This window comes from Microbacterium sp. ACRRU, from assembly GCF_022346945.1.
In the GTDB taxonomy this organism is placed as follows: Bacteria; Actinomycetota; Actinomycetes; order Actinomycetales; family Microbacteriaceae; genus Microbacterium; species Microbacterium mcarthurae.
Window position 1 is genome coordinate 170,152 of sequence record NZ_JAKRNI010000001.1, and the last position, 56,746, is coordinate 226,897.

Here is a 56,746-nt window from a genome sequence, read left to right on the forward strand (position 1 = left end):
AGTGAGGGGCGAGCGTGCCATGCCCCCAGGGTAGGTCGGTCGCTCGCCCGATCCCCCCGCGCCACGCCCTTGAGAGAGGTGTTCGATGCCGCCGTCCGTTTCCCCGGTCTCCGGTCGATGGCCGGAAGGAACCCTGGACCGTGCGGGAGCGGAACGCGATGTCGACGGGCTGCTCGACCACGCGCGCGCCGCGCGGGACGCGCGTGTGCTCGTCGTTCACCGCGACGCGGCACCGGTGTCGGACGGGCGCCTTCGTCTCCTCCCCGTGTCCGCCGTCCGGCATGCCCGGGAGTGGGCCTTCCTCGGCCGGTCGCCCGATGGTGCACCGCTGCTGTTGGCGGTCCTGGATGAGGAGCCGGATGCCGTGCTCTCCGACGGCGATGCGTGGGCCCCGCTCCGCGCCGTCGGGGGAGACCTCCCCGCGGAGGAGGCGGAGATCCTGGGTACGGCGGTCGCCCTGGCGGGATGGTTGCGCGACGCGGCGTTCTGCCCCGCGTGCGGCACGCGTACCGAGGTTCGGCACGGAGGTTGGTCGCGGCACTGCCCGAACTGCGGGCGTGAGCACTTTCCGCGAACCGATCCCGCCGTCATCGTCCTGGTGTCGTCGGCCGACGACTCCGATCGAATCCTCCTGGGGGCCAACGCGGCCTGGGGCGGGGGGAGGTACTCCTGCTTCGCCGGGTTCGCCGAGGCCGGGGAGTCCCTGGAAGACACCGTGGCGCGGGAGGTCTTCGAGGAAGCGGGGGTGCGCCTCGAAGCAATCGAGTACCGCGGTTCACAGGTGTGGCCGTATCCGCGGTCGCTCATGCTCGGGTTCCGTGCCCGCGCCATGTCGGACCACGAGGCACGTGCCGATGGGGAGGAGATCGTCGAGGTGCGGTGGTTCCATCGGGAGGAGATCGGGGCTGCGCTGCGCGGCGAGACGGCGGTGCAGCTGCCGGGTGCGGCATCCATCGCTCGTCGGTTGATCGAGGACTGGTATCGGAGCAGGACGTGACCGCGGATCCGCTGGAGGGACTCGACGAACAGCAACGGGAGGCCGCACGGGCGCTTCGCGGGCCCGTCTGCGTCTTGGCGGGCGCGGGGACGGGCAAGACGCGGGTCATCACGCGCCGCATCGCGCACGGTGTGGACACGGGCGCGTACTCGCCTCAGCGCGTCATGGCCGTCACGTTCACGGCGAAGGCGGCGGGCGAAATGCGGGGCCGGCTTCGAGCGCTCGGCGTGACGGGGGTGTCGGCGCGGACCTTCCATGCGGCCGCTTTGGCGCAGGTGAACTTCTTCTGGCCGACGCTTGCCGGCGACCAGGCGCCGACCATCATCGACAACAAGGTCCGCATGATCGCCCACGCCGCGGACGGCGTCGGATTGTCGCCGGACACCGCGACGCTGCGAGATGTGGCGGGCGAGATCGAGTGGCGCAAGGCGACCATGCGCTCCATCGATCAGTACGCCGCAGACCGCCCCGGAGGGATCGGCCGTTTGAACGTCGACCAGGTGGTCGCCCTGCAGCGTGCGTACGAGAAGCTCAAGGACGAGCGCCGGCAGATGGACTTCGAGGACGTGCTGCTGACCTGTGCCGGGATGATCGAGGCCGAGCCGCGCGTGGCCGCCGCGGTGCGCGAGCAGTACCGGCACTTCACCGTGGACGAGTTCCAGGACGTCTCGCCGCTGCAGAACCGCCTGCTGGAACTGTGGCTCGGTGACCGGCGCGACCTCTGCGTCGTGGGCGACGCCAGCCAGACGATCTACTCGTTCACGGGCGCGGACTCGCGGTACCTTCTCGAGTTCGACCGCACGTACGAAGACGCGCGCGTGGTGCGGCTGGAGCGGAACTACCGATCGACCGCCGCGGTGCTCGCGGTGGCCAACGACCTGATGCGTGGTCGAGCGGGAGCGCTCGAGCTCGTCGCAGCGGCGACGGAGGAGTCGCCGGTCCCCACCGTCCGCGCCTTCGACGACGAAGAGACCGAGGCCGCGGGCGTCGCCGCGTCGATCGCGACGGCGGTCCGCGGGGGCGCGGATCCCCGCAGCATCGCGGTGCTCTATCGGTCGCACGCGCAGTCGGCGGTGCTGTTGAGTGCCCTGGCGAAGCAGTCGATCGCCGCTACCGTGCTGGGCGGACGCAAGTTCTTCGATCAGCCCGAGGTGCGACAGGCGATCATGGCGCTGCGTGCCGCCTCGGTCGCTCCCGTCGAGACGGGCTTCCTCGCCACGGTCCGCGATGTGCTGCGCAGCGTGGGGCTGACCGACGAGCCCCCCGCCGCCGGCGGTGCGCTGCGCGACGCCTGGGAGGCGCGCGCTGCGCTGCTGCGACTGGCGGAGGAGGCTCCCGAGGGCACGACCCTGCGGGCGTTCACGGACGACCTTCAGGCCCGCGCGAAGGACCAGCACGAACCGGCGACCCGCACGGTGACCCTCGCGACATTGCACGCGGCCAAGGGGCTGGAGTGGGATCACGTGTACCTCATCGGGGTGAGCGAGGGACTGCTGCCGATCTCGTACGCGACGACGTTCGAGGCGGTCGACGAGGAACGGCGGCTGGCGTATGTCGGTGTCACGCGGGCCGCGCGGACGCTGTCGGTGAGTTGGTCGCGCGGGCGGGGGCGGTCGGAACGGTCGCCCTCTCGGTTCCTTCGAGAGATCGGCAGCGGCAGTCTTCGCTCGGCCGATGCGTTCGCCAGACCCGCTGGAGCGAGTCGACGCGCAGGTGCAGCGAACGCGTCACCGGGCCGATCGGACCGCTGAGCAGGTATCGTGCGGCGCGCGCCGCCTCTGCGGCCAGCGCCACGTCGACGTGGGCGCGGGGCCGGGCCAGCAGTTGCGCGGCGATGAGGGGCCAGGAGGGGTCGTCGCGGTGGTGCGTGGCATCGATGCAGCTCAGACACGCGGTCACGCCGGGGGCCACGACCGGCCCCACGGCGGCGGTGCTCCCGTCTAGCACGAGCGGAAGATGAACGACATCGTGTCGGACCAGGTCGACGGATCGACGCGGATCGACGCGATGCGCCCCGAGGAGGATCACGCGTGCGCCCGCGGCCACCGGAGGCGTGGCGAGACCCGCCCACTCCACCCGCGTGGTCCGCGCGGGAAGCGCCGCGAGGGCAGCGCTGACGGCCGGCGCAGCGAGGTCGCCCGCGACCTGGACGACCAGTGGCGCGGACCGCCGGCGGCGCACGAGCGCCGGGGCCAGCGCAGCGATTAGCTCGTCGGCATCCTGATCAGCCCCGCCGTGCACACGCACGAGAGCACGACATGCCGCACGCGACGTGCCCGTCTCGAGGGCTCTGACAGCGGCATCCGTCCACGGGCGACAACGGGGCAGGTGCGCCCGGGCCGGGGAACCGAACTGTACGGATCCGTCTTCTCTCCAGAGTGGGGGAGCGGAAGGGTCGAGTCGGAGCATGCCCCGATGATGACCCGCGAGGCGGGGCTACGGTCGGTTGTCCCCAGGGCGGTCACGCGTGAGACGCCCTGGGGAGGACGGTTCACACCGGTCGGTGATCCCCGGGGGTCGCGTCGTCGTCGTCATCGTCGCCACTCCGCGTAGCGTCGGGCTCCTCGCCGTTCGAATCGGCATCCTGCTCCGCCGCGGTCTCCTCCGCGATGAGCTGGGCCAGCGCGTCGTCCATGGCGTCCGAGGGCGCCGACTCGCCGCGCGACGCGGCGGTCAAGCGCGCGATGAGCCCGGCCGGGTCGTCGACATCCTCCGCGGAGGGCATCAGGTCGGGGTAGTCCCACAGGGCGTCGCGGCCGGCCACGCCGACGGCGTCGGTGACCGCGCGCCACATGGCGGCGGCTTCCCGCATCCGGCGCGGGCGCAGTTCCAAGCCCACGAGGGACCCGAGCGCCTGCTCCGCGGGGCCGCCCACGGCGCGGCGTCGACGCACGGCCTCGGCGATGCGTGCGGCGGAGGGGAGCCGCGACGTGGCATCCTCCGTGACCACGTCGACCCAGCCCTCGATGGTCGCGAGGAGGTTCTCGAGTCGGGTCAGCGCGGCCGTCTGTTCTTCGGACCTCTGGGGGAGCAGAGCGCCGCTTTCGAGAGCACTCCGCAGCTCGTCGGGTTGCGACGGATCGAAACGGGATGCCATCTCTTCGAGGGCGTCCGTGTCGACGCGGATGCCGTGGGCGAACTCCCGCACCTGCGAGATGACGTGCAGACGCAGCCAGCGCGCGTGGCGGAACAGCCGTGCGTGGGCGAGCTCGCGGGTGGCGAGGTAGAGCGCGAGCTGATCTTCAGGGATTTCCAGATCGCGCCCGAAGTCGGCGAAGTTCTGCGGCAGGATCGCGGCGTCGCCGTCCGGCATGACCGGGATGCCGACGTCGCCGCCGCCCACGACCTCCGTCGACAGTCGGCCGACGACATGGCCGAGCTGTGTCGCGAAGAGAGAGCCGCCCACGGTGCGCATGAGACGCCCCGCCCCGGCGATGAGGTCTTGCATGTCGTCGGGCGCTTGTTGCCCGAGGGCCTCCGTGAGGGCGTCCGCGATGCTCGTCGCCACGGGCTCGGCCAGCTCCTGCCAGACGGGGAGCCTGGCGGTCACCCACGCGCCTCGGGTGACGGCCTTCGGCGGGCGCGGGAGGTCCGAGATCGTCGTGGCCTCGCCCAGCCAGAGCGCAGCGAGCGAGAAAGCCTGGTCCAGGTCGGTGCGCTGGCCGGAGGAGACGCCGAGACCGTCCTGGTTGGCGATGTGCAGGGCCTGACGCTCCGCAAGGCTCCAGTCGATGCCGTCCTGCGCGCCGGAGAACGCCCCGCGCAGTTGGTTCATGACGGCCTGCATCATCGCCGGATCGATCTGCATGCCGGACAAGCGGGAGAGCTGCTCGGGGTCGAGTCCGGACGTGTCGCCGGACAGGAGGCGCCGCATGAGCTCCTGGAACTCCTCCTCGGGGTTCCGGTCGTCGTCTGCCACTTCAGCCGCCTTTCAGCCGGGTCAAGGGGAACGCGATCTACGCTAGTCGCACGATTCCCCGCTTCCCTCGGCTCGGCTCCTCGCCGCTTACGCCGCGCGCGAACGACCCGGCAAAGGTAGGACCCGTGACCCTGTTCGACGAGAACGTCGCCGTCGTGCCCGCTCCGCGGAGGCGGTGGAGCCGATCGACCGTCTTCGGGGTCTGGGCCCTCGCCGTGGCGACGCTGATCCTGTTCGTCTTCACGTTCCTGCCGTCTCCGTACGTCATCCAGCAACCCGGACCCGTCTTGAACACGCTCGGCACATCGCCGAACGCCGATGGCGAGGACGTGCCGCTCATCACCGTGCCCGACGAGGACGAGACCTCCACCGAGGGGCGGCTCGACCTGCTGACGGTGCAGGTCAACGGCAACCGGGAACGCACTCCGAGCTGGATGGAACTCGCTCTGGCCTGGTTCGATCCCTCGCGAGCGGTCGTGCCGTTGGATCGCATCTTCCCGACGGATCAGACGACCGAGGAGCGCAACACCGAGAACGCCGCCCTGATGAGCGATTCACAGCTCGAAGCCTCGGCCGCCGCCCTGCGGGAGCTCGGGTACGACGTCCCGCAGGAGATCGTGGTCGGAACCGTTGCCGACGACGGGGCTTCCGCCGGCGTCCTCGACCTCGGTGACGTGATCACCTCGCTCGACGGCACGCCCGTCTCGAGCGTCGAGGAGGTCCGTGCGGCCGTTCAGAGTGGCGAGGGCGCCCCGGTGACCCTCGGGATCGAACGCGAGGGTGCGGAGACTTCGGTATCGGTCACTCCGCGATGGGGCGAGGTGAACGGACAGCAGCAGTGGCTCCTCGGTGTCGGACTCACGGCCGCTTTCGACCTCCCCGTCGATGTCAAGATCCAGATCAACAACGTCGGTGGTCCGAGCGCCGGGATGATGTTCGCCCTCGGCATCATCGACAAGATGTCGCCGGGCGATCTCACCGGCGGCGAGCACTTCGCCGGTACGGGCACGATCGACGCGCAGGGCAACGTCGGCGGGATCGGTGGCATCCGTCAGAAGCTCTTCGGCGCGCGGGATGCCGGCGCCGCGTGGTTCCTCGCACCGCAGGCGAACTGCAACGAGGTGGTGGGTCATGTGCCCGACGGCATCCGCGTCTTCGCCGTCTCCACGCTCGAGGAGGCGTTGACGGTGCTGGAGACCGTCCGCGACCGCGGCGACCTCGACGCGCTCGCCACCTGCGACGGGACGAGTGCCCCGGCATCGTAGTATCCACGGCGTTCCCCCAGAGGGCGACGCCTAGGATGGACGCGTGACCACGACCTCAGCGCCGAACCAGGCCACGCCCCCGAACCGTTCACGACGGATCATCTCGATCTCGCTGGCGGTCATCGCCGCCCTGGTCGTGGCGTTCTTCGTCTTCGCGAGCCTCTACGCCGATTGGATGTGGTTCTCGCAGCTCGGCTTCACCGAGGTGCTGACCACCCAGTGGATCGCGCGCACCGTGATGTTCGTCATCGGATTCCTTGCGATGGCCGTACCGGTCTGGGGCGTCATCCAGCTGGCCTACCGGCTCCGTCCCGTGTACGCGCGTCTGAGCTCGCAGCTCGATCGCTACCAGGAAGTCGTCGAGCCGCTCCGGCGCCTGGCGATGTGGGGCATCCCGGTCTTCTTCGGCTTCTTCGCGGGCTTCGCGGCCTCCGCGCAGTGGGAGACGACCTGGCTCTGGGCCAACGGTGTGGCGACGGCGACGACCGACCCGCAGTTCGGTCTCGACACCGGCTTCTACCTCTTCGGCCTGCCGTTCTACACGACCGTGCTCGGTTTCGCCTCGGCCGTGGTGTTGGTCTGCCTGCTCCTGACCGCGGTCGTGTCGTACCTGTACGGCTCCGTCCGGGTCGGTCAGCGAGAGCTGCGCATCTCGAAGTCCGCCCGCATCCAGCTGGCCGTCCTCGCCGGTGTGTACCTGCTGCTGCAGGGCGCGAGCCTGTGGCTGGATCGCTATGCGACCCTGATCAACCAGGAGGACCGCATCACCGGCCCCGGCTACGTCGGAGTCAACGCCGTCATCCCCGGTCAGACGATCCTGGCCATCGCGGCCGTCATCGTCGCGATCGCGTTCTTCGTGACGGCCGTCATCGGTCGCTGGCGCTACCCGTTGATCGCGACGGCCCTGCTGGTCGTGTCGGCGGTCGTGGTCGGCGCGGCCATTCCGTGGGCGGTCACGACCTTCCAGGTCCGCCCGAACCAGCTGGCGCTCGAGAGCCAGTACTACCAGCGCAACATCGACAGCACGAAGGCCGCCTACGGCATCGACAACGTCGAGAAGGAGAACTTCGAGGCGACGACGACAGCGCAGGCCGGCCAGCTGCGTAACGACGCCGCGTCGACCGCTCAGCTGCGCATCATGGACCCCGCCATCATCGGGCCCACCGTTCGCCAGCTCGAGCAGTACCGCGCGTACTATCAGTTCGCCAACCCGCTCGATGTCGACCGCTACCAGATCAACGGGCAGACGCAGGACGCGGTCGTCGCGCTGCGCGAGCTGAACATCGATCAGTTGGGCGATGCCGCGACGTGGCAGAACACCACGCTCGTCTACACCCACGGCTACGGCATGGTCGCGGCCGCGGGTAACGAGCGCACGGACGACGGCGACCCGGTCTTCCTCGAGCAGGCGATCCCCGGTACCGGCTTCCTCACCGATCTCAACTACGAGCCGCGCGTGTACTTCGGCGAGCAGTCGCCGCCGTACTCGATCGTCGGTGGGCCCGAGGGCGGCGAGGACATCGAGCTGGACTACCCGATCGGTGCCGACGGCGGGACCGAGACCCGCACCACCTTCCGGGGCGATGGCGGACCGAGCGTGGGCAACGTCTTCAGCCGTCTCATCTACGCCCTGAAGTTCCAGTCCGAGCAGATCCTCTTCTCCGACTACGTCAACGCCGACTCGCAAATCCTCTACGACCGCAACCCCAAGGAGCGCGTCCAGAAGGTCGCGCCCTACCTGACGCTGGACAGCGACCCCTACCCGACGGTTGCGGACGGACGCATCAAGTGGGTCATCGACGGCTACACCACGAGTGCGAACTACCCGTACTCGTCGAGCGTGTCCCTCTCCCGCGCGATCACGGACTCGAACACCCCGTCGCCGACGTACTCGCTCGACAACATCAACTACATCCGTAACTCGGTGAAGGCGACCGTCGACGCGTACGACGGCAAGGTCACGCTGTACGCGTGGGATGACGAAGACCCCATCCTGCAGGCCTGGCAGAAGGTGTACCCGTCGAGCCTGCAGCCGTGGAGCGAGATGTCGGCCGACCTCATGAGCCACGTGCGGTACCCGACGGATCTCATGAAGGTGCAGCGGTCGATGCTCGGCGTGTACCACGTCGACGACGCCCGGTCGTTCTTCCAGCAGGACAACCGCTGGACCACGCCGAACGACCCGCAGGACCCCAACACGCTGCAGCCGCCGTACTACCTGACGATGAAGATGCCCAGTCAGGACGCCCCCAGCTACTCGATGTTCACGAGCTTCATTCCGGCGTCGCAGGGGGGGCAGGCGCGCAACGTGCTGACCGGTTACCTCGCCGTCGACTCCAACGCCGGTGACCAGCAGGGCACCAAACGCGATGATTATGGTCGACTCCGCATGCTCGTCATCGACGCGGCGACGACGGTTCCCGGCCCTGGCCAGGTGCAGAACACCTTCGACTCCGATACCGCGGTGTCGTCGCAGATCAACATCCTTCAGCAGGGGCAGTCGCAGGTGCTCAACGGCAACCTGTTGACCCTCCCGGTCGGAGGCGGTCTGCTGTACGTCCAGCCGGTGTTCGTGCAGTCGTCCGGTGGCACACAGCTCCCGCAGCTGAGGCGCGTGCTGGTCGCCTTCGGTGACAAGATCGCCTTCGAGAACACGCTCAGCGAGGCTCTCGACAGCCTGTTCGGTGGTGACTCCGGTGCCGACACGGGTGACGAAGCGGTGACGCCGAGCGAACCGGGAGACGCCGGTGACGAAGCGACCCCGACCCCGGACGCCCCCGCGGGCGACTACGCGGCGGCCCTCGCCGAAGCGCAGGCGGCACTGACGGCCCGACAGGCGGCGCTGACGGCGGGCGACCTCGCGGAGTTCGCCACGCAGGACGAGCGTCTGACGGCCGCGGTACAGCGCCTTATCGAACTGCAGGGCCAGACCGAGGGGGCGGCCCCGACCGATGGCGCAGCGGAGACCCCGGCGCCCACCCCCGCGGGCTGATCCCCGTTCCGCCGAGACGCCGGTGCCCGAGGGCGCCGGCGTCTCGGCATTCCCGGCGGCGGGACGGTCGCGTCGCGCACGCCGACGCGTTCGTGTACAAGTGCGGCCCGCGCAGGTCGACGTCGAAGCGTCTGAGCTGCGCCGCGACAGCCGCGCTCAGGCCATGAGGAACCACCACCAGATGAGCAGCATCGTCGTGCCGAAGCCGGCGATCTGGTTCAACCAGAGGAATCGGTTCCAGCCCGCCGTGGCGGTGTCCGAGGTGGCATCCGTCACATTCCGGTAGGGCCAGCACACCACGAGGTACGGAACGACCAGCAGTGCGGCGAGCGGCCCGGGCCAGGCGGTCAGCAGCATGGCGACGCCGGCGAGGGCGTACGCGGCGAGGGCGAAGCGCACGGTCCACCGGGCGCCGCGCGCCGTGGCGATGGACGAGATGTCCGCGGCGCGGTCAGCCTCGACGTCCTGCACGGCTCCGAAGGCATGCGAGGCGATGCCCCAGAGTGCGAAGGCGACGAGCAGCGCCACGAGCTGCCACGTCCAGGTCGCTCCCGCCAGAACGAGTCCGTACACAGCGGGCGAGAAGAAGTGGATGCTGCTCGTGAGCGAATCGGCGAAGGGACGCTCCTTGAGCCGTAGCGGCGGGGCCGAGTAGAAGACCACGAAGAACAGGCTCAGCGCGAGCACGAGCCACGAAAGAGGCGTTCCCACCACGACGAGGAACACGACGAACGGCAGGCACGACAGAGCCGAGGCCCAGAGCGTGATGGGGTGCATGCGCTTGGCGAGCACCGCGCCGTGCGTGCCGCCCTTGCGCGGATTGCGCAGGTCGGACTCGTAGTCGAAGACGTCGTTCACCCCGTACATCGCGAGGTTGTACGGAACGAGGAAGAAGAGGATGCCGACGACCAGGACGGCATCGACCTGCCGTGTCGTGAGCAGATAGGCAGCGGCGAAGGGGAACGCGGTGTTGATCCAGCTCACGGGACGCGATGACACGAACAGTTCCCGCAGGACGCGCCCGGGAGTGAGGGCAGGGGGAGTGGTCATGCGCTTTTCCTTCGGGGGGAGACGAGCGAGAAGATCGCGGGAACGAGGAAGGCCGCGCAGACCGGGTACGCGAAGTCTTCGAGCGGGGCGAGGCCGATCCTCAACCCGCTCAAGTGCTCCGGCGGGTACGAGAACAGGTTCACCGCGATCATGACGTTATCGAAGACCGCGGTGAGAAGGACCAGGACCCCTGCCGTCCAGGCGGAGGCGCGCATCCGCTGCGCGAAGCGTGGCCGGGTCGCGCTGGCAGCCGTGACGATGATCGTCAACAGCAGAAAGGGCAGCAGGATGAGGGGATACGTCATGGTGCGTGCCCCTCGCGGCTGTCGGCGGCGCGGGCGGAGGCATCCCGGTTGCCGGCGCGACGATCGAACACCGTCCAGAGCACGATCGTCAGGTAGCTGAGGAAGATCAGGAAGAAGATCTCCTCCAGCGGAAGGTGCGGGGCCAGGTCGATCCCGACGAACAGCGGACTATCCCCTTTGACGAAGACCCCCGTGACGATGCCCACGACGTCCCACGCCAGGAAGAACGCGGTGCCCAGGGCGACCGCGAGAACGGTTCGCCCCGGTGCGGTGCGCAACGGAAGGCGGTACTTGATGTCGATGGCGATCATCCCGGCGAGCGAGAAGAGGATCGCGCCCAGGTAGATCCCGGGCACCTCAGACCGCCGTGCGCGCCGGCTCGTTCAGAGGACCCGCCGTGCGGTCACCCGTCATGCGCTTGACCACGAGCTCCGCCGAGATCAGGCACATGGGGAGACCGATGCCCGGCAGTACCGACGTCCCCGCGTAGTACAGGTTCGATACCTTGCGCGAACGGTTCTTCGGTCGGAAGATCGCGCTCTGGCCGAGTGTGTGCGCGAGCCCGAGCGAGTTGCCGTGCCACGCGTGCAGGTCGGTGGCGAAGTCCTCGGGGGCGATGGTACGGCGCACGACGATCCGCTCGGCGAAGTCCGGAATGCCGGCCCACTCACCGATCTGCGCGATGACGCGGTCGGCAGCCGCCTCGATGCGCGGGTCACCGGAGCCATCGACGCCGCCGCGACCGCTGACGGGATCGGCGGGGACGGGAACGAGGACGAAGAGGTTCTCGTGTCCCGCGGGAGCTACCGAGTCATCCGACGCGCTGGGTCGGCACACGTAGATGGATGCCGGATCGGGGATCCGCTTGTTCTCGCCGAAGATCGCGTCGAAGTTGGTGTGCCAGTCGTCGGTGAACAGCAGCGTGTGGTGGGTGAGCTGCGGCAGCTCCCCTTCGACGCCGAGGAGCAGAAGCAGCGCCCCCGGGCTGGGCACGCGGTCCTTCCACCACTTCTCGGGGTACTGGCGGTCGCCCTCTTCGAGGAGCTGCGTCTCGGTGTGATGGAGATCGGCGCCCGAGACCACGGCATCCGCGGCGACCACTCGACCGTCGGCGAGGCGGACACCACGGGCGATTCCGTCGTCGGTGATGATCGCTTCGACGGGGACGCCCGTTTCGATGCGGACCCCGCGCTCGCGGGCGAGGCGTTCGATCGCGGCGATGATCTCGGTGAATCCGCCGCGCGGGTAGAGCACGCCGTCTCCGAGATCGAGGTGGCTCATGAGGTGGTACAGGCTCGGCACCTCGAAGGGGGAGCCGCCGAGGAACACCGACGGGTAGGCGAGGATCTGCTGCAGGCGCGGGTTCGAGAAGTCGCGGGTGACCCGCTTCCACAGCGTCTGCGTCAGCAACGGGATGAGCGTCGGGAGGCGCTTGACGAGCGCGGGGTCGCGAAGGCCCTGGGTCGACGAGTACGTGTCGTACAGGAACTTCGACGTCGACAGTTCGTAGGCGTCCTTGGCCGAATCGAGGTACGCCTCGACCTTGTCGCCCGAGCCCGGCTCATGCTCCTCGAACAGCGCACGGACGGCCTCGCGACCCGAGATGACGTCGATCGGCTCGCCCTTGCCGGGAGGGCCGTAGACGCGGTACGCCGGGTCGAGTCGAACGAGGTCGAGCTGCTCCGCGGCGCTCGTGCCGAGCAGGCGGAAGAAGTGATCGAACACCTCGGGCATGAGATACCAGCTCGGACCGGTGTCGAACCGGAACCCGTCGCTCTCCCACGACCCGGCGCGGCCACCGAGCTGGTCACGGCCTTCGAACAGGTGCACCTCGTGTCCTTGATCGGCCAGGAGGGCGGCCGTGCCGAGTCCGGCGATGCCGCCTCCGACGACGACGATGCGCTGCGAGGTCATACGTGGGCCCCTTTCGGTGGGCGGCCAAGGAAAGCGCGTGCGGCGAGCGTCGCCTTCACGCCGTCGGGGACGCGGACGCGAGGGGCGCCCGCGGGCGTGCGGCGCAAGCGCCGGGAGAGCTCGGCGAACAGGTCGTGCGCGGCCGTCACTGCGCGACGGCAGTCCGGCGGCAGGAGCGGCACGGTGGCGGCGGCGGCGGCGAGGTCGGCGTCGATGCGATCGAGCACGGCGATGCGCCGCTCGTCGCCGGCGGCACCGTCGAGGTAGTCCCGGCCGAGGCGCGCCGCGTCGTCGTCGAGGTCGCGCAGGAAGTTCACGTCCTGGAAGGCGGCGCCCAGACGTCGTGCGCCATCGACGAGATCAGCGGCGGGGCGCGCAGGTGCGGACATCCCCGCATTCAGGAAGACCTGGAGGCACATCAGCCCCACCACCTCGGCCGAGCCGTAGACGTAGGCGTCGTGAGAGGCGTCGTCGTGGGCGGAAGTGTCGAGGTCGGTCCGCATCGACGCGAAGAACGGGGCGATGAGGTCGTCGCCGATGCCGCACTCTCTCGCGGTGCGGGCGAAGGCGTGCACCACCAGGTTGGCGCTGAAGCCCGAGGCGATGGCATCCCGCACCTCGGTTTCGAGCGCGTCGAGTGCCGCCCTCTCCTGCGCGGGGCTCAAGCCCGCGTCGTGAGCGGGGCCGTCGACGATCTCGTCCGCCACTCGCACCAGGGCGTAGATGTTGCGGACGTGCGGGCGCGGGCGCGGTCCGAGCAGGCGACAGGCGAGGGCGAAAGACGTCGAGTAGCGGTTGATGACCGCGGCGGCGGCATCGTCAGCGGTCCGCGAGTACAGCGCGAGGCCGGTGGGGGTGGTGCTCACGGAACCCTTTCCTGAACGGCGTCGACCAGGTCTCGTAGCATGTCGCGGCAGTCCTCGGGGAGAGTGGATGCCGTGACGATGGCGCGCGCTTCGTCGAGGGTTTCGCGGACGAGCTCCTCCAGCCGTGCCCGGGCTCCCGAGGCGCTGAGCGCCCGCTGCGCGGCCCGGACAGCGACGGGGCCCGTGTGCGCCTCTGCGAGGGCCGCGCTCACCTGCGGCCACGACTCGGTCTCGCGGGCGAGGACGATGACGTGCGTCTTCTTCGCCTCGCGAAGATCGCAGCCCTCGTCCTTCCCCGACATCTCGGACGAGCCGAATGCTCCGATGAGGTCGTCGACGAGCTGATAAGCCAGCCCGAGGCGCTGACCGAAACGTTCGAGAGCGGCGCGTGCGGGGCCATCGGCACCGGCCAGAACCGCCCCCGCCTCCAGGGGCGCGGAGAACGAGTAGACCGCGGTCTTGTCGTGCGTGGTCCGTAGGATCGTCTCGGCGTCGATCTCACCGGCGGACACCGCATTCTCGACATCGGCGAGCTCTCCCGCCGCCGAGACCAGCACGGCATCCTCGAGGAGACTCAGGAGCTCGCTCCGGGTGGCGGAGGGGAGATCGACGAGGGCGATCAGCCGACTGGCCTCGTGCAGCAGGAGGTCGCCGGCCAGGATGCCGGCGGCGTCGCCGAGGAGCGCTGCGCCGGAGGCATCCGCTCCTCGCGCGCGTCCGCGCGCACGGAATTCTCCGCCGACGTTGGCCACGCCACGTCGCTCGGTGTCGTGATCGATGACATCGTCGTGAACGACGAAGGCGGTGTGCAGCAGTTCGAACGCCGCCGCGACCTGGTAGACGGACGTGCGGTCGGCCTCGCGTCCTCGCAACGTCTCGAAGGCTGCGACGACGAGGAGCGGACGGAATCGCTTGCCGCCCTCGGTCGATCGGGCGATCGCGGATGCCAGGGCGCGGGCGCCGTCGCCGTGCTCACGAAGCCGACGAGCGAGGCGGGCCAGGACGGCATCGATCGCGTCGTCGATCGCCGCGCGTGCGGTCGGGGCGGTCGACAGCGCGATCATGATGCCGCCCGCACGACCGGTGGGTGCGTGAAGAGGTGGAGCTGCTGCGCCTGCAGGACCAGCCACGGACTGAATGCCCACGGCGTCGCCTCGAGCGCCGCCGCGAGGTCGGCGGGGTCGACCCACCGGTATTCGGCGACCTCCGCAGGGTTCAGGCGCGGCTCCTCGTCGGTGCGCGCGACGTACACCGGGCAGATCTCGTGCTCGACGATGCCGCTGGCATCCACGGCGCGATAACGGAAGAGGGGGAGGGCGAGTTCCACGTCACGGAGGGACAAGCCCACTTCGAACTCCGCGCGACGATGCACCGCGCGCAGCACAGGCTCAGCCGGTCCGGGATGTCCGCAAAACGAATTCGTCCAGACGCCGGGCCAGGTCTTCTTGTGCAGTGCGCGACGGGTGACGAGCACCTGCCCGTCCGCGTTCATGACGTGGCACGAAAACGCCAGATGAAGGGCCGTGTCGGTGTCGTGCACGCTGGCTTTCGGGGCCGTGCCGATCTCGTTGCCCCAGTCATCCAGGAGGACGACATACTCGGTCTCGCTCATCGTTCCTCCCATTTGCTAGTTTAGCTAGCGATGTCTGCCGACTATACCCAGAGCGCAACGGAGGTGTCCACCGTGCCCCTCGGCGAGCCGTTTTCTGGTACGCGGACCGGTGTGCTGCGCGCGATGGAGTCGGTGCGTGCGCTCAGTGACGCCCTCGACCGCATGAACAGCGAGATGAAGGGCGACATGGACATGAACGCCAGCGATCTCGCGACGCTCCGCATGCTCGTGATCCGCGAGCAGCGCGGCGAGATGGTGAGTCCGCACGACGTCGCCTCGCACTTGAAGATCTCGACCGCATCGACGACGAAACTCCTCGACCGGCTGGCGGCCGCGGGCCACCTCGAGCGGCGCGCTCATCCCTCGGACGGTCGGGCGCGCGTGGTGGTCCTCACCCAGAAGGCCCGCACCGAGTTCTTCCGCCACTTCGGCGCCCACTTGTCGTCGATGCGCGAGGTCGCGGAGCGCTACACCGATGAGGAGCTCGCCACGATCGCCGACTTCGTCAACCGGTTGAGCGACGCCATCAGCGTGACCGATTGAGCGCGCCCCGCGCCACGCGCAGCCCCACGTCGTCGAAGACGGCACGCGGACTCGCGCCGCGCCGAGTCGTGGCGCGGACGAGGGCACGCGCGTCGCTCCACGCGCCGCCCCGGAACACGCGCGCGTCGCTGGTGTCCGGCGCGAACAGGTCCCAGCACCACTCGGACACGTTCCCCAGCATGTCGAACAGGCCGTGCAGGTTCGGCAGGCGGCCCCCGACATCGACGGGGGCGCGCAGACCGTCACCGCCGGTCCAGGCGATCTCGGCGATCGGCCCATACGTCGCCCCGCTGGACCCCGCGCGGCACGCGTACTCCCACTCGTCCTCGGTGGGCAGGCGAAAGCCGTCCGCCTCGGTGTCCCAGTCGACGACCTCGCCGTCGTAGGAGTACACCGGGTCGAGACCCTCCCACTCCGACAGGGCGTTGCAGAAGCGCACGGCGCGCAGCCAGCTCACCTGGACCGCCGGGCGGCGGGGGTTCTGGGCGGTGATGCCGAGCACCTCGGCCATCTGCTCCTCGGTCACGGGGTAGACCCCCAGGTCGAACTCCTCCACGACGATCTCGCGCCGGTCGGCTCCACGCTGATCGCCCCGCAGCACGCTGCTTGCGGGGATGCGGGTCATCTCCACGTCGCTCATGTCAGGGGGAGCATCCACACATCGGCGTTCCCGGTCAGGAACAGCCGGGTCTCGCCGCTGTCGAAGGCGCAGTTGCTCACCACGTGGGGCGTCGGAACGACCCCCAGGCGGGCTCCTGTCTCGTCGACGATGACAACGCCGGCTTCGCTGCTGATCCATAGCCAGCCGCGGCTGTCGACGGCAAACCCGTCCGGGATGCCGGCATCCACCGTCGCGAACGTGGACGGGGCGCCGAGCGTCTCGCCGTTCCAGGCGCACGCGGCGATGCGGGGCAGGCCGTCAGGATGGGATTCCGCGACGTAGAGGGTGGACTCGTCGGGGCTGAAGCCGATGCCGTTGGGCGCGTCGAGGTCGATCATGCGCTCGAGGGGTCGCCCTTCTTGCCAGCGGTACACGCTCTGGTGATCCAGCGACGGTTCGGCCGGATAGCCCTCGCGGGGGTCGGAGATGCCGTACAGCGGGTCGGTGAACCACACGGCACCGGTGCGGTCGATGACGAGGTCGTTCGGCGAGTTCAGCGGCATCCCCTCGTACGCATCGGCGAGCACGTGCGTCCCGTTTCCGTCCGTGCGGCTGATCGCGCGGCGGCCGTGCTCGGCGTGCACGAGGCGCCCCTCGGCATCCACCGCGTTGCCGTTCGCGAACGCCGACGGGTCGACGATCGCGACGACACTTCCGTCTTCTCGCCACCCGAGGGTGCGGCGGCCGATGACGTCGCTGAAGACGAGCATCCGTTCCTGCTCCCACCAGACAGGCCCCTCGGCCCAGCTCGCGTCCGAGTACAGCGACAACACGCGTGCGGAGGGTGAGATGACGTGGCGCAGGCGATCGTCGTACACGCGCGGTCGCGCGACGTCGACAGGGGAGGGCTCCCGCCTCGTCTGCAACAGTCGTCCGTCGATCGTCGATGAAGTCGGCATATGCCCAGTGAAACGGTCGCCGGCAGAAGCTGCAGCCGGGTTGACGGGCCCGCGCAGGATCAGACAGGCCCGCCGAACGGGTGTGCGGTGGATGCCGGATCCTTCTCAGAACATGAGAGGCGCGCTCAGTACGGTCGGCTCGGCGAAACATCCTCGGGCAGAACGAAGCAGGGTGAGAAAGACAGGATCTGAACGAATGTCTTGTCCACGGACAGCGCCACGAGATACCCCTCCCCGTCGCTGCCAATTACGTGGGCACTGGGCTGGCTGTCGGGCGTGAGGCCCGTCTCGGTGGTGTAATGATCGCGGCCGTCGTACTGCTCGGCGATCTTTTCGGTAACCGCTGCCCCGTCGTAGACGGCCCCTGAATTCAGCAACACCTTGGTCTGGCCTGACCAGAGATAGTCTCCCTCTCTACTGCACGACATGAGAGCACCGCTCGGATTCTGGTCGATTGATGCCACCTGCTCAGCAGGCACAAAACCCGCCAGAGTCTTCTCCATTCCCTGGGCGATCGACTTGGCCTCGTCTATGGTGACTTTGTCATCCACCTCGGCGTCTCCTTTCATCGGGCTGCAGCCGGTCGCGATCAGCAGCAAGAGAGCAACAGCTATCGTCCCTATGCGCGGTCTCATCGTTCAATCTCCCGAAGCATGTGGAACAGGGCGGTCTGATTTTCTGGGTTGTCACTCGCGATGAGGTTGTGGTTCTCGATCGGCGTAGTGGTGAGGGGAATGGATGCTGGGGGTACTGGCGCGATGACGGCGTTGCGTGAGCTCGCTCCACTTGGGATGTAGAGCGTGAAGTCGCCCTCTCGAACATAGACGTGTGATTCAAAGACGCCCTCTCGTGTCGGAACCCGTCCGTCCCACACAGCGCCGGTTCCTTGGACTATCGAGAGAGCGTCGGTGTATCCCCAGTGGAAGTACTCTGTGCTGGAGCTTGGCGTCCACGCCGACGGTAGCCCGGCGCCCGCAAGAGAGTGCACCTGGGCATACTTCGCGCCCGCTACCTCCGACGACGAAATCCCCCCGAGTCCCCACGAATGACCCATCCCGCCCTGTTCGGCGGCCGCTGCCTCAGACGAGGATGACAGGAGTTCATGCTGGAAGTCCGCGATCAGTCTCCCTGTGTCGAGGGCAGCGCCCTGGTCATTCGCCTCGACGATACGCGCGAAGTCCATTGCCCCGGATACCACGTCCTCTCCGGGAAACAATCCCTCCTTCCAGACGAAGGTAACGACGCGAGGGTCGTTCGTCCGAAGCCACCGTCCGACCTGCTGCACCTGATCGCCATAGAAGCTGTGGACGCTCGTAAACGTCCCGGGTACGTACGTGATGACGTCCGTCGTGTTCACATCGAGGGTCCCAATCATCTCAATGATGCTTTGAGAATCCGGCTCGTACAGGTAGAGCTGGACGTCTCCGTCTGCCGCTCGCTGCAAGTAGTCCAGCTGGCGCTCCAGCCGGCCGATAACGTCCCGCCACGCAAGGAAGTCTGGACCGCCGTGCGCGAGGGACAATTCGGACATGCGCCGGATCTCGGCTTCCACCAATGGGATGCGGTTTTTCGCATTCACCGCGTTGGCGGCGACGCGGTTCGCCGGGGGAACCCCACCCAGCGACCCCACGATGACGGATGCGCCGAGCACCAACGAGTCGAGGGCGCCCGGGTTTGAGGCGGCGAGCTGTGTCCACCAGGCGTTGACCGCCGTGGCATCCGGGGGATTCGACGCGAACAGTCGGCGCCAGTCGTCGTGTGCAGCAAGGAGCGCGAGGGCGTCATCGGCCGTCCCGGCGCTGAGTTTCGCGAGGATGGCGAATGCGACACCGTCGGCGAGGGCATCGTATTCGGTCGTCCACGCGGTGGAGGATGGTGACGTCCCAACCGCGTTGCTGCTCGACAGTACGATGTCGGGCTGACTGATGGACGCCAGGTCGCGGCGCGCCTCTTCGATGGCGGCGTCTCGAAGCGAACGCAAAGACAGGCACGCGGCGATCAATTCCTGGTTGTGCGCGAACTGGCCAGGCCCCCATGTGTCCTCGGTGCTCCCGATGCCCATCTCGTCCGACGATGTGCGGTATCCGCGAACGGCGTCGCGGAAGCTTTCGATTTCTGCGCGGAGCGATGTCTCCTGGGCTCGTGCCAAGGCGAGCTGGTCGGCCAGCTCGGTCATGATCGCGGCGATACGCCGGAAAGTTTCGACGAAATCGTCGGCGGCCCGCGGCACGACCGACATGCGAGCGAGGAGTTCGGCGGCCTCCGGGGCGTCATAACTTGCGGGGAGGGCGTTCCACGTCGCCGTGATCCGCTCGGCGGAGTCGGCAGCGGCATCTGCGCGGTGGCGGAGGGACTCCGCGGCGGCAGACAGCGCGGAGGGATCGATCGTCACCGAGGGGACGTTGGAGAGGGTCACGAGCGTCATCGCACCAGTGCCTCTCGTCGCCCGGTGCCCGAGGTGCGGGGGAGCGGTATCGACGCTTCGGCACCGGATGTGGTGGATGCCATCTCGTCGTCAGCCTGCACATAGGCGAGAACAACCTGGCCGGCTGCGATCACAACGTCGCCGCCGTGTTGGACTGCGCCAGGGCCGGTGCGTCGCCGCTCCTCCGTTGCGCCCGTCAACGCGGAGGCGAGGTCGGCTTCTGTCGTGACAAGCCGAACCATCTGGTCGAGGTCGGCGACCGCCCCGCTCACGGATTGACCTAACGATTCCAGCGCCGACGCAACGCCGTCGGTCGTCGAGACGAACCCCGCCACATCGATCGAATACTGCCCGCCCATGCGCTCCATGCTAGGTAGAGGCTCGTCCGAAAGGCGGAGCTTGCACCGATCTGTGGACGACGCAGCCCGCACATCGGCCCTCCGACGAGGCAGATGAGGCGGGAGAGGGGAAAAGGCGAAGGCCCCGAATCCGAAGATCCGGGGCCTTCATTTGTTGCGGGGACAGGATTTGAACCTGCGACCTCTGGGTTATGAGCCCAGCGAGCTACCGAGCTGCTCCACCCCGCGGCACAAGAGATAAACCTAGCACGGGTTTCGAGGTCTGTCGAATCGGCGTTGATTCCGAACCGTCAGGCGGGCCATGATGCCGGGATGCTGACCCCCACCGACGACCCCCATGACGACATCGCCGACGGGCGCCCCGAGAGCGCCGCGCAGCGCGCCGACCGGAACTGGGTCGACGTGCTCCAGGAGCTCCGCGTGCTGCAGACCGGCACCCAGATCCTCACCGGATTCCTGCTGGCGTTGGCGTTCCAACCGGCGTTCGCCGATCTCAGCCAGGCGCAGCGCATCGGCTACCTCGTCCTGGTTTCCCTTTCGGCCGTGACGGCGATCCTCGCGCTCGCGCCGGTGGCTCTGCATCGCGCCATGTTCCAGAAAGGCGTCAAGCCGTCCGTCGTGCGTTTCGGGCACCGGGCGCTCATAGCCGCGCTCGCCGCGGTCGCGCTCCTGCTCGGGGGTGTCGTCGCGTTCGTGTTCGACGTGGTCGTCGGCCTGGATGCGGCGATCGCCGCCGCGGTCGTCCTCGGCGTCGTCATCCTCGTACTGTGGGTCGTGGCCCCGGCATTGCTTCGCCGGGTCGGCGGCGGAAGGGAACGCGCATGACGCACGGCACCGTGGGGGTGGCGGTGGCGCAGTTCGCCCCCGCCGCGTCGAAGCAGACCAATCGGGATGCCATCGGCGATCTCGCTCGCGAGGCCGCCGCCCGCGGTGCTCGGGTGATCGTGTTCCCCGAGTACTCGAGCTACTTCATCGACCCGTTCGACGCCTCCCTGGCCGAGAACGCCGAGGACCTCGACGGCCCATTCGTGACGGCGCTCCAAGCGCTGGCGGCTGAGCTCGACGTCGTGCTCGTCGCGGGACTGGTGGAACCAGCTGACGACGGGCGGCGCGTGCGCAACGCCGTCGTAGCCGTGGATGGCGCCGGCATCCGTGCCGTCTACCGCAAGCTGCACCTGTACGACGCTTTCGGTCAGCGGGAGTCGGACTGGGTCGCGCCGGGAGAGATCGCGCCGCCGGAGACCTTCGAGGTCGACGGCCTGCGGTTCGGCCTCATGACGTGCTACGACCTGCGCTTCCCCGAGGTGTCGCGGACTCTCGCCGACGCGGGAGTCGACGTCGCCCTCGTCCCCGCCGAATGGGTGCGGGGGCCGCTCAAGGAGCATCACTGGACGACGCTGCTCACCGCGCGGGCGATCGAGAACACGTTCTTCGTCGCGGGTGCCGATCATCCTCCGCCCCTCGGCGTCGGGCACTCCACGGTCATCGACCCCCAGGGTGTCGCCCTCGCCACGATCGGCACCGCCACCGACGTCGCCGTCGCTCACATCGATCCCGGCGCGATCGCGCGCGTCCGCCGGGTGAACCCGGCTCTCGACCTGCGGCGCTACCGCGTCACCCCGCGCTGACCGGGGCGGTCAGGCCGGCGACAGGGCCGCGAGCCGCCGCGCCGCGTCCTCCAGCACCTCGACACGCTTGCACGCGGCGAAGCGGACGAGCGTGGCGTAGTCGGCGCGGTGCGCCGGGGAGGCGAACGCGGTGAGCGGGATGCCGACGACTCCCGCGCGCAGGGGAAGGTCACGGCAGAACGCGTCCGCGTCGACGGCGCCGAGCGGGGCGGCATCCACCACCGTGAAGTACGAGCCGCCGGGTGTGCCGACATCGAAGCCCGCGGCCCGGAGACCGGTGCCGAGCAGGTCTGCCTTCGCCTTCATCTGAGCGGCGATCGAGGCGAAGAACGCGTCCGGCAGGCGCAGGCCGGCGGCGATCGCCGGCTGGAACGGCGAGCCGCCGACGTAGGTGAGGAACTGCTTCACGGCAAGTACCGCCGACACGAGCGGCGCGGGTCCGGTCACCCAGCCGGTCTTCCACCCCGTCAGCGAGAACGTCTTGCCGGCCGACGAGATCGACAGGGTGCGCTCGGCGGCGCCCGGAAGCGTCGCGATCGGGACATGGGGGCCGTCGAACACGAGGTGCTCGTACACCTCGTCGGTGACGATGATCGCGTCGTGCCGGTGTGCGAGTCGAACGACCTCTTCGAGAACGGCGTGCGAGAAGACGGTGCCGGTGGGGTTGTGCGGGTCGTTGACGAGGATGACCCGAGTGCGGTCGGACACCGCGGATGCCAGGACCTCGAGGTCGGGCTGGAAGTCGGGCCACCGCAGAGGCACCGGGACGAGGCGCGCGCCGGCCAGCGCGACGCACGCGGCGTACGAGTCGTAGTAGGGCTCGAACACGACGACCTCGTCGTCCGGGCCGTCGATCAGTGCCAGCAGCGTCGACGACAGGGCTTCGGTGGCGCCGACCGTGACCAGCACCTGCTCTGCCGGATCCAGCTCGAGCCCGTAGAAGCGCTGTTGGTGCGCAGCGATCGCGGCGAGGAGGTCGGGGAAGCCGCGACCCGGCGCGTACTGGTTGACACCGTCGGCGATCGCGCGCCGCGCCGCCTCCACGACGATCTCGGGGCCGTCCTCGTCGGGGAAACCCTGCCCGAGATTGAGCGAGCCGGTCGCCGCGGCCAGCGCCGTCATCTCGGCGAAGATCGTCGGAACCGAGGAGCCGTCCGGCGCGACGAGTCCCGCGCCCGAGGCGGTGCGGCGCCAGGCGCCGGGGAGATCGTGCATGATGCGGAGGCCTCGTATCGGGAGGGGCGGCGGACGCCGTTCGGATCCTTCTCACCGTAGCCGAGCGTGCCGCGAGCACGCGGAAGGTGTCTTCGCATTCCGTTGCTGTGACACCCATAGACCGAACTCATCCGCGTCATAGGAAGAACACAGCATCCGGGGTCATGGTTGATCTCGCCTGGAAGAAGGAGCATCCCATGAGCGACACCACGGACGACCGTCCCGAGGGTACCGAGCACCGCCCCACCACCGACGCGGCCGCGCAGGGCGCGGTCCCCACGTCGCACGACCCCGCCGCCACCGACGGAGAGGCCCGCCCCCCGGAGTCCGGGACCGCCGAGGCCTCAGCGCCGTCGGTGCCGCCCGTACCGACGCGTTCGCCCGCGGACGCCGCCGCCGCGTGGCCCCCGCCCGGTCGGGGTCCGGCCACCGCATCGCAGGTGCAGCACCCTGCCGCGGCTCCGCAGCAGCCCGCGACCCCGCACCTCGGGACGCCGCAGCACCCCGCACCCCAGGGCCCGGGGTACGCCTCCGCACCCGGTGGAGCGTCGGCTCCGACCGGGCAGGCCTTCGGCCCCGCCGCCGGAGCGTCGTTCGGTACCCACCCCACGCTGACCCTGCCCGAGTCGGAGAAGCAGAAGCCGCGCAAGAAGGGATCCGGCGCGAAGATCGCCGCGCTGCTCGTCGCGGCCGCGCTCGTCGGCGGTGGCGCCGGGCTCGGCGGCACCTACGCGGGCCTCGCCCTGTGGGGCGGTTCGGACGGCACCACGGCCTCCGGTCCCACCGCGATCACGGTCAACGACCCGGACGACGTCAACGCGACCGCCGCCGTGGCCGCCAAGGTCGTCCCGAGCGTCGTCACGATCAGCGCCCGCGGCGCGCAGAACGCCGGCAGTGGATCGGGCGTCGTGCTCAGTGACGACGGCTACGTCCTCACGAACACCCACGTCGTGACGCTCGACGGGCAGACCGGCGACGCGCAGCTGTCCGTGACCACCTCGGACGGGCGTGTCTTCGCAGCCACGGTCGTGGGCACGGATCCCACGTACGACCTCGCGGTCATCAAGCTCGAGAACGCCTCCGACCTGACCCCCATCGAGTGGGCCGATTCGTCGAAGCTCAACGTCGGAGACAACACCGTCGCGATCGGAGCGCCGCTCGGTCTGCCGAACACCGTCACCACCGGTATCGTCAGCGCGCTGAACCGGTCGATCCAGGTCGCCTCGTCCGCGGCGCCCTCGGACGGCTCCGAATCCGACGAGGGCAGCGAGCCCGGCCAGGAGAGCCCCTTCTTCTTCGACTTCGGACAGGGACGCCAGACGCCCCAGACCAACCAGACGATCAAGATCGCCGTCATCCAGACCGATGCCGCCATCAACCCGGGCAACTCCGGTGGCGCGCTCGTCGACGACGAGGGCAAACTCATCGGCATCAACGTCGCCATCGCGAGCGCGGGCGGCTCGTCATCCGGAGGGCAGTCGGGCAACATCGGCGTCGGATTCTCCATCCCCTCCGACATCGCTCAGCGCATCTCGCAGGAGATCATCGAGAACGGTTCCGCCACGCACGGCCTCCTCGGTGCGAGCGTGCAGGATGCCGCCTCCGTCCAGGGCGCGACGACGACCGGTGCCTACGTCGCCGAGCTCACACCCGGTGGGGCGGCCCAGGCGGGCGGCCTGCGGCAGGGTGACGTGATCACCCAGTTCAACGGCATCCCCATCACCAACTCTGTGGACCTCACCGCGCAGGTGCGGGCCCTCGCGGCCGGTGCCGACGCCACGGTGATCTACGTGCGTGGCGGAAAGCAGGAGACGGCCGACGTGACGCTCGGGGCGATGGAGAACTGACATCCCCCTCCCCGACGCCACCCCGCGATAGGCTCGCGGGGTGGCGTCTTTCTCGTTCGGTGCGGGAAACGCGCGAAAACTCCGGCGCATCCCGCTGTATCTCGCGGGGCGGTTGCTGACGGCGGTGGTCCCGCGCTCCCGCGATCGCTGGGTGTTCGGGTGCGCGGTCGGCGTGGCCGACGGGGCCCTGGCACTGTGGCGTGTGGCAGACACGGCGGGGGAGCGGTCGACGTGGCTCGTCGCGGACGCCGCCCAGGCGAGGGATGCCGCCGACCTCGGCATCCGATCCGTTCGGCGGGACTCGCTTCGCGGGCTGTGGGAGACCGCTCGCGCGCGCGTGGTCGTCGTCACGCACGGGTTCGGCGACGTCAACCGCTACGCAGTCGTGGGAGCATTCGTCGTCCAGCTCTGGCACGGGATCCCGCTCAAGCGCATCGGTCTGGACTCGCCCGAGACCACGCGCAGCACGTTCCTTCCGCGGTGGAGCGCGGTGAACCGGCTCCTCGCCCTCCTGTACCGGCGCACGATGCGGCAGATCGCGCTGCTCCCGGCCGCCTCCCACCTCGTGCGCGGGCGGCTCGAGACGGCGTTCGGCCTCGACGATGCCCGTGTTCCCGTCACGGGGGAACCCCGGGTCGACGTTCTGTCGAGCGGCTCCGCGGAGGACCGCCGCCGTATCGCCCGCGCCGCGCTCGCCACCGCTCTCGACATCGATCTGGGCGATCGCCGGGTGGTGCTGTATGCGCCGACATGGCGCGACGGTGCGGCCGATCCGGCGATCCCGACCCCCGACGACTGGGCGTCGATCGACGCCGTCCTGGCACGACGCGACGCCGTTCTGCTCATCCGGCCCCATCCACTCGGCGCCGGTGAGTACCGCGCGCCGAGCGAGCGGGTCCGCATGCTCGGCAGCGATCTCGTCGCCGACGTGACCCCGCTTCTCCCGGGGCTGGACGCCCTCATCACCGACTACTCCTCGCTCGCCTTCGACGCGGGGCTCGTCCCCCTTCCCGTGGTGTTCTTCGCGCCCGACCTCGAAGCGTACGTCGCCCGTCGCGGGCTCTACGGGCGCTACCGTGACGTCGCCGGCGACGAACCGGCGAGAACGTGGGAGGCGACGATCGCGCGAGTCGATGGCATCCTGGACGATCCGGCCGACGCGATCACCGCGTCCCGTCGTCGGAGCGCCGCCGTGCATGCCCACCGCGACGGACGCAATGCGGAGCGCGTGCACCGCGCGATCCGCGCTCGGTTGGACGCACCGTCGCGCCGTACGAGCCGCACAGCCGCGAGCCGAAGGAACGGACAATGACCGACGCACGCTTCCTGCTCGAAGACGGGCACGCCGCCCTCGAGATTTCAGGTTCTGGTCCGCGCCCGGCGGCCGTGTCGCTGCGCGGTCCACGGGCTCGGGTCGAGGCGCGCCTGCATGGCCGCGGTCGCACCTGGCGGGCGGTGCTGCCCCTGCGGGCGGCACGCTGGGGCGGCCCTCAGCTTCCGCTTCCCACCGGGGAGTACCGGCTGCACATCGACGAGGGGGACGCGACGGATGCTCTCCCTCCCGCCGCAGCGCTGCCTCTGACGCAGCTACCGGGTCTGCGCGCCGCGTGGGCCGAAGGGCTGCTGCGGGTCGGGCCGCCGGTCGATCCCGCTTACGACTCGGGGGAGGGACAGGCCGCCCTGGAACGCCGCTACGCGACCTCGCGGCAGCCCCTCGAGAACGCGGTGTTCTTCGAGAGCTTCTACGGGCGGACGGCCGGCTGCAACCCCCTCGCGATCGATCGGGAGCTCGCGCGGGTGGCGCCGACCGTCACGCGGTACTGGAGCGTCGTCGATCTTTCCGTGGCCGTTCCGGACGGGGCCGTGGCCGTCGTGGAAGGCAGCCCCGAATGGTGGCGCGCTCGGGCCGCTGCGCGCCTGCTCGTCGTGAACGATTGGCTCCGCCGCCGTTTCGTGCGCAAGCCGGGGCAGACGGTTCTGCAGACCTGGCACGGAACACCGCTGAAGCGGCTCGCGCTCCATCGTCCCGGCTTCGACCCGCGTCGCATGCTCGCGGTGATCCGAGAGGGCCGTCGGTGGAACATCCTCCTGGCGCAGAGCCCGTACGCGGCGCGCGTGCTCTCCCGCGCGTACGCGTTCCGCCGTCGGCCCGTCTGGGTCGAGGGGTACCCCCGCAACGACTCGCTGCAGACCGACGACGGCGCCACCACCCGGCGGAACCTCGGCATCGCGCTCGACGAACGCGTCCTGCTCTACGCTCCGACGTGGCGCGACGACCGCGAGGCCATGGTGGACTTCCTCGACCCCGCAGCCCTGGCCGCAGCGGCCGACGCGGTCGTCCTCGTGCGCGGGCACACCCGCACCCTGCAGCCGGGCGAGGACGCTCGAGGTCCCCGCGTGATCGATGTCACGGGATTCCCGGACACCGCGCGTCTTCTGGCCGCCGCCGACGCGCTCATCACCGACTACTCGTCGGTGATGTTCGACTTCAGCATCACCGGCAAGCCGATCTACTTCCTCGTGCCCGACCTCGAGCACTACCGGGGCGAGCTGCGCGGCTTCTACTTCGACCTGCTCGATGCCGCTCCGGGTCCCGTCGTGCGCACCCAGGACGAGCTGGAACGTGCGCTCGACGACGTCGACCCGGAGATCTTCCGCGAGCGCTACGAGAGGTTCCAGCGCGTCTTCGTCGCCCGCGAGGACGGGCGAGCCGGTGAGCGCGTCGTGGCACGCATCCTGGATCAGGGGCTCGTCGACCGCGAGTGACAGGATGCCGCCCGCTCAGGGCAGCGGGGTGTTCCGCCCACTGAGGCGGGACGTGTCGACGGTGTCGCGCGCTCCGCGCACAAGCGCCCACAGGAAACCCACGCCCCACGGCACATGCATGGAGGGCAGTACCGCGGCCGTCCAGAGCCGGTCGCGCCAGCCCCGGCCGCCACCGCGTCCCGACGCCACAGCACCGACGAGAACCGCATACGAGGCCACGGGGACGTGAGTCGCGGAAGCGGCGCGCCCCCGCACGACCCCGGCGATCTGCAGCGCGCCGACGATCAGGGACACGACCGCGGCGATCACCAAGGCGGGGGGCGCGAAGAACCGGAGGGAGTTGCGACGTCCGTAGCGGCGCACGAGCTCTCCCCGCCACGCCCCGGTGGCACGGAACTGCCGGACGAGGCGGGACCAGCTCTCGCGCGGCCAGTAGACCACTGAGAGCGTCGGATCGAACCACACTCGGTACCCGGCACGCCGGATACGGAGGTTCAGCTCCCAATCCTCGCCGCGACGGATCGATTCGTCGAAGCCGCCCACCTCCTCCAGAACCGCGCGCCGGAAGACGCCGAGGTACGCGGACTCGGCAGCGCCCTCCTCGGTACCGCCGTGGTACGCGCCCCCTCCGAGGCCGGCCCGTGAGTTGTAGGCGCGCGCGACAGCGCGCTGGAAAGGGGTGCGGCCGTCGGCGCGCATCACCCCGCCGACGTTCGCGGCACGCGTGCGCGCAAGAGTGGCGAGCGCCCGTCGCGTGTACCCGGGGACGAGCTCGGAGTGCGCGTCCACACGGACGATGGTCGGGTAGCGGCTCGCCCGGATCGCGAGGTTCAGACCGACCGGGATGTCGGCGGCCGGGTTGTCCACGAGCACCACACGAGAGTCCGCAGCGGCGATCTCGCGAGCGATCACGTCCGTGGCATCCGTCGACGGGCCGAGCGCCAGCACCAACTCCACGGGGCCGGGAACCTCCTGCGCGAGGGTCGAGGCCACGGCCCGCCGCAGATAACGCTGCTCGTTCAGCACGGGCATGACGAAGCTCACGCCGGCGTCGTCAGGCGGGACGGGCGCGTCTCGGCGGCCGGGAGTCGCGAGGTGCATCCGACGATCCTTTCACGCCGACCTGGCCGGTACCCTGGAACGATGTCTCTCGCCCGCGACGCCCGTCTCGCCGTGGGCCTGCTGCGCAAGGCCCTCGCCACCCGCCGTGCACGGATCGACCTGCGGCGTGCGCTCGCCGAACGCGCACCCCTGCCGCAGAAGCACTTCCGGATCGCGGTCTACTTCGCCGACGGACCCGTGAACATGTACCAGATGCGCCAGTGGTACGCGCCCCTGCGCGAGCTGGCGAACGAATGGCCCGTCCTGGTCATCTCCCGTGCCATCCGGGGAGCCGACGCACTGCTGCGCGACGATGCGCTTCCGGTGGCTTTCGCCCCGACGGTGGGAGACGTCGAGGCCGTCCTCGACGAGCAGGACGTGCGCATCGTGTTCTACGTCAACCAGAACACCCGCAACTTCCAGATGTTCCGCTACGGGCGCCGCTGGCACGTCTTCATCAACCACGGCGAGTCCGACAAGATGTACATGACGACGAACCAGTTCAAGGCCTACGACTACGCCTTCGTCGCCGGCGACGCGGCTCGCGGGCGGCTGGCCCGAACGCTGTGGGACTACGACCTCGACCATCGGACCTTCTCCATCGGGCGCCCCCAGGCCGATCACTACTCGGGTGAGCTCCCGTACGTGCCCGATGAGCGCACCGTGGTGCTCTACGCCCCGACCTGGGAGGGCGACCGCCCCTCCGCCCACTACGGCTCGATCCTCACGCACGGCGAGGCGCTCATCTCCGCGCTCGCCGCCACGGGCCGCCACCGGATCATCTATCGGCCGCATCCTCGCTCCGGTGTCGTGGACCCGGCCTACGGCGCCGCCAACGAGCGGATCGTGTCGGCGCTCGCCGCGGCCAACGCCGCCGACCCCACTGCCCGTCACGTCCATGACACCGGCGCGGCCCTCGGCTGGCAGCTCGCCGCCGCCGACGTCGCCGTGGTCGACATCTCGGCGATGGTCTACGACCGGCTGGCGGCGGGAAAACCGCTCCTGGTGACACGCCCCGCCGATCCCGAGGCTCTGGTGGACGACAGCGGGTACCTGTCGTCGTGCGAATGGCTGGATGCAGATTCGGCGTGCGCCATCGTGACCCGGACCGACGAGGTGCTCGCCGACCCCGATGCGGTGGCCCGTCTGGATCACTGGGTGCGGTACTACTTCGGCGACACGACGCCGGGCGCGTCGACGCGACGGTTCCACGCCGCCGTGCGCACCCTCATGCAGCGGTGGGAGGAACGCGACGTGGCGACGTCGGTGTGACCGACGTCAGTCCGCGAGGGGGGCCAAGCGGCCGATGGCAGCGAGCGGGATCCCCACCCAATCGGGACGATTGCGCGTCTCGTAGATCGCCTCGTAGACGGCCTTGTCCAACTCGAAGGCAGCCAGCAGCGCCTCGGGTGCCGTGTTCGCGACACCGACGGTCGTGGCATACCCGTCGAGGAACGCCTGCTGCGCCGCGATGACCCAGGCGCGCACTGCGGCGCCGTCATCGTCGGCCACCGCGCCGGAGACGTAGTCGAACGACCGCAGCATGCCGGCCACGTCGCGCACGGCGAGGTCGGGGTTGCGGCGCTCGGTGATCGGACGCAGCGGCTCGCCCTCGAAGTCGAGGAGGACCCAGCCATTCGCCGGCGTGTACAAGACCTGGCCGAGGTGCAGGTCGCCGTGGACGCGCTGGAGCGGCGGCCACTCGGCCGCGGCGGCGGTGGCATACACCTCGCGGATGCGTTCCGCGAAGGGGGCGAGCGAGGGAACCTCGGTCAGCGCGATCGCGAGACGGCGCTGCCACGCCGCGGCCACGGCGTCGCGCACGGATGCGTCGGGCGCCACCGTGGGGAAGGCTGCGGCAAGAGCGACGTGCATGCGTGCGACGCTCTCACCGAGGGCGCGCGCGGCGGCGCTGAAGTCTTCACCCGCCGTGGCCGACTGCAGGGCGACGCGCCAAGCGTCTTCGACACCCTCGAAGAACTCCTGCGCGAAGGCGAGCGATCCGGTCACCGGTGCGCCGTCCGCAGCAGTCCACGTGCCGCGCAGCTCGCCGATGGCTGCAGGCACGAACGTCGCGCCGCCGGCTGCGAGTGCCGACTGTAGCTCGACGTCAGGGTTGATGCCCGCGTTGACGGGGCGGAACAGCTTGCAGATCACCGGGGGAGCCCCGTCGGGCCGGAAGATGATCGAGGTGTTCGACTGCTCGCCGCTCAGCACCCGTGCGGGAACGGGCGACTCCGTCGCCGCGGGGGAGGGGGCGAGCGGGATGCCGACGAGGTCGGGATGCGTATCTGCTCCGCCTTCACCGGTGCAGACCAGCCGGAACAGCAGGTCGGTGAACGCCGGGTCCGTTGTGGCATCCGACCACACCCGTCCGTCGGCGGCCGGGCCGATGAGACTTCCAGGAAGTACGTGCTCGGGCTCGCGCTGCGACACCGGGATCTGGTAGGTCACAGGGGGACTGGCCGCGTCGTCCCGGACCAGGAGTATCCGGGTGGCGGGGGAATCGAGCTCCCAATCGGCGACCAACGTCAGCAGGGGGTCGCGGCCCTTCGTGCCGTACCAGCGCTGTCGCGGCATCCACACGGTCAGGAGATCGAGAAGGTCGCGCATGGGGCGAGGCTAACGCGATCGCGGACGCCGTGCGCGGGTCTTGCGCGCGAGCGGCGTCGATGAGATGGGATCAGGATGCCTCGGGCGGCAGCGCCTCGTCGTCGTCTCGGCCCTTGCGGCGAGGAAGTGCCTTGCGCGCGACCGATCCCGTCCGGCGCGACGCCGAACCGACGGCGCCGACGATCGCCCCGCCGACCCGCTGTACGCCACCGGCGGCGCGTCGTTCGAGCCGCTCTGCTCCGGGGCGCGGTTCGATATCCGTCGGCAGGATCACCGGTGGCGCGCCGAAAGCGCGACGGGAATTGACCAAGACGCGGCGGCCGAGGATGTGGTTGCCCGCGCCGCCGACGACCGCTCCCACGCCGAAGGGGAGTGCCTTTCCGACCCACGACGCACCGCCACGGGCGACGAACTGACGCGTGAACGACGTCTTCAGGCGGTCGACCAGGGGTCCCACTGCCGCGCGGGGCAGCGTCTTGGTGACCAGTTCGCCCCAGTAATTGGAACGGGTGGTGCCCCGGCCGGCGGCCTGCGCCGCGAGTTGGGCGACGAGGTCGACGCCCTCTTTCCCGAGCATGAGGGTGAGCACGAGCGCACGTGCCCGGTCGGGGTCGTCCACCGCGACCCCATGCACCTCGGCCACGGACTGCGCGAACAGCGCGGTCGCCTCCAGGAAGCCGAGTGTCTCGACCCCGCTTAGCGCCAGCGTGACCCCCGTGCCGATCCCGGGAACCACGGCAGTGGCGCCCACCGCTGCGCCACCGGTGGTGACGGCGGCGAGGTAGCGGCGTTCGAGAATCGTCAGGATCTCTTGGGGCGAGGCATCCGGGTGCCGAAGGCGGATGCTGCGGAGGTGGGCGAGCACCGCAGGTCTCTGCACGGAGAGAACCCGGTCGAGCATGCGGATCGTCCGGGGATGCTCCTCCGACCCTGCCGGCGGGAGTCCCCCCTTCCAGGGAGAGTCGCCGGGCAGGGAATGGATGCGATGCACCTTCTCAGCCATGAGACCATCCTGCCGCGCGATATCGCCGGCACCGGGGCCTTGACGAACGAGGGCGATCAGACGAAGAGGTTGGCGCGCTCGAGGTCCTCGGCGAAGTCCACCTCGACCGCGTAGAGGTCGGAGATGTCGAGCGGTTCGACCCGCATCCCGTCGTGGGCGATGGCGAGCTCGATGCCGCGCTCGAAGTAGTCCTGATCGTCGACGCGCTGGAGGTGACGCTGGAGCGTCTTCTTGTCGCGCGAGGAGATGTAGTTGATGCCGACGGCTTCGCCGAGCCCGCCGACGACGACCTTCGAGAGGTCCTTCACGAATCCCTCGGCGTCGACGGTGTACTTCACCTCTTCGTCGCTGACCTTCGCCGTGTTGACGGTGACGAACGAACGATCGGCCTCGACGAGCTCGACGGCACGCCCGAGAACGCGCGGGTCGAACACGACGTCACCGTTCAGCCACAGAACGCCGCCGCGCCCGGTTGCAGCGAGCGCGCGCAGCAGGCTCTTCGACGTGTTCGTCTGGTCGTACCGGTCGTTGTAGACGTAGTCGACGCGCGGGAACGCATCGACGATGGTCTCGGCGCGATAGCCGACGACCGTCGTGATTCGGGCCTCGCGTCCGAATGCGGCGAAGATGTTGTCGTGCTGCTGCTGCATGATGCTGCGGCCATCGGCGAGGACGGTGAGCGGTTTGGGCAGGCTCCGGCCGAGTCGCGAGCCCATGCCCGCAGCGAGGATGACGATCTGAACGGTCAAGGCAGGCTCCTGGGGGATGAGTTGTCATTTCCGGTTTACCGGAAAGTCACGCCTTCGTGTCGAATTCATGCTAGCCAAATGAGCTGAGAAGGTGCATGATTCGCCCTGGTCGTTGCGCATTCGTGATGACAGCTGATTCCGTCGTCGGGCAGCCGGGCCGCGGTCGGTGTCGGGACAGCTTGATAGTTTGGGGCGATGACAGCGTCGCTGCCGCAGCCCCCTGAGTCCGCCTCCCCCCGGTCGGAGGACGATGGGGCGAGCCCCGACGTCGATCTTGGCCCGAAGCCCCGCACGACCGCGCCGCGCACACCCCGCCGGCCCGCCGGAACATCGGCGACGTCTGGGTCGCCCATGAATGCGGACTCGGATGCCGACACGGGCGATGAGCAGAAGGCGCAATCCGCGTCGCCCCGGAAGGCCGCGACGACATCCGCACCGCGTAGCCCACGCGCCGCGTCGGCCAAGAAACCCACGACCCCGCGCGCCACGGCCGAAAAGACGCCGGCCGCCTCGCGTGCGTCGGGTGAGAAGAAGCCTGCGACCCCTCGGGCATCGGGCGAGAAGAAGCCGGCGACGCCGCGTTCCACCGCGGCGAAGAAACCCGCGACCCCGCGGACTGGTGCAGCGAAGAAACCCGCGACGCCGCGGGCGACGGCCGCCAAGAAGCCGGCGACGCCGCGCACCGCCGGGGCGAACACGCCGCCGGTCGAACCCATCGAGGCCGAGACGACGCCGGTCGTGCCCGGGCCTCCGCCCCCGCTCCCCACCGACCTGGTCGTGCCTCCGCGTCCGCCGCTTCCCGTCCCGGCGGAGGCGTCGGATGAAGCGCCCGCCGAGACCGAGGCGCCGGTGTCCGCCGTCGTCGACGCGCCGGTGCCCGCGTCGGCCGGTGGTGGCGACGATGCCGCCGCGCCGTCGCCGATCGCCGATCCCACCCCCTCTGATGTCGCCGTCGAAGAGCCGCCGGTGGAGGTGGCCGAGACCACAGGAGAACAGAGTCCGCGGAGCGTCGGTGAATCCATACCCGAGAGGGATGCCGACCTCGTCGCGCCCGAAGTCGCGGATGCCGAAGCCGTCGAGGCTGCGCGCGCGGCTGCCGAACCCGTTGACGTCGACGTCGCAGACGCTGAACCCGGGGACGCTGAACCCGCGAACGCTGAACCCGCGAACGCTGAACCCGCGGAAGCCGAACCCGTTGAACCTGAGCCCGGGGAGACCGAGCTCGACGAGGTGGGATCGGAGGTCGACGAGCGCGCGGAGGACGGGTCGCTGGGGGCCGAGGCATCGGCCGATGTGCCCGCATCGCGTCAGGACGCCGTCGACAGCGAGTACCACGGCCACCCCGCTACGACGGAAGACCCCACCCCGGCGGACGTGGCGGTCGAAGCGTCCGCCGCGGCTGCGGTACCGGATTCCGAGGCGTCCGCCGACGGTGATCCGCGCGAGGCGTCGACCGATGACGCGGGGGCGACCACCGTCGACCACGCCGTGGACAAGGCGGCGGCAGACGACACCGACGTTCCGGCGCTGAGCCTGCGCAACGTCACGAAGACGTTCGGGGAGCTTCGCGCCGTGGACGGCGTCGACCTGACCGTCCCGGCGGGCTCGTTCTACGGGTTGGTGGGGCCGAACGGGGCCGGCAAGACCACGACCCTGTCGATCATCGCGGGTCTTCTGCGCTCGGATGCGGGGACGGTCGAGATCAACGGGGTCGACGCTGCGCGTCAGTCGCGCGTGGCGAAGAAGATGATCGGTGTGCTGCCCGACCGGCTCCGGACCTTCGACCGCCTGACCGGTCGTCAGCTCCTGTCGTACTACGGGGCGCTGCGCGGCCTTCCCGCCCCCGTCGTCGAGAGCCGCGCCGCCGATCTGGCTCGGGCGTTCGACCTCGTGGATGCGCTCGGTCGTCCGGTGTCGGACTACTCCGCGGGAATGACGAAGAAGGTCATGCTCGCCGGTGCGATGATCCACTCGCCGCGTCTCCTCGTGCTCGACGAGCCGTTCGAAGCGGTCGACCCCGTGTCCAGCGCGGTGATCCTCGACATCCTGCGCGCTTACGTCGACCACGGCGGCACCGTGATCCTCTCCAGTCACGGCATGGAGCTCGTCGAGCGCGTGTGTTCGCGCGTCGCCGTCATCGTCTCGGGACAGGTGCTCGCGGAGGGCACCATCGACGAGGTGCGCGGAGAGTCGACGCTCGAGCAGCGTTTCCTCGAGCTCTCGGGCGGTCTGGGCGATGTGGAGGGACTCGAGTGGTTGCACACGTTCTCCGCCTGAGACTGGCGATGATGCTCGGTGCCCTCCGAGGGGACCGGGAGCACGTGGTGCGGCGCGCCGTCGGGCTGTTCGTGCTGATCGCGGCGACCGTGTTCGCATCCATCAACCTGGCCGCCCTGGCGGACTCGGATCGTCTGACGACGGCTGTGGTCACGGTGCTCGCGGGTTCGGCGGTCACGCTCGGCTTCGCGCTCGCCCCTCCGATCACGGCATCCATCGACCCCCTCGACCCGCGTCGGTTCGCCGTGGTCGGGCCCGAGCCTCGCCCGCTCGCCGCGGCGCTCCTGCTGGCCGGGCTCCTCAGCGTGCCCGTCCTCGTCGTGCTGGTTCTGGCGATCACGCTGGCGGTCGCGTGGGTCGCGCAGGGTGCGGCGGTGTTCGCGAGCGTGGTGTCGATCGTTCTCGGCGTGGTCACGTGCGTTCTGCTGGCGCGGGTCAGCATGGCGTTGGGCGCCCTGGTGCGCCGCCCCCGGCAATCCCGGGAGCTGATCGGGGTCTACTTGATCGCTGTGCTCGTCGTCGTCGTTCCCGTCGGCATCTTCCTGGGGTCGCTGGAGTGGCGCGGCGTCGTCCCCACTCAGCTCGTGGGGGCTGCGGAAGTCCTCGCGTGGACGCCCGTCGGGGCCGCATGGAGCATTGCGTTGGCGCCGAGCGCAGGAGCCGCCGCCGGCAGCGTCGTCGTCGCCCTCGTGACCGTGGGCCTGCTCGCCCTGGCGTGGTTCGGGCTCGTGAAACGGTTGCTCACGACCACGCCGCGCCCGGTGACGGTGCGCGAGCGAGCCGGCCTCGGCTGGTTCGCGATCCTGCCCGGGAGCCCCGGCGGCGCTGTCGCCGCACGCAGCCTGTCCTATTGGCTGCGTGATCGCCGGTACATCGTGAACGTCCTCGTGGTGCCGATCGCCGCGGTGTTCTGCATGCTGCCGCTGATCGTCGCCGGCGTCCCAATAGAGCTCGCGGTGCTGCTGCCGGCCCCGATCATCGCCCTCTTCCTCGGGTGGTTGCCCCACAACGATCTCGCGTACGACTCGACGGCCCTGTGGATGCACATCGCCAGCGGCGTACGCGGTGTGTCCGATCGGCTCGGACGGCTCGTTCCCGTCGTCCTCATCGCCCTTCCCCTTCTCGCTATCGCGGTTCCGCTCGCCGTCGCAGTGCACGGACGCTGGTCGTTCGCGCCCGCGCTCGTCGGCGTCTGCGCGGCGCTTTTCCTGTCGGGACTGGGACTGTCCAGCATCGCCTCGGTCGTTGCTCCGTACGCCGTATCGCGGCCGGGCGACAGCCCGTTCCAGCAGCCTCAGCGCACCGGCAGCGGCGGCGTCATGGCGCAGGGCCTCGTCATGGCGGGATCCGTGGTGGCGGCGGCGCCGGCGCTATGGTTCGCCTGGCAGGCGATCACCTCGGATGCGGCCGACGCTTTCCTCGCCCTGTGGATGGGGCTCGGTGCGGGAGCGCTCGTCTTCCTCGTCGGAGTCGCCGTCGGGGCCGTCGAGTTCGAACGCCGCGGCACACGTCTGATGGAGTTCGCCGAAGCGACGTGACAGGGCGCGCATCGCGGTAAGCCGGCCACGGACGGTGCGAACCGTCCCGAGGCTGCGGTCCGCGGCTACACTGGCAGACCATGAGCACGCCTCTCGACCGACCCGACAGCGGGGGTCTCGCGACCCTGGATCGTGAGCTCGAAGAGCTCATCCGCGAGGAGAACATCGAGCCGGGTGATCACGAGCGTTTCTCGCACTACGTGAAGAAGGACAAGATCCTCGAGTCGGCCATCACGGGCAAGCCGGTGCGTGCCCTGTGCGGCAAGAAGTGGACGCCGGGCCGCGACCCCGAGAAGTTCCCGGTGTGCCCGCAGTGCAAAGAGATCTACGAATCGCTCAACGGCTGATCAACCGGATGGGCGCGTCCCGCTGATCCTCGGCCCGCCTCCCGCTGGTGTCCGTCAGAGCTCGCGGTACTCGGTGGGCAACGCGGGTTCGGACTTGCTGAGGGCGAGCGCCCGCACGGGCAGTTCCTCGCGAACGCGCGCGTGATGCGCCCGGGCCGTCGCGACGCCTGCGGGCCCGAGCGCCGCGGCATCCGGTTCCCCATCGACGACCAACGGCACCTGCAGTGGCCGGGCGCCGGGGAACTGCGCGGCGGTGGCGAGTTCTTCGAATCCGTCGCTGACGGCGATGAGCTCGCTGGTCGCCGTCCCGCTGTCGAGCGTGCGGAACGCCGCCTTTCGACCGCCGTGCGACGCTTTCTGCGCCGAGGCCTTCGCCACCGGCACCCATGACCCGTCCTCCGCGGCGCGGGCGACCAGCTTGAACACGAGGCCGGCGGTGGGTGCGCCCGAACCGGTGACCACCGAAGTTCCCACGCCGTAGCTGTCGACGGGGGAGGCCGCGAGGGCGGCGATGGCGTACTCGTCGAGATCGCTGGTCACGGTGATGCGCGTGTCCGTGGCGCCGAGCTCGTCGAGGAGCGCGCGCACCTCACCGGCGACGATGGGGAGGTCGCCCGAGTCGATGCGAACACCGCCCAGCCCCGTTCCCGCCACCCGGATGGCCGTGCGGACGCCCTCGCGGATGTCGTACGTGTCGATCAGGAGGGTCGTGTCGGTTCCCAGGGCGTCGATCTGCGAGCGGAACGCCGCCTCTTCGCTGTCGTGCAGCAGCGTCCAGGCGTGTGCCGCGGTGCCCATGGTCGGCACGCCCCAGCGACGCCCCGCCTCGAGGTTGCTCGTCGCCGCGAAGCCCGCGATGTAGGCGGCGCGCGCGGCAGCGACGGCGGCCTCCTCGCTCGCACGACGCGACCCCATTTCCGCCAAGGGACGGTCGCCCGCGGCCACACTCATCCGCGCCGCGGCGGTGGCGACGGCGGAATCGAAGTTGAGAACGCTGAGCGCGAGGGTCTCCAGCACGACGGCTTCCGCGAAGGTTCCCTCGATCGTCAGCAACGGCGAGCCCGGGAAGTAGATCTCGCCCTCGCGATAGCCGCTGATCGAGCCCGTGAAGCGGTATCCGGCGAGGAAGTCGAGGGTGGTGGCATCCACGATCCGGTTGTCGCGCAGGAACCGCAGCTCCTCGTCGCCGAATCGGAAGTCGCGGATGGCGTCCAGGAGCCGCCCGGTGCCCGCGACGACGCCGAAGCGGCGGCCGCCGGAGAGGCGCCGTCCGAACACTTCGAACACGCATCGGCGATGCGCCGTGCCGTCGCGGAGCCCGGCATCGAGCATCGTGAGTTCGTAGCGATCGGTGTGCAGGGCCGTGCTGCGCGTCATTTCGCCAGCCTATTGCGACGGGGTGGTGTCGCCCGGACGCGTTGACAGCGAGGGAGCGCACCGCCCCACGGCGTGCATCGAGAACGGGTCGCGGGGCCGCGCCGGGCCCACCGGTAGGCTGGATGCCTATGAACGACGCGCCGATCGGGATCTTCGACTCGGGAGTCGGCGGGCTCACCGTCGCCCGTGCGGTGTCGGCGCAGCTTCCGCGGGAGTCGATCCTGTACATCGGCGACACGGCCCGCTCGCCGTACGGCCCGAAACCCATCGCCGACGTGCGGCGCTACGCGCTCGAGGTCCTCGACACGCTCGTCGACCAGGGCGTGAAGATGCTCGTCATCGCCTGCAACACCGCGTCGGCGGCCATGCTGCGCGACGCCCGCGAGCGGTACGACGTCCCGGTCGTCGAGGTCATCGGGCCGGCGGTCCGAACGGCGATGTCGACGACGCGCAACGGGCGGATCGGTGTCATCGGCACCGCCGGCACGATCGGGTCACGCGCGTACCAGGACATGCTCGAGGTCAACGAGCGCCTCACGGTATTCGCGCAGGCGTGCCCGCGGTTCGTCGAGTTCGTCGAAGCGGGGGTCACCGACTCGCCCGAGGTCCTCGCGGTCGCGGAGGAGTACCTCGCCCCGCTGCGTGAGGCCGGTGTCGACACGCTCGTGCTCGGCTGCACGCACTATCCGTTCCTCGAGGGCGCCATCAGCTACGTCATGGGTCCCGAAGTGAGTCTGGTCTCCAGCGACAGCGAGACCGCGAAAGACGTGTACCGCCAGCTCGTCTCCGGCGATCTGCTCGCCGGCCCGGATGCCGTCACCGCCCACCGTTACGAGGCCACGGGCGACTCCGCCGACGATTTCCTGCGGCTGGCCCACCGTCTGATGGGCCGCGAGGTCCGCGAAGTCCAGCTGGTGCAGACCGGCGCCATCGATCTGCCGCGGTGAGCCGCGGCATCCCATCCGTCCCGAGGAGGACCATGACCGACACCCGCACCGACGGCCGCGCCGTCGACGAGCTGCGTCCCGTCACGATCGAGCGGGGGTGGTCGGCGCACGCGGAAGGCTCGGCGCTCATCACCTTCGGCGGCACCAAGGTGCTGTGCACCGCGTCGTTCACCAACGGCGTTCCTCGCTGGCTCACCGGCAAGGGCAAGGGATGGGTCACGGCCGAGTACGCGATGCTGCCGCGAGCGACCAACAGCCGCAACGACCGCGAGAGCATCAAGGGCAAAGTCGGCGGGCGGACGCACGAGATCTCGCGTCTCATCGGCCGGGCTCTGCGCGCGGTCGTCGACACCAAGGCGCTCGGAGAGAACACCATCGTCATCGACTGCGACGTTCTGCAGGCCGACGGCGGCACCCGAACCGCGGCGATCACGGGTGCGTACGTCGCCCTCGCGGATGCCATCGCCTGGGGGCGGCAGAAGAAGTTCATCGCGCAGCGCTCCGAGGTGCTCATCGACTCGGTGTCGGCCGTCTCGGTCGGCATCATCGACGGCACCCCGATGCTCGACCTCGCCTACGTCGAGGACGTGCGCGCCGAGACCGACATGAACGTCGTGGTCACCGGCCGCGGGCTGTTCGTGGAGGTGCAGGGCACCGCCGAGGGCGCGCCGTTCGACAAGCGCGAGCTCGACCAGCTGCTCGAGCTCGGCGTGAACGGCTGCGCGCAGCTGAGGGACCTGCAGACCGCGGCGCTGAGCGACTGACATGCCACGCGTCGTTTTGGCCACGCACAACCCGCACAAGGTCGAGGAGTTCCAGGCGATCGTCGCCGCCACCCGCCCCGACCTCGAGGTCGTCGGCTACGACGGCCCCGAGCCGGTCGAAGACGGCGTGACCTTCGCCGCGAACGCGCTGATCAAGGCGCGCGCGGCCGCTGCCCACACGGGGCTTCCGGCGCTCGCCGACGACTCCGGTATCGCCGTGGACGTGCTCGGGGGATCCCCCGGGGTGTTCTCGGCGTATTGGGCAGGGCACCGCAAGGATGCGACGGCGAACCTCGAGCTCCTGCTCGACCAGCTCTCGGATGTTGCCGACCCGCACCGTACGGCCCAGTTCGTCTCCGTCATCGCGCTCGTGCGTCCCGACGGCACCGAGGACACCGTCGAGGGCCGGTGGCCCGGCCGCCTCGCGGCCGCCCCGGCCGGGCCCGGGGGATTCGGATACGACCCGATCTTCATTCCCGACGGGCAGGACGCGGCCGCCGAGCGGACGGTGGGCGAGTGGTCCGCGGAGGAGAAGAACACGCATTCCCATCGCGCGCGGGCTTTCCGCAACCTGGTCCCGCTCCTGCGAACCCTCTGACGTCGGCGCCGTGCGAGGGATCCCGGTGACCGCGGAAGCGATATCCGGTCTCATTCCCGAGTTGCTCCGACCGGGGTTTCCGGTCGCTTCGCGGTCGTAGCCTGGGCTCATGCACGACCACGCGCCCGTCCGCGGCATCCGGGACGTCGGTCATCGGCGCCTGCTCGCCACGGCGTTGAGCCTGACGACGGTGGTCATGGTCGTGCAGATCGTGGGTGCGATCCTCACCGGGTCTCTCGCTCTGCTGGCCGATGCCGCGCACATGTTCACCGACGCCGCGGCCCTCGTCGTCGCGCTCATCGCCACGGCGATCGCCGCGCGTCCCGCGGACGACCGGCGCACCTTCGGGTACCAGCGCGCCGAGGTCCTCGGGGCCCTGGTGAACGGCGTCGTCCTGATCGCGCTGAGCGTCTGGGTCGCGGTCGAGGCCGTGCAACGGTTGCTGCGGCCGGAAGCTCCCGAGGTGCAGGGCGGTCTCATGCTCGTCGTCGCCGTCGGAGGGCTCGTCGCCAACGCCGTGTCGATGTGGCTGCTGAGCCGGGCGCAGAAGCGCAACATCAACGTCCGGGGCGCGTATCTCGAGGTGCTCGGTGATCTCGTCGGGTCGGCCGCGGTGATCGTGGCTGCCGTCGTCATCGTCACGACCGGATGGGCGCAAGCGGATGCCGTCGCGTCGCTGTTCATCGCGATCCTCATCGTGCCGCGCGCGATCGGACTGCTGCGCGAGGTCATGGCCGTCCTGACCGAAAGCGCCCCGGTGGGGGTGCAGGTGGCGGAGATTCGGCGCCACCTCCGCGAGGCCGACGGGGTCGTGGACGTGCACGACGTGCACGTGTGGCAGCTCACGCGCGGTGCGCCGGTGTTCAGCGCGCACGTCGTCGTCGAGGACGCAGCGATGGCCGACGGACGCGCCGCACGGATCCTCGCGTCGCTTCGGGGATGCCTCGCCGACCACTTCGACGTCGACCATTCGACGTTCCAGCTCGAACCCGCCGGGCACGTGGAGCATGACGCGCAGCACGCGTGACGCGCGTCTCAGTCCTCCCGCACCACGTCGGCGGGATCCTTGTCCGGCCGCAACCCTCGCCAGCGCGCCTGACGGAGGATGCCACCGGGTGTGAACTCGGCGAATTCCACCTCCGCGACGAGCCGAGGCTCGACCCACAGCGCGTCGCGCGCGTCCGCGGCGGGCACGCCGATGAACGGGTTCCGGGAGGTGCCGAGCGGCTCGAGGAGATCCGACAGCTGGGCGAGAGCTCGCTCGCCGAATCCCGAGCCGACCCGTCCGGCGTATCGGAGTCCGTCGGAGGAGGGCACGCCGACCAGCAGGGAGCCGATCGTGCCCGCGCGGTTCCCTTTGCCCGGACGGATGCCGCCGATAACGACCTCCTGGGTGCGCGAGTGCTTCACCTTCAGCCAGCGGTCGGTGCGTTGTCCGCGTCGATAGGGCGAGTCGGGGTCCTTCACGACGATGCCCTCGAGGCCGAAGCGCTCGCTCGAGGACAGCGCGGCGTCCACGTCGTCGAACACGGGCGGGACGACGACGACGCGTGCCGCCGCGTGCGCGAGATGCTCCAGCGTGGCGCGTCGAGCGGCAAGGGGAAGTCCGGTGAGATCGCGCCCGTCCGCCTCGAGGACGTCGAAGAGATAGAGGTGCACGGGCGTCCGCGCGGCCTCCTGCGTGATGTCACGGGCCTGGGCGAGGTTCATGCGCTTCTGCAGGAGCGGGAAGCTGGGTCGACCCTGCGCGTCAAGCGCGACGATCTCGCCGTCGATCACGGCGGGGGCCGCACCGAGGCCGAGGTCGACCGCCGTCAGCTCCGGATACGTCGCCGTGAGGTCGTTGCCGTTGCGGGAACGCAGGCGGAGGCGCTCGCCGTCCCAGAGACCGATGCCGCGGATTCCGTCCCACTTCATCTCGACCCACACCTCGCGCCACCGCGCGGCAGCCGCGGTCGCGATGCCGGGCGTCGCCCCGGTCGCGAGCATGGGGCGGAGCTCCGAGTCCGCGACGGCGGACGCCCGCGGGGCTGACGATGCGGTGGTCGGCGCACTGTCCTCGCGAGGCACGACCGCGGCACCGTCACGCTGGGGTCGGCCGTCGGCATCCGTCTTCATCCGGTGCAGCAACCACTGCGACTTCTCTCCGTCGCCCTCCGTGCGGATGAGGGCGAGACGGACACGACCGAGGGGACCCTCGGGCCGTCCTTCCAGGGTCGCGATGATCTCGTCGTCGCGCCACTTCTCCAGCTCGTATCGGCCGGTGTCCCACACCGTCATGGTGCCGGCGCCGTACTGACCCCGGGGGATCTCGCCCGCGAAGTCGAGGTACTGCATCGGGTGGTCCTCGGTCATCACCGCGAGGCTGTTCTTCCCCGTCGTCGCGGGAACGCCCTTGGGGACCGCCCAGCTGACGAGGACTCCGTCGCGTTCGAGTCGCAGATCCCAGTGCAGCCGCGACGCGTGGTGCTCCTGGATGACGAACCGGGGGAGACCCTCCGCGGGGGTTTCCCCGTGCGGCGCGCTCGGCACGGGTTCCGGCGTCCGCCCTGCGGTGCGCTTGGCGATGTACGACCGCAGGGGGCCGTCGGACGGGTCGATCGAGGACAACGGGTCGTCGGTCCGCTCGAGCACCTCGTGGAAGAGCAGATGGCGCAGGCCGGGGTCGTCGAGTTCCTCCCACGTCCGCGGTGCGGCCACGGTGGGCTGGGCGCGTCCGCGCAGGGAGTAGGGCGCGATCGTCGTCTTCGATCCGTTGTTCTGACTCCAGTCGATGAAGACCTTGCCGGCCCGTGCCGTCTTGGCCATCTGGCTCACCACGAGATCCGGGTGATCCGCCTCGATCGCGCGGGCGAGTTCCTTGGCGACGGCACTCACGGCGTCGCTCGACTGGCGACCGTCCAGGTGCGCGTACAGGTGAATGCCCTTGCTGCCGCTGGTGACCGGCATCGGGTCGAGGCCGATGTCGAGGAGGATCGTGCGCGCCCACCGGGCGACTTCTGCGCACTCCACGAGCCCGACGCCCGGACCGGGGTCGAGGTCGAGCACTATCCGATCGGGGTTCGACCTCGTCCCGGCGGCGTCGAACCGCCATTGCGGCACGTGCAACTCCAGGCTGGCGACCTGCGCCAGGTAGACCAGCGTGGCGAGTTCCTCCACGAGCGGATAGTCCTTCGCCCCCGAGGAATGGTCGATCGCGCGCCGCGGCACCCAGGCGGGCGCTCCGGGCTCGAGCGCTTTCGCGAAGAACGGCTCGGCGGGAGCGGCCTCGGTGCCCACCCCGTCGGGCCACCGCTTCCGGGTGACCGGGCGCGCCCGCACGTGCGGCAAGAGCCTCGGGGCGATCCGGGTGTAGTAGTCGATGACCTCGCCCTTGGTCGTGCCCGTCTCGGGATACAGCACCTTGTCGAGGTTCGACAGGCGCAGCCGGCGACCGTCGATCCGCACCGTCTGCTCCGCCATCGCCCCAGCGTAGAGCGGCGGGTTGCCGGATGCCGCGGGGTTGCGCCGCATAACTCCGGCGCGGCCTGGCGGGTCGGTGTGTTTCGGGCTGAGGGCCCTGGTTGTGCAGGAGTTGTGCGCCGCCGCGGGCACGAGCCCGTCGGCATCCGCCATCGCACGGCTTCTTCTGCCATCGCCCGGCGTGGAGCGGCGGGTTGCCGGATGCCGCGGGGTTGCGCCGCATAACTCCGGCGCGGCCTGGCGGGGCGGTGCGTTTCGAGGGGTAGGGGCCTGGATGTGCAGGAGTTGTGCGCCGCAGCCGCGGGCACGAGCCCGTCGGCATCCGCCGTCGCACGGTTTGGCCGGCCGTCGCCCCGGCGTGCATCGGCGGCGCTGCCGGATGCCGTGGGGTTGCGCCGCACAACTCCGGCGGAGCCTTGCGGGGCGGTGTGTCTCGGGCTGAGGTGCCTAGGTGTGCAGGAGTTGTGCGCCGCAGCCGCGGGCACAAGCACGTCGGCATCCGCCGTCGCACGGTTTGGCCGGCCCTCGTTCCGGCGTGGAGCGGCGGGGTTGCCGGATGCCGCGGGGTTGCGCCGCGTAACTCCGGCGCGGCCCCGTGGGGCGGCGTGTTTCGGGCTGAGGTGCCTGGGTGTGCAGGAGTTGTGCGCCGCCGCGGGCACAAGCCCCTCGGCATCCACCGTGTTGACGGTGTTCACTGGGAGTATGCGATCGATCTGGAAAGGCGCGCTGACCTTCGGCCTGGTCAATGTGCCCGTGAAGGTGTACTCGGCCACCGAGGATCACGACGTGCCGCTCCACCAGGTGCACAACAAGGACGGCGGACGGATCCGTTACCAGCGCATCTGCGAAGTGGACGGGGAAGTGGTGCCCTACCAGGACATCGACCGCGCCTACGACGACGGCGAGCGGACGGTCGTGCTGACCAAGGACGACCTCGCCTCGCTTCCGAGCGAGCGAAGTCGAGAGATCGAGGTCGTCGAGTTCGTGCCGAGCGATCAGGTCGACCTCCTCACGCTCGACAAGGCGTACTACCTGGAGCCGGATTCGTCGTCGCCCAAGGCCTACGTGCTGCTCCGAAAGACGCTCGAGCAGAGTGACCGCACCGCGATCGTCCGATTCTCGCTCCGTCAGAAGACACGACTGGCGGCGCTACGCACCCGGGGCGACGTCCTCGTGCTCCAGACTCTTCTGTGGGCCGACGAAGTGCGCGAGGCGGCTTTCCCCGCCCTGGATGAGGATGTGCGAATCTCGGCGAAGGAGCTCGAGATGTCGGCATCGCTCGTCGAGAGCTTCTCGAAGGACTTCGACCCGGAGGAGTTCGGCGACGAGTATCAGCGGGAGTTGCGCACCCTCATCGACGCCAAGCTCGAACAGGGCGACGCTCTCGACACCGCCGCGACCTTCGGCGCCGAGGACGGCGACGACGACGGCGGTGAGGTCATCGACCTCATGGAGGCGTTGCGCGCCAGCGTCGAGCGCAGCCGCGCCGCCCGCGAGGATGCCAAGGGCGAGGCCGCACCGAAGAAGAAGCCCGAGGCGAAGAAGAAGACGTCGAAGGCTTCCTGACCGCGGCTCTCAGCGGTCGCGCTGGTCGCCGTCTTCGAGCGTCTGCGGGTCGAGGACGAGAGCTTCCGAATCCGCCTTCGTCACGACGTCGTGGCCGCGGGCGGCGTCGCGCTTGGCGGCGGCGCGCTCGCGGAAGTAGTGGACGGCGATGAAGATCGCCGTGCCCGCGACGGCGGCGAGGAGGATGACGTCGATGTACTCGGTGACGATGTCGCGCACGAACGGGATGTACCCCACCGCGTAGCCGATCATCGTCAGTCCGATGCCCCAGATGATCGCGCCGATGAGGTTGTACAACGTGTAGCGCCGCCAGGGCATGTGCCCGACACCGGCCGCGATCGGAGCGAAGGTGCGCACGACGGGGACGAAGCGGGCGAGGATGACGGTGATGCCGCCGAAACGGACGAAGAAGGCGTTCGTGCGTTCCACGTTCTTCCGACTGAAGATGCCGGATTCTTTTCGCTCGAAGATCGAAGGTCCGGCCTTGTGGCCGATGAAGTAGCCGACTTCGCCGCCGATGAAGGCGGCGACGCCGATCGAGAGAGCGACGAACCAGGCGTTGATGCCGAACACCCCGTTCGGGGCAGCCGGTGTGGAGTGCGAAAGCAGGCCCGCCATGATCAGCAGCGTGTCGCCGGGCAGCAGGAATCCGACCAGCAGACCCGTTTCTGCGAACACGATGAAGCAGACGACGAGCAGTGCCCAGGGCTGCGAGTTGGTGATGATGGTCGCCGGGTCGAGCCACGGGAGCAGGGCGGTGGGGTGGATCACATCGGTCCCGTCGGGTCGAAGAAACGGTGTCGTGGAGAGATATCCGTGCGGAAGGGGGGACTTGAACCCCCACGCCCGAAGGCACAGGAACCTAAATCCTGCGTGTCTGCCGGTTTCACCACTCCCGCGAGTGCCCTCATTCTAGGGCCGCGTCGCGGCGGCTCCATGTGAACCGGCTCCCAACTCACGCCGGACCGGTGGGCGTGTCGCGGGAATGCGTATGCGGCGTGCTGGCTTGGAACCGACATGAAGGCGATCGTCTACTCGACCCCCGGTGACTCCTCCGTCCTGTCCCTCGTCAACCGCGACGTCCCCGAACCCGTCGCCGGTGAGGTGCGCGTTCGTCTGGCGGTCTCGGGCGTGAACCCCACGGACTGGAAGGCGCGGGCCTCGGTGGGCCGACCGCTCGTCGCCGATGAGGTGACCCCCAACCAGGACGGAGCGGGAACGGTGGATGCCGTGGGCGACGGCGTAGACGGACTGACGGTGGGCGATCGCGTGTGGATCTTCCTCGCCGCCCACGAGCGCCCGACCGGCACCGCGGCCGAGTACGCGGTGATCCCCGCCGCACGGGCCGTCCGGCTGGCCGACGACGCGTCGTTCGAGCTCGGCGCGAGCCTCGGCGTTCCCGCGATGACCGCTCACCGCGCCTTGACGGTGCACGAGTTCGGGCCTTCGCGTCTTTCCCCCGGAGCGCTGGACGGGCGGACCGTGCTCGTGCAGGGCGGCGCGGGTGCCGTGGGCCACGCCGCGATCCAGCTGGCCGTCTGGGCCGGCGCCACGGTCATCGCGACGGTGAGCAGCGACGAGAAAGAGACCCTGGCGCGCGCGGCGGGCGCCCACCACGTGCTGCGGTATCCCGATGCCGCGTTGGCCGACGGCATCCGCGAGATCGCTCCGAACGGCGTAGAGCACATCGTGGAGGTCGCCATCGCGCAGAACGCCGGGCTCGACGTCGAGGTCGCCGCCAACCACGCGTCGATCGCCTATTACGCCGACAACGGCGGTGATCGATTCACCGCCGCGGTGCGCGAGAGCTTCGCCAAGAACGTCCGCTGGCAGGGGCTGCTGCTGTACACCGTCGGTGACGATGCCCTCGGGGCCGCGGCCGAGGACGTGTCGGCGGCTGTGGCCGATGGTGCGCTCCCTGTCGGGGAAGAGGCGGGACTGCCGCTGACGTGGTTCCCCCTGGCGGATACGGCCGCTGCCCACGACGCTGTCGAGGCAGGGGCGACCGGCAAGGTGCTGGTGCGCATCGACGCGTCCTGAGGACGCGCGACGCAGGGCTTGCGCGTATCGCGACGATCTCGCCGGGAACGGGCTGAACCGACGAGAGTGCTGGTTACGCTCGAGGTCACGCCGGGTTCGAGGGCGACTCGGGCCCGCGGCGCGGACGACGGGAGGACCCACGCTCATGACCACGACTCCTTCTTCCGGTGTTCCCGCGGTGGAGGACAGCGGGCTGTGGGATTCGCCCCCCGACGAACGCTTCGATCGCATCACCCGCGTGGCGCAGGAGCTGTTCGACGTCGACCTGGCCCTCGTCAACGTCGTGGGCGCGGACGACATCTACACCAAGGGCCAGCCCGACGGCGCGCGCTTCGGGTTCTCGTCGGTGGCGGAGGTCTTCTGCGGGGATACCGTCCAGCAGGACGACATTCTCGAGATCGAAGACGCGCGCGCGATCGAGCGCTACGCGAGTCGGGGTGCCGTGACGCACTACGGCATGCGCTTCTACGCCGGCATCCCGCTGCGTAACGATCGGGGGGATGCCGTGGCGACCCTGTGTCTGCTCGATGGCGACTCGCGCCATCTGGATGCCGCCGAGCGGGAGGCGTTGTACAGGCTGGGGCAGTGGGCCCAGGCGGAAGTGCGACAGGCCCAGCCCGGGGCCGAGGCGGGCGGAGCGGCGTCGGCCGCGCCCCGAGGCGACAGTCTGGTCGGCGACGAGCTGCGCCTCGCGGCGCTCGCGATCCCGCACGGGTTGATCAGCGGGGACCGCAGCGGATGGCAGCAGTTCGGCGGTCGTGTCGTCGTGACCCTCGCCGACGTCATGGGGAAGGGCGAGGAGGCGGGCCGTCTGGCCGACGAACTCCTGGCGGCCCTGCAGTCCCGCCGTGACAGCGCTCCGCTCGATGCCGTGCGGTCGGTCGAGGACGAGGCGCGTGCGACGGGCCGCTACCGCGACACGTTCGCGACGCTGTTCCATGCCGTCATCGACACGACGACCGGGATAGTGGACTTCGTCGACGCCGGCCACGGATTGACGCTGCTGCTGCGTGCCGACGGGACCACCGAGCGGCTCCGGTCGCACAACCTCCCGCTCGGGCTGCGCCCCCGCGAGCTGGCGTGGGAGGCGGGCCAGGTCGAGGTCGCGCGGGGCGATCTCATCGTGAGCGTGTCCGACGGAGCGCTCGACGCGTACGACTCCACGCTCGACAGCCTGCGCCTCATCGGTGAAGATCTGCGGCGGTCCGCGGATCCGGATGACTTCTTCCGGGATCTCTCCGTGCGAGTGTCGACGCAGCCCGTTGACGACGACGTCACCGCGGTGGTCGTGTCGATCCACTGACACCTCCGTCCGCGGCCCATCGTCTCGCCGAGGCCGATCCCGCGGGTCAGTGCGGGGTGACTCGGGATGCCGCCCGGCGCCGGAGAGCGATGGCGAGCAGCCAGAGTGCGAGCAGCCCGCCGGTTGCGACGAGGGTGGCGACGAGCGGATCGTCGACGTCGAGCGCGGGGACGCTCGCGATCAGGATCAGCAGGAGCAGCTGCGCGCAGAACACGGCCAGGCTCGCTTGACCCAGCGGCACCCACACGGCGCGCCACACCCGGTCCACGGGCACCCAGACCGCGGTCAGGACGGCGAGGGCGACCGCGAGCAGGACGGCCGAATCGCCGAGCCGCATGAGGTCGAGACCACCGGGTGCGGACGGCGTGATCACGCCGAGAACCGGGGCAGTCACGCCAGTGATGGCTGCCGCGGCCCACGCCAGAACGATCACCGTCGCCACCGTCATGCCTCCGGGCCGACGCAGGAGCCGGGAGATCACCGCGCGGTGGTATCCCACGACGAGGCCGAGGACGAAGGGCAGCTGCCAGGCGAGGAGGGGATAGACCGCATCGAACGCGGTCGGCAGGAGGATGGCATCCGGTAGCGCGATCGACATGGCGTAGGCGGCGATGCTCACGGCCACGACGACCCACCACAGGCGACGACGCAGCAGGGCGAGGAACAGGGGTGCGAGGAGCGCCAGGGCGATGAACAGACCCAGGATCACGATCGGCCACGGGCTCATCCGTAGGAGGAGGAGATCGCGCACCGCGTACCACGGCGGTGGGTAGTCCAAAAGGCGCTCGGCGTTCGGGTACAGGTCGTACACGCGACCCGTCGACGGGTCGGTCAGCGTCGTGACGGTGGTGGTGTCGAGGAAGGGGAGGAAGCCCACGGCGAAGACGGCCACGATCACCGACAGCGTCACGGCGTACAGCCGCCCGGCGCGTCGCCACCCGCGTGCGAGGGAATCGCCGACGCCGAGAGCATCGAGGCGGCGCCGGTAACCCAGCCCCATGACGATGCCGCTGATCGCGACGAACAGCTCGGCGCCGGTGACGGAGAGGACGGCCTGCGACGCGACAGTGAGGGGCCCCGCGCTCGCGAGGACCGCGAGGACGCCGCCCGCGATGGCGACACCGCGCACGACGTCGAGCCGCAGATCTCGTTCGTGCGCCTCGTGTCGGTATCGCCACCGGGGGAGCAGCCGCGACACCGCGAGTGCCATCACGAGGGCGATGGCTGCCCCGGCCATCGTCCACGCGGCGACCGTCGGTCGCTCCGACCCGGCCGGTTCCGTGAGGGGAGAATGGCTCGAAAGGCCTTCGTCCGCCGTCACCGGGGGAGTCACCGGCGCCCACGCGAAGCGTCCCGTCGCGACGAGGTCTGCCCGGAGCGCCTGCGCGACCCGAGGGTCCGCCGTCGCGCGCCAGTCCGCCTCGGCACCGCCGGCCTCGGCCTCGACGCGTTCGACCTCCAGCCAGGAGACGGTGTCGATGTGCGGATGCGCGGGCAGCTCGTTCAGCACCTGCTGCCACCATCCCCTCTTCACCGAGAGCTCGTCGTCACCCGCGCGCGCGGGGTCGAACAGGGCTCCGGTGTCGATCGCCATCGGGCGGTCCGGCCGGGCGAAACGCTCGGTGAAACTCTGCGGCTGGGCCACGGTGTACCCCCAGCGCTCTGCCAGACGCTGCGCGACCTCGCCGCTCTCGGGGGCGTCGTTGTGCTCGAGGGGAACCCCCCGGCCCGCGGCCGCCGCCGCCTCCCCCTTGCCGAAGTAGTAGAGGGTGAGCCCGACGCGATCCACGGCATCCGCACGCGGAAAGTACGGACCGTAGGGGTCGTCGGCCTCGGTGAGCAGGCCGTCGGCGTCGGTGTCGAGGGTCCGCTCGTCGCGCGCCGACAGGTCGTCCAGGCGCCCGTCGGCGCGGTCGAACGGGTATCCCGCCCCGTAGGACGGCACCCAGACGGTCTCGGCCCCCGAGGATCCGGCGTGCACGGCGTCGGCGACGGTTTCGAACGCGCGCACGTACGCCGTGGGCTGCTGCCCCCACCGCACCCAGGACCCGTTCATCTCCGGGGCGAACCGCACGCGCTGCTCGGTGCCGTACGCGGCGTGCACGCGGTCGAGGGTGTCCGCGAGAGCCCGGGCGTCCGCCGCCGTGAGCTCGTCGAGATCCGTCGTCGGCTCGAACGTCAGGATGAGCGCTGCCCCCTGGGCTGCGGCCGCGGTGGCCGCGCGCTGCCAGCCCCGCTCCGCGGCGGCATCCAGGGGATAGGCCAGACGGATGCCGTAGGCCGGCGGCGTCTCACCGAGTCGCCGAGCGTACCCCTCCGGGGCGTCAGCACCCCAGTCCAGCTCGGGGGCGAACCACAGGCCCCCTGCGTCCGCGCCGGGTGACGCATCCGCGGCGGGCTCAGTGGGCGAACCGTCGACGGCGGCCGCGGCCACGCCGCTGCCCGCTGCCGCGAACACCGCGACCGCGGTGAGGGCCGTCGCGATGACCCGCGTGACCAGCCGGCGAGAGGCTCGCCTCACGGTCGCTCGCTCTCCAACTCCCAGACGTTGCGGGCACCGTCACGGCGGTAGGCGACGTGGTCCACACCCGCGACGGCCAACGCCAACCCGCGGCCGGTCTCCTCGTCGATGGATGCCATACGCACGGCATCCGGATCGAACGACGTGGGCCGCCCGTCGTCGCCGAACGTGGCCCGTAGCCGGACCGGGGTGGCCGAGAGCTCGAGCGTGAACTCTCCGTCCGGCCTCGCGGCTCCGGAGTGCTCGACGATGTTGCCGGCGATCTCGATGACGGCGGTGTCGAAACCGAACCGCACGCGCGGCGGGACCTCACCGACCTCCGACCACCACTGCTCGAGCAGGTCGTGGATGGCGTCGAGGCTCGCGACCACGACGGGGGCGCTCAGGCGGCGCTCGATGTCGGTCTCAGTCACGGAGAGCCTCCTCGACGCTCGGGCGGGGCCGCAGGACACGGTCGAGGTTCGTCAGCCCGAGGACCATCGAGACCTGGTCCGACGGGGAGGCGAGCCGGAGGTCGCCACCGGCCTGGCGCGCGCTGCTGAGGCAAGAGACGAGCGCGCCGACCCCGGACGAGTCGACGAAGTCGGTCTGCGACAGGTCGATCACGACGACCGGACCGCCGCCCTTCTGAATGACATCGGTGACCGTCTCGCGGAAGTCGCACGCCGACACCATGGTCAATCGTCCGCGCGGCGTGATGACGGTCGCGCTGTCGCGAGCGTCGATGTCGACCTGGAGCATGTCAGTAACCCTTCGGTTCGTGGTCGGATGCCGAGTACCGCACGGCGCGGATGATGACGCTGAACACGGCGAGGTCGTACAGCACCCACACGATGTTGACCAGCGGCGCCACGCCCTCCGCCTGGCCCACGGCGTAACGGATGGCGACGACGACGAGCGACAGCACGAGAGCGGCCATCACGATCAGTTGCGGTCGAACGAGGTCCCATCGCGGCCGGTTCTCGGTGGACCGCGTCTTGGGGGTCACCGAGAACGCGAGCGAGCGCCCCCCGTAGACGTTGCCCACCGCGCTGGTGACCGCGCGGATCCAGGTGGGGAAGAGCGCGAGCGAGTACTGCGCCCCCCGCCACGTCGGGCGGCCGTTCGCCACGACGATGAACAGCACCTGATTCAGCACGAAGAACGGGATGAAACGCGCGAAGAAGTCCACGCTCCACGCCTGCACCGGCATGACGCCGAACGTGAGGTAGAGGACGGGAGCGGTGACGTACACGATCGCGGCGAAGCCCGAGAGGTAGCTCCACATCGTGCCGAAGTACATCAAGCGCTGACCCCAGCTGAGGCCTTTCTGCACCAGGGGGTTCTCGCGGAACATCACCTGCATCGTGCCCTGCGCCCACCGCAGGCGCTGCGTGAGCATCGTGGGCAGGTCGTCGGGGGCCAGCCCCCGGGCGAGCACTTGATCGTGGTAGACCGACCGCCACCCCAGCCCGTGCAGGCGCATCGACGTCGCCATGTCCTCGGTGACCGAGATCGTGGCCAGCGGCATGATCGCCTGCGCCTCTTCGTCACGGCCCACGTCGAACGCGTTCACGAGCAGGCTGACGGATTCGACCGCCGCCAGGGGAGACAGGCTCTTCTCGGTCAGCGCTTCCAGGGCGACGTCGTCGACGGATGCCAGTGTCTCGGGGTCACCGGTCAGCTCGGCGAGGGCCGCGAGCTCGGCGCGCAGAGCGGAGATGTCCTCTCCGCTGAGGCGCTCGCGCACGTCGTCGATCCGGCGCTGGAACCGGTAAGTGAGGTCGGCCAGGGGCTCGCCGGTGGCGAGACCGGACTTGAGGGCGTCGAGGGCTGCGGCGACCTCATCCAGGGCGGCGACGACGCGGGGTTCTCGCGCGTGTGCACGTCGTGCCCGGGCCAACACCCGCCGAGATGCCCGGACACCACGGTCGACCGCACGTTCGACATCGCCGACGTAGCGGGAGACCCCGAGCTGCATGAGCGCTTCGCGGCGGAGAATCGCGTTCGAGCCGCAGAAGAACGCCGCGTTCCATCCGTCCTTGGACTGCTGGATCGGGCCGTAGAAGAGGGGCGCCTGACTACCCAGCGGATCCGAGGGGGGCACGTTGACGAACCACTGCGGAGTCTGCACGAGCGCGACACGCTCGTCCGCGTCGAACCAGCCCAGTGTGCGGTCAAGGATGTCGGGGGAGGGGATCTGGTCCGCGTCGAGGATCAGGAGGAATTCGCCCTCGGTCACCATCAGGGCGTTGTTCAGATTGCCCGCTTTGGCGTGGCGCGGTCGATCGCGCCACGCCTCCGAGCGGGTGATGACCCCGATCCCCTCCGCCTCGGCGAGCGCGCGCAATTCGGCACGGTCGCCGTCGTCGAGGATCCACGTGCGGTGCGGGTAGCGGATGGCGAGCGCCGCGCGAGCGGTCCCCATGACGAGATCCAGTGGCTCGTTATAGGTCGTCACGAGCACATCGACCGTCATCTCGCGCGTGATCGGGGGAGCGTCGTGCCGCTCCCGCAGCCGCCATGCGCCCAGACCGAAGAGGATGCAATCGATGAGGCTGTACGTCTCGGCCAGCACCAGGGGCACAGCGATCCACCAGTGCTCCCAGTTCACCGACGCCAGCCAGCGCCAGGCGAGGTAGTTGACCCCGCTCGCGATGGACAACACCACGATGACGCGGATCAGCGCGTGACGGCGGACGCGCTGCGCCTCGCGCCGACGGGCCTCGTGACGGGAATCGTCACGGGGGACGGTTGTTTCGACGATCATGCTCTTGCTCCGGGGGTGATTCACCACGGTGCCATGACCGCAAGAGAGGAATCACGCAGGTAGCGTCGAGCTGGCGGCTTCTGGTAAACGATCCGCCGATCCGCCTGCGCCGGCCGTCGTGTGGGGTCAGCGACCGGAGCGTGCGAGCGGCACGACGCACACGGCGAGGGCGGCGGCCGCGATCGTCAACGCGAGCGGACTTCCCGCCTGGTGAGCCACGGCGCCGACCACGGCGCCCCCGACGAGCGATCCCCACAGCACCAACGGGCGCTGCCACGCGGTTCGGGATCCCCCGGTGACCAGCGCCGCGAGCGCCAACCCGAGGCTCACGAGGGTGCCCGTCGAGTACGTGATCGCAACGCGCGCGCGCCCATCGGCGAGGAAGAGCGTGTTCAGGGCGCCCATCGCAGCCGCGAGCAGGCCGACGCGCCAGAGCGTCGCCTCTCCGGCGAGAGCCAGGCCGGCGGCGGCCCCGACGGTCAGAGCCGCCGCGCCGACGATCCAGGGCCGGGGTCGCGCCATCCGCGTGTTCGCGACGCCGCCGAGGGCGACACCCGCGACGAATGCGGCGATGATCCCCGCGGAGGCCAGGGCCACGGCCGCACCCGGCCCGAGCACCTCGACCGCGGCCTGCGTCGAGTTGCCGCTCATGAACGACACGAACAGGCCCCCCGTGTCGAGGAAGCCGATGGCGTCGACGAACCCCGCTATGCCCGCGAGCGTCACGGAGACGGTCAGCGACCCACGATCGACGTCCTTCATCCCAGTCCCTTCGCGTGACGCGTCGCGTTCATCGTGGGGCGGGAACGGTGGCGTCGGCAAGTCGAGCGGGCGGGGCCCTCCTTCAGCGCACCCGCGGCACGTAGCGCGGCACCCAGCGGACGAAGCCGATCGCGCCGGCCGCGGCGAGGAATCCCATCGCGGCGACCGCGATCGACAGTGACGCGGCCGCCGTCAGTGCGGACAGGATGAGAGGAGCGATGGCGCCGCCGCCGTCGGTCAGGGTCCGCCACGACCCGAGGAATGCCGCCGGGTCGGCGGGCGGAGCGAGATCGGCTCCGAGAGTGAGCAGGATGCCGCTGGACAGACCGTTGCCGACGCCGAGCACGGCGGCGAACATGGCGTACCACATCGCGGCGTCACCGACGTCATGGGGGACCGAGAGCGCGAGGAATCCCGCGCCCATCAGCACCATCGCCGGCAGAGCCGCCCACAGTCGACCGAAACGGTCCATGACCTGGCCGCTCGCGTAGAACAGAGCGAAGTCGATGGCCCCGGACACCCCCACGACCACCGCGATCGCGGAGGCATCCAGACCCAGCGACACTCCCCACAGTGGCAGGACGACCTGTCGAGCCGATCGGACCGCCGACAGCGAAGCGGCGGCGAGACCGAGGCGCGAGAGCACGCCGCGGAAGCGCCACATCGTTCGGAACACGCCTGCGCGCTCGACGAGCGGAATCGCGCCGGTGACGGGTTCCCCGGTGTCTTCGGCATCCCCTCCGTCGCCGGTCGTCGATGCGGCGGCGGGGGCGGCGATCGCGCGCTCGGGATCCGGCCCCAGGAGGACGAGGAGGATCGTCGCGACCTGGCAGATCGCGAAGAACGCGATGGAGGCGGACTCGTCGCCGAAGATGCCCAGCAGGGCCGCCGACACGAACGGGCCCACGAACATCCCGAGGCGGAACGTCCCGCCCAGCAGCGACAGCGCGCGGGCGCGGAAGGCCAGCGGCACCCGGGTCGTCATGAACGAGTGTCGCGCCAGAGCGAAGGATGCCGTGCAGAACCCGATGAGGAACACCGCCGCAGCGAACACGGCGAGCGAACCAGCAAAGACGACGCCGAGCAGGCCGCCGAGGATGACGATGCCCGCAACGCCCATCGTCAAGCGCTCGCCGAATCGCGCGACCGCCCAGCCGGCGGGGATGTTTCCGCACAGCTGACCCACGACGAGAGCGGCGGCGATCAGGGCGGCGAGGGCGACGTCCGCGCCCAGCCGATTCGCGATCACCGGGATGAGGGGGATGACCGCACCCTCGCCGAGGGCGAAGAGCAGGGTCGGGCCGTAGATCATCGGCGCGAAGCGCACCAGTACGTTCCGGGGGGAGTCGGTCGTCACCGTCTCCACGATAGGCTGGAGTGTCATGCTCGAACTGGACCTTGCCGCCGACATCCAGGCGCTGCGCTCGACCTTCGCCGATATTCAGGCCGTGGTCGACGTCGACGCACTCACCGCCGATATCGAACGCCTGAGCGAAGAGGCGGGGGCGCCCGACCTCTGGGACGACGTCGACAACGCCCAGAAGGTCACCAGCCGCCTTAGCCACCGTCAGGCCGAGCTCAAGCGCATCACCGAGATCGAGCAGCGCCTCGACGACCTCGAAGTGCTCGTCGAGCTCGCCAACGAGATGGAGGACGAGGAGTCCGCCGACGAGGCGCGCAAGGAGCTCGCTTCGCTCCGCGAGGTCATCAACCAGCTCGAGGTGCAGACGTTGCTCGACGGCGAGTACGACGCCCGGTCGGCGGTC

The 56,746-nt window shown here is 70.0% G+C and carries 51 protein-coding genes and 2 tRNA genes (2 of these 53 running past the window's edge); 23 read left to right on the forward strand and 30 right to left on the reverse strand.

Features of this window, described 5'->3' with window-relative positions; translation table 11 throughout:
* On the reverse strand, positions 1-21 hold the 5' portion of the coding sequence (locus tag MHY30_RS00795; RefSeq protein WP_239273820.1) for a phosphotransferase. 1,428 nt of this gene lie to the left of the window's left edge; only the first 21 of its 1,449 coding nucleotides appear in the window; its start codon is at positions 19-21; its stop codon lies off the left edge, out of view.
* A 64-nt stretch (positions 22-85) separates the two neighbouring features.
* Here MHY30_RS00795 and nudC point away from each other — a divergent pair, with 64 nt between their 5' ends.
* The 3 genes from nudC to MHY30_RS00810 all read left to right on the forward strand — a co-directional run bounded on the left by nudC (position 86) and on the right by MHY30_RS00810 (position 3,205).
* Positions 86-997 carry an NAD(+) diphosphatase gene (gene nudC / locus MHY30_RS00800; RefSeq protein ID WP_239273838.1) on the forward strand — a complete coding sequence of 304 codons (912 nt, stop codon included), beginning with the start codon at positions 86-88 and terminating at the stop codon, positions 995-997.
* On the forward strand, positions 994-2,748 hold the full coding sequence (locus MHY30_RS00805) for an ATP-dependent helicase (protein ID WP_239273849.1): 1,755 nt from the start codon (positions 994-996) through the stop codon (positions 2,746-2,748). The genes nudC and MHY30_RS00805 overlap by 4 nt, the downstream gene beginning before the upstream one ends.
* Before the next feature lie 205 nt (positions 2,749-2,953).
* Entirely contained in the window at positions 2,954-3,205 is a 252-nt protein-coding gene (locus tag MHY30_RS00810) for a hypothetical protein (RefSeq protein ID WP_239273871.1), read from the forward strand.
* A gap of 283 nt (positions 3,206-3,488) precedes the next feature.
* Here the strand turns inward: MHY30_RS00810 and MHY30_RS00815 are convergent, their stop codons facing one another.
* Positions 3,489-4,871, reverse strand: coding sequence for a zinc-dependent metalloprotease (locus MHY30_RS00815; protein WP_275437804.1), 1,383 nt, complete (start codon positions 4,869-4,871; stop codon positions 3,489-3,491).
* 170 nt (positions 4,872-5,041) lie between these two features.
* Between MHY30_RS00815 and MHY30_RS00820 the strand changes: the two genes are divergently transcribed.
* Positions 5,042-6,181 (forward strand): S16 family serine protease, encoded by a 1,140-nt coding sequence (locus MHY30_RS00820; protein ID WP_239273907.1) that lies wholly within the window; start codon positions 5,042-5,044, stop codon positions 6,179-6,181.
* A gap of 43 nt (positions 6,182-6,224) precedes the next feature.
* Complete coding sequence (locus MHY30_RS00825; RefSeq protein WP_239273909.1) at positions 6,225-9,173, forward strand: UPF0182 family protein; 2,949 nt, start codon at positions 6,225-6,227, stop codon at positions 9,171-9,173.
* Positions 9,174-9,329: 156 nt separating this feature from the next.
* Here MHY30_RS00825 and MHY30_RS00830 read toward each other — a convergent pair whose 3' ends face one another.
* From MHY30_RS00830 to idi, 7 genes are read right to left on the reverse strand one after another with little or no spacing between them, the layout of a single operon-like run.
* Complete coding sequence (locus MHY30_RS00830; protein ID WP_239273925.1) at positions 9,330-10,223, reverse strand: prenyltransferase; 894 nt, start codon at positions 10,221-10,223, stop codon at positions 9,330-9,332.
* Positions 10,220-10,528, reverse strand: a complete 309-nt coding sequence (locus tag MHY30_RS00835) for a lycopene cyclase domain-containing protein (protein WP_239273927.1) — start codon at positions 10,526-10,528, stop codon at positions 10,220-10,222. The genes MHY30_RS00830 and MHY30_RS00835 overlap by 4 nt, the downstream gene beginning before the upstream one ends.
* A complete protein-coding gene (locus MHY30_RS00840; protein ID WP_239273938.1) occupies positions 10,525-10,884 on the reverse strand; it encodes a lycopene cyclase domain-containing protein in 360 nt (119 codons plus the stop codon). The genes MHY30_RS00835 and MHY30_RS00840 overlap by 4 nt, the downstream gene beginning before the upstream one ends.
* A 1-nt stretch (position 10,885) precedes the next feature.
* Positions 10,886-12,442, reverse strand: a complete 1,557-nt coding sequence (gene crtI, locus MHY30_RS00845; protein ID WP_239273940.1) for a phytoene desaturase family protein — start codon at positions 12,440-12,442, stop codon at positions 10,886-10,888.
* Entirely contained in the window at positions 12,439-13,308 is an 870-nt protein-coding gene (locus MHY30_RS00850) for a squalene/phytoene synthase family protein (RefSeq protein ID WP_239273949.1), read from the reverse strand. The genes crtI and MHY30_RS00850 overlap by 4 nt, the downstream gene beginning before the upstream one ends.
* Positions 13,305-14,372: a polyprenyl synthetase family protein gene (locus MHY30_RS00855; protein ID WP_239273959.1), complete on the reverse strand. Its 1,068-nt coding sequence runs from the start codon at positions 14,370-14,372 to the stop codon at positions 13,305-13,307. Before MHY30_RS00855 ends, MHY30_RS00850 begins: the two co-directional genes overlap by 4 nt.
* Positions 14,369-14,920 (reverse strand): isopentenyl-diphosphate Delta-isomerase, encoded by a 552-nt coding sequence (gene idi, locus MHY30_RS00860; protein ID WP_239273961.1) that lies wholly within the window; start codon positions 14,918-14,920, stop codon positions 14,369-14,371. Before idi ends, MHY30_RS00855 begins: the two co-directional genes overlap by 4 nt.
* Before the next feature lie 30 nt (positions 14,921-14,950).
* Between idi and MHY30_RS00865 the strand changes: the two genes are divergently transcribed.
* Positions 14,951-15,463: a MarR family transcriptional regulator gene (locus MHY30_RS00865; protein WP_308192638.1), complete on the forward strand. Its 513-nt coding sequence runs from the start codon at positions 14,951-14,953 to the stop codon at positions 15,461-15,463.
* Here MHY30_RS00865 and MHY30_RS00870 read toward each other — a convergent pair.
* From MHY30_RS00870 to MHY30_RS00895, 6 genes are all read right to left on the reverse strand, one after another.
* A complete protein-coding gene (locus tag MHY30_RS00870) occupies positions 15,447-16,103 on the reverse strand; it encodes an SUMF1/EgtB/PvdO family nonheme iron enzyme (protein WP_239273971.1) in 657 nt (218 codons plus the stop codon). The two genes, MHY30_RS00865 and MHY30_RS00870, sit on opposite strands and share 17 nt — an antisense overlap.
* On the reverse strand, positions 16,100-17,023 hold the full coding sequence (locus tag MHY30_RS00875) for an SMP-30/gluconolactonase/LRE family protein (RefSeq protein WP_239273973.1): 924 nt from the start codon (positions 17,021-17,023) through the stop codon (positions 16,100-16,102). Before MHY30_RS00875 ends, MHY30_RS00870 begins: the two co-directional genes overlap by 4 nt.
* 125 nt (positions 17,024-17,148) lie before the next feature.
* Positions 17,149-17,574, reverse strand: coding sequence for a hypothetical protein (locus MHY30_RS00880; RefSeq protein WP_239273975.1), 426 nt, complete (start codon positions 17,572-17,574; stop codon positions 17,149-17,151).
* Between the two features lie 80 nt (positions 17,575-17,654).
* The gene (locus MHY30_RS00885; RefSeq protein WP_239273977.1) at positions 17,655-19,448 is read right to left on the reverse strand and encodes a hypothetical protein; all 1,794 of its coding nucleotides are present in this window, start codon (positions 19,446-19,448) and stop codon (positions 17,655-17,657) included.
* Positions 19,445-19,807, reverse strand: a complete 363-nt coding sequence (locus MHY30_RS00890; RefSeq protein ID WP_239273986.1) for a DUF6507 family protein — start codon at positions 19,805-19,807, stop codon at positions 19,445-19,447. The genes MHY30_RS00885 and MHY30_RS00890 overlap by 4 nt, the downstream gene beginning before the upstream one ends.
* Positions 19,808-19,961: 154 nt before the next feature.
* A tRNA-Met gene (locus tag MHY30_RS00895) sits at positions 19,962-20,035 on the reverse strand.
* A gap of 84 nt (positions 20,036-20,119) precedes the next feature.
* Here MHY30_RS00895 and MHY30_RS00900 point away from each other — a divergent pair.
* Entirely contained in the window at positions 20,120-20,632 is a 513-nt protein-coding gene (locus MHY30_RS00900; protein WP_239273988.1) for a DUF6328 family protein, read from the forward strand.
* On the forward strand, positions 20,629-21,435 hold the full coding sequence (locus MHY30_RS00905; RefSeq protein WP_239273990.1) for a carbon-nitrogen hydrolase family protein: 807 nt from the start codon (positions 20,629-20,631) through the stop codon (positions 21,433-21,435). Before MHY30_RS00900 ends, MHY30_RS00905 begins: the two co-directional genes overlap by 4 nt.
* Before the next feature lie 9 nt (positions 21,436-21,444).
* On the opposite strand, the gene MHY30_RS00910 is transcribed toward MHY30_RS00905, so the two are convergent.
* A complete protein-coding gene (locus MHY30_RS00910; protein WP_239273999.1) occupies positions 21,445-22,650 on the reverse strand; it encodes an aminotransferase class I/II-fold pyridoxal phosphate-dependent enzyme in 1,206 nt (401 codons plus the stop codon).
* Between the two features lie 197 nt (positions 22,651-22,847).
* Here MHY30_RS00910 and MHY30_RS00915 point away from each other — a divergent pair, with 197 nt between their 5' ends.
* The 3 genes from MHY30_RS00915 to MHY30_RS00925 are packed head-to-tail and all read left to right on the forward strand — an operon-like array spanning position 22,848 to position 27,263.
* Positions 22,848-24,497, forward strand: coding sequence for a S1C family serine protease (locus MHY30_RS00915; protein ID WP_275437745.1), 1,650 nt, complete (start codon positions 22,848-22,850; stop codon positions 24,495-24,497).
* 40 nt (positions 24,498-24,537) lie between these two features.
* On the forward strand, positions 24,538-25,809 hold the full coding sequence (locus tag MHY30_RS00920) for a CDP-glycerol glycerophosphotransferase family protein (RefSeq protein ID WP_239274001.1): 1,272 nt from the start codon (positions 24,538-24,540) through the stop codon (positions 25,807-25,809).
* Positions 25,806-27,263, forward strand: coding sequence for a CDP-glycerol glycerophosphotransferase family protein (locus MHY30_RS00925; RefSeq protein WP_239274011.1), 1,458 nt, complete (start codon positions 25,806-25,808; stop codon positions 27,261-27,263). Before MHY30_RS00920 ends, MHY30_RS00925 begins: the two co-directional genes overlap by 4 nt.
* A 15-nt stretch (positions 27,264-27,278) precedes the next feature.
* Here the strand turns inward: MHY30_RS00925 and MHY30_RS00930 are convergent, their stop codons facing one another.
* Entirely contained in the window at positions 27,279-28,364 is a 1,086-nt protein-coding gene (locus MHY30_RS00930; protein WP_239274013.1) for a glycosyltransferase family 2 protein, read from the reverse strand.
* Between the two features lie 42 nt (positions 28,365-28,406).
* On the opposite strand from MHY30_RS00930, the gene MHY30_RS00935 reads away from it, so the two are divergent.
* Positions 28,407-29,636 (forward strand): CDP-glycerol glycerophosphotransferase family protein, encoded by a 1,230-nt coding sequence (locus MHY30_RS00935; protein WP_239274015.1) that lies wholly within the window; start codon positions 28,407-28,409, stop codon positions 29,634-29,636.
* A 6-nt stretch (positions 29,637-29,642) separates the two neighbouring features.
* On the opposite strand, the gene MHY30_RS00940 is transcribed toward MHY30_RS00935, so the two are convergent.
* From MHY30_RS00940 to MHY30_RS00950, 3 genes are all read right to left on the reverse strand, one after another.
* The gene (locus tag MHY30_RS00940; protein ID WP_239274017.1) at positions 29,643-30,977 is read right to left on the reverse strand and encodes a phosphotransferase; all 1,335 of its coding nucleotides are present in this window, start codon (positions 30,975-30,977) and stop codon (positions 29,643-29,645) included.
* Between the two features lie 70 nt (positions 30,978-31,047).
* Positions 31,048-31,980, reverse strand: coding sequence for a hypothetical protein (locus tag MHY30_RS00945; RefSeq protein ID WP_239274027.1), 933 nt, complete (start codon positions 31,978-31,980; stop codon positions 31,048-31,050).
* Positions 31,981-32,036: 56 nt separating this feature from the next.
* On the reverse strand, positions 32,037-32,729 hold the full coding sequence (locus tag MHY30_RS00950; protein ID WP_239274029.1) for an NTP transferase domain-containing protein: 693 nt from the start codon (positions 32,727-32,729) through the stop codon (positions 32,037-32,039).
* Positions 32,730-33,080: 351 nt separating this feature from the next.
* Here MHY30_RS00950 and MHY30_RS15265 point away from each other — a divergent pair, with 351 nt between their 5' ends.
* The 3 genes from MHY30_RS15265 (at position 33,081) to MHY30_RS00965 (ending at position 36,891) form a co-directional block, all read left to right on the forward strand.
* Positions 33,081-35,006, forward strand: a complete 1,926-nt coding sequence (locus tag MHY30_RS15265; RefSeq protein ID WP_308192639.1) for an ATP-binding cassette domain-containing protein — start codon at positions 33,081-33,083, stop codon at positions 35,004-35,006.
* 11 nt (positions 35,007-35,017) lie between these two features.
* Entirely contained in the window at positions 35,018-36,544 is a 1,527-nt protein-coding gene (locus MHY30_RS00960; RefSeq protein WP_239274030.1) for a hypothetical protein, read from the forward strand.
* 80 nt (positions 36,545-36,624) lie between these two features.
* A complete protein-coding gene (locus MHY30_RS00965) occupies positions 36,625-36,891 on the forward strand; it encodes a DUF3039 domain-containing protein (RefSeq protein WP_239274031.1) in 267 nt (88 codons plus the stop codon).
* A 54-nt stretch (positions 36,892-36,945) separates the two neighbouring features.
* Here the strand turns inward: MHY30_RS00965 and MHY30_RS00970 are convergent, their stop codons facing one another.
* Complete coding sequence (locus MHY30_RS00970) at positions 36,946-38,268, reverse strand: nicotinate phosphoribosyltransferase (RefSeq protein ID WP_239274033.1); 1,323 nt, start codon at positions 38,266-38,268, stop codon at positions 36,946-36,948.
* A 128-nt stretch (positions 38,269-38,396) separates the two neighbouring features.
* On the opposite strand from MHY30_RS00970, the gene murI reads away from it, so the two are divergent.
* The 4 genes from murI (at position 38,397) to MHY30_RS00990 (ending at position 41,604) form a co-directional block, all read left to right on the forward strand.
* Complete coding sequence (gene murI, locus MHY30_RS00975; protein WP_239274050.1) at positions 38,397-39,215, forward strand: glutamate racemase; 819 nt, start codon at positions 38,397-38,399, stop codon at positions 39,213-39,215.
* 32 nt (positions 39,216-39,247) lie between these two features.
* Complete coding sequence (gene rph, locus MHY30_RS00980) at positions 39,248-39,979, forward strand: ribonuclease PH (protein WP_239274052.1); 732 nt, start codon at positions 39,248-39,250, stop codon at positions 39,977-39,979.
* A gap of 1 nt (position 39,980) precedes the next feature.
* Positions 39,981-40,577 (forward strand): RdgB/HAM1 family non-canonical purine NTP pyrophosphatase, encoded by a 597-nt coding sequence (gene rdgB / locus MHY30_RS00985; RefSeq protein WP_239274183.1) that lies wholly within the window; start codon positions 39,981-39,983, stop codon positions 40,575-40,577.
* A 109-nt stretch (positions 40,578-40,686) separates the two neighbouring features.
* Positions 40,687-41,604, forward strand: coding sequence for a cation diffusion facilitator family transporter (locus tag MHY30_RS00990; protein ID WP_239274196.1), 918 nt, complete (start codon positions 40,687-40,689; stop codon positions 41,602-41,604).
* An 8-nt stretch (positions 41,605-41,612) separates the two neighbouring features.
* Here the strand turns inward: MHY30_RS00990 and MHY30_RS00995 are convergent, their stop codons facing one another.
* Entirely contained in the window at positions 41,613-44,039 is a 2,427-nt protein-coding gene (locus tag MHY30_RS00995; RefSeq protein ID WP_239274211.1) for an ATP-dependent DNA ligase, read from the reverse strand.
* Positions 44,040-44,741: 702 nt separating this feature from the next.
* On the opposite strand from MHY30_RS00995, the gene MHY30_RS01000 reads away from it, so the two are divergent.
* Complete coding sequence (locus tag MHY30_RS01000; RefSeq protein WP_239274222.1) at positions 44,742-45,605, forward strand: Ku protein; 864 nt, start codon at positions 44,742-44,744, stop codon at positions 45,603-45,605.
* A gap of 9 nt (positions 45,606-45,614) precedes the next feature.
* Here MHY30_RS01000 and MHY30_RS01005 read toward each other — a convergent pair whose 3' ends face one another.
* Both MHY30_RS01005 and MHY30_RS01010 read right to left on the reverse strand, forming a co-directional pair.
* Positions 45,615-46,373 carry a DedA family protein gene (locus MHY30_RS01005; RefSeq protein ID WP_239274762.1) on the reverse strand — a complete coding sequence of 253 codons (759 nt, stop codon included), beginning with the start codon at positions 46,371-46,373 and terminating at the stop codon, positions 45,615-45,617.
* A 49-nt stretch (positions 46,374-46,422) separates the two neighbouring features.
* A tRNA-Leu gene (locus MHY30_RS01010) sits at positions 46,423-46,504 on the reverse strand.
* Positions 46,505-46,622: 118 nt separating this feature from the next.
* Here MHY30_RS01010 and MHY30_RS01015 point away from each other — a divergent pair.
* Together MHY30_RS01015 and MHY30_RS01020 are read left to right on the forward strand one after the other, a co-directional pair.
* Positions 46,623-47,645, forward strand: coding sequence for an NADPH:quinone reductase (locus tag MHY30_RS01015; protein ID WP_239274241.1), 1,023 nt, complete (start codon positions 46,623-46,625; stop codon positions 47,643-47,645).
* Positions 47,646-47,790: 145 nt separating this feature from the next.
* Complete coding sequence (locus tag MHY30_RS01020) at positions 47,791-48,948, forward strand: GAF domain-containing SpoIIE family protein phosphatase (protein WP_239274253.1); 1,158 nt, start codon at positions 47,791-47,793, stop codon at positions 48,946-48,948.
* A gap of 46 nt (positions 48,949-48,994) precedes the next feature.
* Here the strand turns inward: MHY30_RS01020 and opgC are convergent, their stop codons facing one another.
* From opgC to MHY30_RS01050, 6 genes are all read right to left on the reverse strand, one after another.
* Complete coding sequence (gene opgC / locus MHY30_RS15270) at positions 48,995-51,469, reverse strand: OpgC domain-containing protein (protein WP_239274264.1); 2,475 nt, start codon at positions 51,467-51,469, stop codon at positions 48,995-48,997.
* Positions 51,466-51,882 carry an ATP-binding protein gene (locus MHY30_RS01030; protein WP_239274266.1) on the reverse strand — a complete coding sequence of 139 codons (417 nt, stop codon included), beginning with the start codon at positions 51,880-51,882 and terminating at the stop codon, positions 51,466-51,468. The genes opgC and MHY30_RS01030 overlap by 4 nt, the downstream gene beginning before the upstream one ends.
* Positions 51,875-52,210 (reverse strand): STAS domain-containing protein, encoded by a 336-nt coding sequence (locus MHY30_RS01035; protein ID WP_239274268.1) that lies wholly within the window; start codon positions 52,208-52,210, stop codon positions 51,875-51,877. The genes MHY30_RS01030 and MHY30_RS01035 overlap by 8 nt, the downstream gene beginning before the upstream one ends.
* A gap of 1 nt (position 52,211) precedes the next feature.
* Entirely contained in the window at positions 52,212-54,218 is a 2,007-nt protein-coding gene (locus MHY30_RS01040; protein WP_239274279.1) for a glycosyltransferase family 2 protein, read from the reverse strand.
* A 126-nt stretch (positions 54,219-54,344) separates the two neighbouring features.
* Positions 54,345-54,980 carry a YoaK family protein gene (locus MHY30_RS01045; RefSeq protein WP_239274281.1) on the reverse strand — a complete coding sequence of 212 codons (636 nt, stop codon included), beginning with the start codon at positions 54,978-54,980 and terminating at the stop codon, positions 54,345-54,347.
* Between the two features lie 82 nt (positions 54,981-55,062).
* On the reverse strand, positions 55,063-56,364 hold the full coding sequence (locus tag MHY30_RS01050; protein WP_239274300.1) for an MFS transporter: 1,302 nt from the start codon (positions 56,362-56,364) through the stop codon (positions 55,063-55,065).
* Here MHY30_RS01050 and prfB point away from each other — a divergent pair.
* Positions 56,363-56,746, forward strand: the beginning of a protein-coding gene (gene prfB, locus MHY30_RS01055) for a peptide chain release factor 2 (protein WP_239274325.1). It continues 729 nt past the right edge of the window; 384 of the gene's 1,113 nt are visible here — the first part of the coding sequence; its start codon is at positions 56,363-56,365; its stop codon lies beyond the right edge, outside the window. The genes MHY30_RS01050 and prfB overlap by 2 nt on opposite strands.

What these genes read in the sequence shown, in the direction of transcription:
- MHY30_RS00970 (WP_239274033.1), bottom strand. Translation starts at nt 38,268, where the DNA reads ATGACGCGCAGCACGGCCCTGCACACCGATCGCTACGAACTCACGATG.
- MHY30_RS01020 (WP_239274253.1), top strand. Translation starts at nt 47,791, where the DNA reads ATGACCACGACTCCTTCTTCCGGTGTTCCCGCGGTGGAGGACAGCGGG.
- MHY30_RS00875 (WP_239273973.1), bottom strand. Translation starts at nt 17,023, where the DNA reads ATGCCGACTTCATCGACGATCGACGGACGACTGTTGCAGACGAGGCGG.
- idi (WP_239273961.1), bottom strand. Translation starts at nt 14,920, where the DNA reads ATGAGCGAGACCGAGTATGTCGTCCTCCTGGATGACTGGGGCAACGAG.
- MHY30_RS00935 (WP_239274015.1), top strand. Translation starts at nt 28,407, where the DNA reads ATGTCTCTCGCCCGCGACGCCCGTCTCGCCGTGGGCCTGCTGCGCAAG.
- MHY30_RS00995 (WP_239274211.1), bottom strand. Translation starts at nt 44,039, where the DNA reads ATGGCGGAGCAGACGGTGCGGATCGACGGTCGCCGGCTGCGCCTGTCG.
- MHY30_RS00990 (WP_239274196.1), top strand. Translation starts at nt 40,687, where the DNA reads ATGCACGACCACGCGCCCGTCCGCGGCATCCGGGACGTCGGTCATCGG.
- MHY30_RS15265 (WP_308192639.1), top strand. Translation starts at nt 33,081, where the DNA reads ATGAATGCGGACTCGGATGCCGACACGGGCGATGAGCAGAAGGCGCAA.
- MHY30_RS01015 (WP_239274241.1), top strand. Translation starts at nt 46,623, where the DNA reads ATGAAGGCGATCGTCTACTCGACCCCCGGTGACTCCTCCGTCCTGTCC.
- crtI (WP_239273940.1), bottom strand. Translation starts at nt 12,442, where the DNA reads ATGACCTCGCAGCGCATCGTCGTCGTCGGAGGCGGCATCGCCGGACTC.
- MHY30_RS00900 (WP_239273988.1), top strand. Translation starts at nt 20,120, where the DNA reads ATGCTGACCCCCACCGACGACCCCCATGACGACATCGCCGACGGGCGC.
- MHY30_RS00940 (WP_239274017.1), bottom strand. Translation starts at nt 30,977, where the DNA reads ATGCGCGACCTTCTCGATCTCCTGACCGTGTGGATGCCGCGACAGCGC.
- MHY30_RS01050 (WP_239274300.1), bottom strand. Translation starts at nt 56,364, where the DNA reads ATGACACTCCAGCCTATCGTGGAGACGGTGACGACCGACTCCCCCCGG.
- MHY30_RS01040 (WP_239274279.1), bottom strand. Translation starts at nt 54,218, where the DNA reads ATGATCGTCGAAACAACCGTCCCCCGTGACGATTCCCGTCACGAGGCC.
- MHY30_RS01045 (WP_239274281.1), bottom strand. Translation starts at nt 54,980, where the DNA reads ATGAAGGACGTCGATCGTGGGTCGCTGACCGTCTCCGTGACGCTCGCG.
- MHY30_RS00885 (WP_239273977.1), bottom strand. Translation starts at nt 19,448, where the DNA reads ATGACGCTCGTGACCCTCTCCAACGTCCCCTCGGTGACGATCGATCCC.
- nudC (WP_239273838.1), top strand. Translation starts at nt 86, where the DNA reads ATGCCGCCGTCCGTTTCCCCGGTCTCCGGTCGATGGCCGGAAGGAACC.
- rph (WP_239274052.1), top strand. Translation starts at nt 39,248, where the DNA reads ATGACCGACACCCGCACCGACGGCCGCGCCGTCGACGAGCTGCGTCCC.
- MHY30_RS00890 (WP_239273986.1), bottom strand. Translation starts at nt 19,807, where the DNA reads ATGGGCGGGCAGTATTCGATCGATGTGGCGGGGTTCGTCTCGACGACC.
- MHY30_RS00930 (WP_239274013.1), bottom strand. Translation starts at nt 28,364, where the DNA reads ATGCACCTCGCGACTCCCGGCCGCCGAGACGCGCCCGTCCCGCCTGAC.
- MHY30_RS00965 (WP_239274031.1), top strand. Translation starts at nt 36,625, where the DNA reads ATGAGCACGCCTCTCGACCGACCCGACAGCGGGGGTCTCGCGACCCTG.
- MHY30_RS00870 (WP_239273971.1), bottom strand. Translation starts at nt 16,103, where the DNA reads ATGAGCGACGTGGAGATGACCCGCATCCCCGCAAGCAGCGTGCTGCGG.
- MHY30_RS01035 (WP_239274268.1), bottom strand. Translation starts at nt 52,210, where the DNA reads ATGCTCCAGGTCGACATCGACGCTCGCGACAGCGCGACCGTCATCACG.
- MHY30_RS00960 (WP_239274030.1), top strand. Translation starts at nt 35,018, where the DNA reads ATGCTCGGTGCCCTCCGAGGGGACCGGGAGCACGTGGTGCGGCGCGCC.
- rdgB (WP_239274183.1), top strand. Translation starts at nt 39,981, where the DNA reads ATGCCACGCGTCGTTTTGGCCACGCACAACCCGCACAAGGTCGAGGAG.
- MHY30_RS00810 (WP_239273871.1), top strand. Translation starts at nt 2,954, where the DNA reads ATGAACGACATCGTGTCGGACCAGGTCGACGGATCGACGCGGATCGAC.
- MHY30_RS00905 (WP_239273990.1), top strand. Translation starts at nt 20,629, where the DNA reads ATGACGCACGGCACCGTGGGGGTGGCGGTGGCGCAGTTCGCCCCCGCC.
- MHY30_RS00830 (WP_239273925.1), bottom strand. Translation starts at nt 10,223, where the DNA reads ATGACCACTCCCCCTGCCCTCACTCCCGGGCGCGTCCTGCGGGAACTG.
- MHY30_RS00915 (WP_275437745.1), top strand. Translation starts at nt 22,848, where the DNA reads ATGAGCGACACCACGGACGACCGTCCCGAGGGTACCGAGCACCGCCCC.
- MHY30_RS00835 (WP_239273927.1), bottom strand. Translation starts at nt 10,528, where the DNA reads ATGACGTATCCCCTCATCCTGCTGCCCTTTCTGCTGTTGACGATCATC.
- MHY30_RS00855 (WP_239273959.1), bottom strand. Translation starts at nt 14,372, where the DNA reads ATGATCGCGCTGTCGACCGCCCCGACCGCACGCGCGGCGATCGACGAC.
- murI (WP_239274050.1), top strand. Translation starts at nt 38,397, where the DNA reads ATGAACGACGCGCCGATCGGGATCTTCGACTCGGGAGTCGGCGGGCTC.
- MHY30_RS00865 (WP_308192638.1), top strand. Translation starts at nt 14,951, where the DNA reads ATGTCTGCCGACTATACCCAGAGCGCAACGGAGGTGTCCACCGTGCCC.
- MHY30_RS00945 (WP_239274027.1), bottom strand. Translation starts at nt 31,980, where the DNA reads ATGGCTGAGAAGGTGCATCGCATCCATTCCCTGCCCGGCGACTCTCCC.
- MHY30_RS00910 (WP_239273999.1), bottom strand. Translation starts at nt 22,650, where the DNA reads ATGCACGATCTCCCCGGCGCCTGGCGCCGCACCGCCTCGGGCGCGGGA.
- MHY30_RS00815 (WP_275437804.1), bottom strand. Translation starts at nt 4,871, where the DNA reads ATGCGGCGCCTCCTGTCCGGCGACACGTCCGGACTCGACCCCGAGCAG.
- MHY30_RS00925 (WP_239274011.1), top strand. Translation starts at nt 25,806, where the DNA reads ATGACCGACGCACGCTTCCTGCTCGAAGACGGGCACGCCGCCCTCGAG.
- MHY30_RS01000 (WP_239274222.1), top strand. Translation starts at nt 44,742, where the DNA reads ATGCGATCGATCTGGAAAGGCGCGCTGACCTTCGGCCTGGTCAATGTG.